Annotated in this window: 47 protein-coding genes and 1 pseudogene (1 of these 48 running past the window's edge); 31 read left to right on the top strand and 17 right to left on the bottom strand. The window is 63.0% G+C overall.

The window, feature by feature from the left end; translation table 11 throughout:
- The 14 genes from V3W40_RS32840 to V3W40_RS32775 form a co-directional block, all read left to right on the top strand.
- Window positions 1-3,816, top strand: the 3' end of a protein-coding gene (locus V3W40_RS32840) for a filamentous hemagglutinin family protein (protein WP_330216415.1). It extends 8,433 nt beyond the left edge of the window; 3,816 of the gene's 12,249 nt are visible here — the last part of the coding sequence; the start codon falls outside the window, past its left edge; the stop codon is at window positions 3,814-3,816.
- Between the two features lie 1,142 nt (window positions 3,817-4,958).
- Window positions 4,959-5,552 carry a transposase gene (locus V3W40_RS32835; RefSeq protein WP_065926276.1) on the top strand — a complete coding sequence of 198 codons (594 nt, stop codon included), beginning with the start codon at window positions 4,959-4,961 and terminating at the stop codon, window positions 5,550-5,552.
- Between the two features lie 59 nt (window positions 5,553-5,611).
- Window positions 5,612-7,201, top strand: coding sequence for a ShlB/FhaC/HecB family hemolysin secretion/activation protein (locus V3W40_RS32830; protein WP_323147276.1), 1,590 nt, complete (start codon window positions 5,612-5,614; stop codon window positions 7,199-7,201).
- A gap of 24 nt (window positions 7,202-7,225) precedes the next feature.
- On the top strand, window positions 7,226-9,025 hold the full coding sequence (locus V3W40_RS32825) for a DUF2341 domain-containing protein (protein ID WP_330216414.1): 1,800 nt from the start codon (window positions 7,226-7,228) through the stop codon (window positions 9,023-9,025).
- Between the two features lie 11 nt (window positions 9,026-9,036).
- Window positions 9,037-9,462 carry an ExbD/TolR family protein gene (locus V3W40_RS32820; RefSeq protein ID WP_010211136.1) on the top strand — a complete coding sequence of 142 codons (426 nt, stop codon included), beginning with the start codon at window positions 9,037-9,039 and terminating at the stop codon, window positions 9,460-9,462.
- Between the two features lie 3 nt (window positions 9,463-9,465).
- On the top strand, window positions 9,466-10,170 hold the full coding sequence (locus tag V3W40_RS32815; RefSeq protein WP_330216413.1) for an energy transducer TonB family protein: 705 nt from the start codon (window positions 9,466-9,468) through the stop codon (window positions 10,168-10,170).
- Window positions 10,171-10,217: 47 nt separating this feature from the next.
- Complete coding sequence (locus tag V3W40_RS32810; protein WP_330216412.1) at window positions 10,218-11,918, top strand: putative porin; 1,701 nt, start codon at window positions 10,218-10,220, stop codon at window positions 11,916-11,918.
- Between the two features lie 18 nt (window positions 11,919-11,936).
- On the top strand, window positions 11,937-12,563 hold the full coding sequence (locus tag V3W40_RS32805; RefSeq protein WP_027607530.1) for a hypothetical protein: 627 nt from the start codon (window positions 11,937-11,939) through the stop codon (window positions 12,561-12,563).
- A 20-nt stretch (window positions 12,564-12,583) separates the two neighbouring features.
- A complete protein-coding gene (locus V3W40_RS32800) occupies window positions 12,584-13,045 on the top strand; it encodes a YbjN domain-containing protein (protein ID WP_065924373.1) in 462 nt (153 codons plus the stop codon).
- Complete coding sequence (locus V3W40_RS32795) at window positions 13,042-13,983, top strand: peptidylprolyl isomerase (RefSeq protein WP_330216411.1); 942 nt, start codon at window positions 13,042-13,044, stop codon at window positions 13,981-13,983. Before V3W40_RS32800 ends, V3W40_RS32795 begins: the two co-directional genes overlap by 4 nt.
- 51 nt (window positions 13,984-14,034) lie before the next feature.
- Window positions 14,035-15,015 carry a LysR family transcriptional regulator gene (locus V3W40_RS32790; RefSeq protein WP_065939816.1) on the top strand — a complete coding sequence of 327 codons (981 nt, stop codon included), beginning with the start codon at window positions 14,035-14,037 and terminating at the stop codon, window positions 15,013-15,015.
- Window positions 15,016-15,133: 118 nt separating this feature from the next.
- On the top strand, window positions 15,134-15,688 hold the full coding sequence (locus V3W40_RS32785) for a histidine phosphatase family protein (RefSeq protein WP_330216410.1): 555 nt from the start codon (window positions 15,134-15,136) through the stop codon (window positions 15,686-15,688).
- A gap of 45 nt (window positions 15,689-15,733) precedes the next feature.
- A complete protein-coding gene (gene cobF / locus V3W40_RS32780) occupies window positions 15,734-16,489 on the top strand; it encodes a precorrin-6A synthase (deacetylating) (RefSeq protein WP_330216409.1) in 756 nt (251 codons plus the stop codon).
- Window positions 16,490-16,500: 11 nt separating this feature from the next.
- The gene (locus V3W40_RS32775) at window positions 16,501-17,220 is read left to right on the top strand and encodes an alpha/beta hydrolase (protein WP_065924379.1); all 720 of its coding nucleotides are present in this window, start codon (window positions 16,501-16,503) and stop codon (window positions 17,218-17,220) included.
- 235 nt (window positions 17,221-17,455) lie between these two features.
- Here the strand turns inward: V3W40_RS32775 and V3W40_RS32770 are convergent, their stop codons facing one another.
- The 3 genes from V3W40_RS32770 to V3W40_RS32760 all read right to left on the bottom strand — a co-directional run bounded on the left by V3W40_RS32770 (window position 17,456) and on the right by V3W40_RS32760 (window position 20,875).
- Window positions 17,456-18,010, bottom strand: a complete 555-nt coding sequence (locus V3W40_RS32770; protein ID WP_330216408.1) for a hypothetical protein — start codon at window positions 18,008-18,010, stop codon at window positions 17,456-17,458.
- A gap of 72 nt (window positions 18,011-18,082) precedes the next feature.
- Window positions 18,083-19,891, bottom strand: a complete 1,809-nt coding sequence (locus tag V3W40_RS32765; RefSeq protein WP_065949041.1) for a monovalent cation:proton antiporter-2 (CPA2) family protein — start codon at window positions 19,889-19,891, stop codon at window positions 18,083-18,085.
- Window positions 19,892-20,017: 126 nt separating this feature from the next.
- A complete protein-coding gene (locus V3W40_RS32760; RefSeq protein WP_137213016.1) occupies window positions 20,018-20,875 on the bottom strand; it encodes an EamA family transporter in 858 nt (285 codons plus the stop codon).
- Window positions 20,876-20,979: 104 nt separating this feature from the next.
- Here V3W40_RS32760 and V3W40_RS32755 point away from each other — a divergent pair, with 104 nt between their 5' ends.
- The 3 genes from V3W40_RS32755 (at window position 20,980) to V3W40_RS32745 (ending at window position 24,770) form a co-directional block, all read left to right on the top strand.
- Window positions 20,980-21,762, top strand: a complete 783-nt coding sequence (locus V3W40_RS32755) for an AraC family transcriptional regulator (protein WP_330216407.1) — start codon at window positions 20,980-20,982, stop codon at window positions 21,760-21,762.
- A 93-nt stretch (window positions 21,763-21,855) separates the two neighbouring features.
- The gene (locus V3W40_RS32750; RefSeq protein ID WP_065924384.1) at window positions 21,856-23,409 is read left to right on the top strand and encodes a DUF726 domain-containing protein; all 1,554 of its coding nucleotides are present in this window, start codon (window positions 21,856-21,858) and stop codon (window positions 23,407-23,409) included.
- Window positions 23,410-23,450: 41 nt separating this feature from the next.
- On the top strand, window positions 23,451-24,770 hold the full coding sequence (locus V3W40_RS32745; protein WP_065924385.1) for an Nramp family divalent metal transporter: 1,320 nt from the start codon (window positions 23,451-23,453) through the stop codon (window positions 24,768-24,770).
- Window positions 24,771-24,791: 21 nt separating this feature from the next.
- On the opposite strand, the gene V3W40_RS32740 is transcribed toward V3W40_RS32745, so the two are convergent.
- From V3W40_RS32740 to V3W40_RS32730, 3 genes are all read right to left on the bottom strand, one after another.
- Window positions 24,792-25,169 carry a type II toxin-antitoxin system VapC family toxin gene (locus V3W40_RS32740; RefSeq protein WP_330216406.1) on the bottom strand — a complete coding sequence of 126 codons (378 nt, stop codon included), beginning with the start codon at window positions 25,167-25,169 and terminating at the stop codon, window positions 24,792-24,794.
- Window positions 25,166-25,525, bottom strand: coding sequence for a type II toxin-antitoxin system Phd/YefM family antitoxin (locus V3W40_RS32735; protein WP_330216405.1), 360 nt, complete (start codon window positions 25,523-25,525; stop codon window positions 25,166-25,168). Before V3W40_RS32735 ends, V3W40_RS32740 begins: the two co-directional genes overlap by 4 nt.
- Before the next feature lie 116 nt (window positions 25,526-25,641).
- Window positions 25,642-26,574 carry a LysR family transcriptional regulator gene (locus V3W40_RS32730; protein WP_065924407.1) on the bottom strand — a complete coding sequence of 311 codons (933 nt, stop codon included), beginning with the start codon at window positions 26,572-26,574 and terminating at the stop codon, window positions 25,642-25,644.
- 117 nt (window positions 26,575-26,691) lie between these two features.
- On the opposite strand from V3W40_RS32730, the gene V3W40_RS32725 reads away from it, so the two are divergent.
- The 3 genes from V3W40_RS32725 (at window position 26,692) to V3W40_RS32715 (ending at window position 27,896) form a co-directional block, all read left to right on the top strand.
- A complete protein-coding gene (locus V3W40_RS32725; RefSeq protein ID WP_027607513.1) occupies window positions 26,692-27,180 on the top strand; it encodes a DMT family transporter in 489 nt (162 codons plus the stop codon).
- A 4-nt stretch (window positions 27,181-27,184) separates the two neighbouring features.
- Entirely contained in the window at window positions 27,185-27,637 is a 453-nt protein-coding gene (locus V3W40_RS32720; RefSeq protein WP_065924387.1) for a DMT family transporter, read from the top strand.
- An 88-nt stretch (window positions 27,638-27,725) separates the two neighbouring features.
- On the top strand, window positions 27,726-27,896 hold the full coding sequence (locus V3W40_RS32715; protein WP_074846300.1) for a metallothionein: 171 nt from the start codon (window positions 27,726-27,728) through the stop codon (window positions 27,894-27,896).
- Between the two features lie 44 nt (window positions 27,897-27,940).
- On the opposite strand, the gene V3W40_RS32710 is transcribed toward V3W40_RS32715, so the two are convergent.
- Entirely contained in the window at window positions 27,941-28,204 is a 264-nt protein-coding gene (locus V3W40_RS32710; RefSeq protein WP_027607511.1) for a hypothetical protein, read from the bottom strand.
- 16 nt (window positions 28,205-28,220) lie between these two features.
- Window positions 28,221-28,463 carry a DUF6555 family protein gene (locus V3W40_RS32705; protein WP_065924388.1) on the bottom strand — a complete coding sequence of 81 codons (243 nt, stop codon included), beginning with the start codon at window positions 28,461-28,463 and terminating at the stop codon, window positions 28,221-28,223.
- A 116-nt stretch (window positions 28,464-28,579) separates the two neighbouring features.
- Here V3W40_RS32705 and V3W40_RS32700 point away from each other — a divergent pair, with 116 nt between their 5' ends.
- The 3 genes from V3W40_RS32700 to V3W40_RS32690 all read left to right on the top strand — a co-directional run bounded on the left by V3W40_RS32700 (window position 28,580) and on the right by V3W40_RS32690 (window position 30,589).
- Window positions 28,580-29,356, top strand: coding sequence for an AraC family transcriptional regulator (locus V3W40_RS32700; RefSeq protein ID WP_065924389.1), 777 nt, complete (start codon window positions 28,580-28,582; stop codon window positions 29,354-29,356).
- A gap of 69 nt (window positions 29,357-29,425) precedes the next feature.
- Window positions 29,426-29,599, top strand: coding sequence for a DUF1427 family protein (locus V3W40_RS32695; protein ID WP_330216404.1), 174 nt, complete (start codon window positions 29,426-29,428; stop codon window positions 29,597-29,599).
- A 30-nt stretch (window positions 29,600-29,629) separates the two neighbouring features.
- The gene (locus V3W40_RS32690; protein WP_330216403.1) at window positions 29,630-30,589 is read left to right on the top strand and encodes a quinone oxidoreductase family protein; all 960 of its coding nucleotides are present in this window, start codon (window positions 29,630-29,632) and stop codon (window positions 30,587-30,589) included.
- 16 nt (window positions 30,590-30,605) lie between these two features.
- Here the strand turns inward: V3W40_RS32690 and V3W40_RS32685 are convergent, their stop codons facing one another.
- The 3 genes from V3W40_RS32685 to V3W40_RS32675 form a co-directional block, all read right to left on the bottom strand.
- Window positions 30,606-31,634, bottom strand: a complete 1,029-nt coding sequence (locus tag V3W40_RS32685) for a purine-nucleoside phosphorylase (RefSeq protein ID WP_065949037.1) — start codon at window positions 31,632-31,634, stop codon at window positions 30,606-30,608.
- A 14-nt stretch (window positions 31,635-31,648) separates the two neighbouring features.
- The gene (locus tag V3W40_RS32680) at window positions 31,649-32,596 is read right to left on the bottom strand and encodes a nucleoside-specific channel-forming protein Tsx (RefSeq protein WP_065949036.1); all 948 of its coding nucleotides are present in this window, start codon (window positions 32,594-32,596) and stop codon (window positions 31,649-31,651) included.
- Between the two features lie 155 nt (window positions 32,597-32,751).
- Window positions 32,752-33,690, bottom strand: coding sequence for an AraC family transcriptional regulator (locus tag V3W40_RS32675; RefSeq protein ID WP_065924393.1), 939 nt, complete (start codon window positions 33,688-33,690; stop codon window positions 32,752-32,754).
- A gap of 210 nt (window positions 33,691-33,900) precedes the next feature.
- Between V3W40_RS32675 and V3W40_RS32670 the strand changes: the two genes are divergently transcribed.
- Both V3W40_RS32670 and V3W40_RS32665 read left to right on the top strand, forming a co-directional pair.
- The gene (locus tag V3W40_RS32670; RefSeq protein ID WP_330216402.1) at window positions 33,901-35,211 is read left to right on the top strand and encodes an ABC transporter substrate-binding protein; all 1,311 of its coding nucleotides are present in this window, start codon (window positions 33,901-33,903) and stop codon (window positions 35,209-35,211) included.
- A gap of 22 nt (window positions 35,212-35,233) precedes the next feature.
- Window positions 35,234-36,007, top strand: a complete 774-nt coding sequence (locus V3W40_RS32665; RefSeq protein WP_330216401.1) for an L-iditol 2-dehydrogenase — start codon at window positions 35,234-35,236, stop codon at window positions 36,005-36,007.
- A 138-nt stretch (window positions 36,008-36,145) separates the two neighbouring features.
- Here V3W40_RS32665 and V3W40_RS32660 read toward each other — a convergent pair whose 3' ends face one another.
- The gene (locus V3W40_RS32660; protein WP_330216400.1) at window positions 36,146-36,838 is read right to left on the bottom strand and encodes an NUDIX hydrolase; all 693 of its coding nucleotides are present in this window, start codon (window positions 36,836-36,838) and stop codon (window positions 36,146-36,148) included.
- Between the two features lie 146 nt (window positions 36,839-36,984).
- Here V3W40_RS32660 and V3W40_RS32655 point away from each other — a divergent pair, with 146 nt between their 5' ends.
- From V3W40_RS32655 to nadE, 3 genes are read left to right on the top strand one after another with little or no spacing between them, the layout of a single operon-like run.
- Window positions 36,985-37,632 (top strand): nicotinamidase, encoded by a 648-nt coding sequence (locus V3W40_RS32655; RefSeq protein ID WP_330216399.1) that lies wholly within the window; start codon window positions 36,985-36,987, stop codon window positions 37,630-37,632.
- Window positions 37,633-37,643: 11 nt separating this feature from the next.
- A complete protein-coding gene (pncB, locus tag V3W40_RS32650) occupies window positions 37,644-38,861 on the top strand; it encodes a nicotinate phosphoribosyltransferase (RefSeq protein ID WP_330216398.1) in 1,218 nt (405 codons plus the stop codon).
- Window position 38,862: 1 nt separating this feature from the next.
- A complete protein-coding gene (nadE, locus tag V3W40_RS32645) occupies window positions 38,863-39,669 on the top strand; it encodes an ammonia-dependent NAD(+) synthetase (protein WP_330216397.1) in 807 nt (268 codons plus the stop codon).
- A 30-nt stretch (window positions 39,670-39,699) separates the two neighbouring features.
- On the opposite strand, the pseudogene V3W40_RS32640 reads toward nadE, so the two are convergent.
- Window positions 39,700-39,987, bottom strand: a pseudogene (locus tag V3W40_RS32640) (ABC transporter substrate-binding protein); the annotation flags it as partial.
- Between the two features lie 121 nt (window positions 39,988-40,108).
- Here V3W40_RS32640 and V3W40_RS32635 point away from each other — a divergent pair.
- Entirely contained in the window at window positions 40,109-41,464 is a 1,356-nt protein-coding gene (locus V3W40_RS32635) for an MATE family efflux transporter (RefSeq protein ID WP_330216396.1), read from the top strand.
- On the opposite strand, the gene V3W40_RS32630 is transcribed toward V3W40_RS32635, so the two are convergent.
- Complete coding sequence (locus V3W40_RS32630; protein WP_065949029.1) at window positions 41,448-42,035, bottom strand: TetR/AcrR family transcriptional regulator; 588 nt, start codon at window positions 42,033-42,035, stop codon at window positions 41,448-41,450. The two genes, V3W40_RS32635 and V3W40_RS32630, sit on opposite strands and share 17 nt — an antisense overlap.
- A 141-nt stretch (window positions 42,036-42,176) precedes the next feature.
- Here V3W40_RS32630 and V3W40_RS32625 point away from each other — a divergent pair, with 141 nt between their 5' ends.
- Complete coding sequence (locus V3W40_RS32625; protein ID WP_330216395.1) at window positions 42,177-43,349, top strand: MFS transporter; 1,173 nt, start codon at window positions 42,177-42,179, stop codon at window positions 43,347-43,349.
- 3 nt (window positions 43,350-43,352) lie between these two features.
- Here V3W40_RS32625 and V3W40_RS32620 read toward each other — a convergent pair whose 3' ends face one another.
- From V3W40_RS32620 to V3W40_RS32610, 3 genes are all read right to left on the bottom strand, one after another.
- On the bottom strand, window positions 43,353-44,375 hold the full coding sequence (locus tag V3W40_RS32620) for a family 2 encapsulin nanocompartment cargo protein terpene cyclase (protein WP_330216394.1): 1,023 nt from the start codon (window positions 44,373-44,375) through the stop codon (window positions 43,353-43,355).
- A 290-nt stretch (window positions 44,376-44,665) separates the two neighbouring features.
- Window positions 44,666-45,031, bottom strand: a complete 366-nt coding sequence (locus V3W40_RS32615) for a type II toxin-antitoxin system HicB family antitoxin (protein WP_330216393.1) — start codon at window positions 45,029-45,031, stop codon at window positions 44,666-44,668.
- Window positions 45,028-45,279, bottom strand: a complete 252-nt coding sequence (locus tag V3W40_RS32610) for a type II toxin-antitoxin system HicA family toxin (RefSeq protein ID WP_038846635.1) — start codon at window positions 45,277-45,279, stop codon at window positions 45,028-45,030. The genes V3W40_RS32615 and V3W40_RS32610 overlap by 4 nt, the downstream gene beginning before the upstream one ends.
- Window positions 45,280-45,488: 209 nt before the next feature.
- On the opposite strand from V3W40_RS32610, the gene V3W40_RS32605 reads away from it, so the two are divergent.
- The coding region (locus V3W40_RS32605; RefSeq protein ID WP_330216392.1) for a non-ribosomal peptide synthase/polyketide synthase at window positions 45,489-57,671 on the top strand (12,183 nt) is incomplete at its 3' end.

The raw sequence follows: 57,671 nt of genomic DNA, 5'->3' as shown, positions 1-57,671 counted from the left end.
ACGCTCAAACAACCGTTGGTACTCCCGGCGGGTACGGTGTTGGCGGCGGCTGTTCGGGATGCCTCGGGCAATGTGCTGTTCGCGGCGGGCACGTTGCTGACTCAGAGCCAGACCCTCGCCATCGGCAGTGTCCTGGATGCCGGCAGCCTGTTGAGCACGTCAGCCAGTGTCGACGGCTTGATCTGGCCCAAGGGCGTGCCATTGGCCACCAAGGTGACGCTGACCGCCAGCCGAGTGCTGCCCCGGGGCGCCCTGTTGCCGTCGGGGACAGACGTGAAGCTGCCGGGCGGCGTGGAGTCGGTGACGTTGCGTGACGCCGGCCACCCAGGCAAGAACTGGGCAATTGCACCCATGCTGGAGGAGGGTGCGCAGTCGTGGTCGATTCGCCTGGTTGCGGGGGCCGACACCGAGGCAGCCGACAGTCGCCTGCTGCAACCGCATCCGGTAAGCGGCAATCTGCGCTTGGCGGACAGTCACTATGGGACGTTCGGGAAAGGAACCCAGGTCTGGACCGAGGAGGGCTCTAAGGAGTGGTTCGGCGATGAAAGCATGGTGGGCCAACCGGTTGATTTCGACGCAATACAATACCCGGGTATATGTGACGATCTCCCGGACTACTGCGTTACCAGTGGTGAGGACTACACGCTGCTGGTGGGTGGCAGTACTCGCTTCAGCGTAATCCGCACCGGCGCTGCAGACCTTGACCTGCTGGCCGCCGGCAACCTGAGCATGGAGTCGCTGTTCGGGGTCTATACCGCGGGCAGTTCGTCCACCGGCACCTCGGCCAACGATCCTTATAACCTCAAGCGCGCCGTGGGCAGCAACAACAAGGTGCTGGGTAACGCGGGGGGCAACGAGAAGCTGGTCGATGGGGGAACGGGCAGCCTGTACCGTGCCTGGTACCCGGATACGGGCGGCAACTTGCTGCTTAAAGTGGGCGGCAACCTGACGGGCAATATCACCAGCCCGGCGCAGAATGGCGTTGGTCGTCCGGTACCCAGCGACCAGGGTCAGGATTCAGCCAACGTCGGCAACTGGTTGTGGCGTCAGGGCAACGGCCTCAGTGGCAGCCAGGCGCAAGCCACCGCCTGGTGGATCAATTTTGGTTCCTACGTCGCCAGCGACCGTTCGGACCAGATGGTCGGGTTCACCGGGTTTGGCACCCTGGGAGGCGGCAACCTGAATGTTGATGTGGGTGGCGATGCAGGACTCATCAGCCCTGTCTCGTCAACAGCTCTGAACGTCAGTCGCCGCAGCCAAGGCCTGGTACTGGCAGTCGGCAGCACCGGTCGGGTCGGGGCCGATGGCAGTGTGCAACTGACGGGTGGCGGTGATCTGAACCTGCGGGTCGGCGGAGCGGTTAACCCCGCCAGCCAGACCTTCGCAGACCACCTCAATGGTGCGCTGGTTAACCTGCGTGGGCACGTGCAATTGACCGGTGGCGCCCTGGGCAGCCTGACGCTGCGTTATGGCAACCGGTTCACAGACCAGAGCCCCAGCGAAGTGCGCGCCTACGATCCTTTGCGTTCCACTTCGGCCATGGCCTCGGGTGGTTTGAGCCTGTTGCCGGGCGACGCCACTTTCAGCCTGTCCACCCGTGGCGACCTGGTGTTGCAGGACGTCGCCGACCCTGGGCGCGCGCCGCAGATGAACGCCTTGACCTTCGTCAATAAGGGGGTCAACGGGGTCGGACAAAGCTGGTTCAGCCTGTGGACCGACCGCACAGCAGTGGACCTGTTCTCTGCCGGGGGCAACCTCACGCCGCTGACCCAGACCCTGGAAACCGATATGGCGGCGGTCTATCCCGCGACATTGCGTGCGGTTGCCGCTAACGGCAGTCTCTATTACGGCAGCGCCTCGACCAGTAATCCTGGCACCGTGCAGCCGCTCAGGGCGTTGGTACTCGCACCTTCGTCCAATGGGCAACTGGAATTGCTGGCCGGTGATTCGATCTCCGGCGGCGATCTGACGATCAGCCGCTCCAGTGCAGCACCCAATAGCCTGGCGACTATTCTGCGTCCGGCCTTCGCCGGTTTCCTGACGGATCAAAAAACGGCAATAGTGGGCAGTGGCAATCTTTCCAGCGATGGCAACATTGCAACCTTAACGGTTTCTCCACTGTTTGCCTTTGGCCCCAACACCGCCAGCATGGCTTGGGGTGACGCCCTGGAGCCCGCGCGTTTCTATGCGCTGAGTGGGGACCTGCTGGGCGTCAATAGTGGGCGCGCCCTCACGATCACGGGGGTGGGTGACGCTCGGTTCGGGCAAACCTTTTACGAAGGCGCAGGCCCGGTATGGATGCAAGCCGGACGCGATATTGTCGGCAGCGGCACGCGCTTGAGCGGTGCCAGCGCAGGTGTCACGGATACGGGGCAATACACCTTTACCGGCAACCTGTTCGTGCACAACAGCCCCACCGATATCTCCATCGCCAGCGCTGGCCGCGATATCCTCTACAGCAGCTTTAACGTTGCCGGCCCCGGTACCCTGGAACTGACGGCGGGGCGCAACATCCAGATGGAAGACAAAGTCGCGGTGAACAGCCTGGGTGCTGTGGCGGCGGGCGACAGCCGCCCTGGCGCAAGCATCGTCATGCAAGCCGGCATGGGCCCCAATGGCCCGGATTACCGCCGCTTCGTCGAGGCCTACCTGAACCCCGCCAACCTGGCTCAAGCGGGTGAGTCGTTGCAGGGCAGCAAAGTCGCCAAGACCTACGAGAATGAACTGGTGTCCTGGCTCACCGAACGCTTCGGCTTTGCCGGCGGCAGCGAACAGGCCCGGACCTACTACGCCGCACTGCCCGCCGAACAACAACGGATCTTCGCCCGCGACGTGTACTTTGCCGAACTCAAGGCCGCCGGCCGTGAGTACAACCAGGACGGCAGTGTGCGCCAGGGCAGCTATGTACGTGGTCGTGCCGCGATTGCCCGGTTGTTCCCCGAGACCGACGTGGCCGGCAACCCGATCACCTACAAAGGCGACATCACGATGTTCGGCGGCGCGGGCGTGCACACCAACTTCGGTGGCTCTATCCAGATGCTCACGCCGGGTGGCCGCCAGACGTTCGGCATCGAAGGCGCCGCACCGCCGTCCACGGCTGGGGTGATCACCCAGGGCGCTGGAGATATCCAGCTGTACTCCCTGGGCAGCATCCTGCTTGGCCAGAGCCGCATCATGACCACCTTCGGCGGCTCGATCATGGCCTGGACCGCCCAGGGCGACATCAACGCCGGTCGCGGTTCCAAGACCACCGTGGTGTACACGCCGCCCAAGCGCGTCTATGACAACTGGGGCAACGTGAGCCTGTCGCCGTCGGTGCCGAGTACCGGTGCGGGGATCGCCACGCTGAACCCGATCCCGGAAGTGCCGGCGGGGGATATCGACCTGATCGCACCGATGGGCACCATCGATGCGGGGGAGGCGGGCATTCGGGTGTCGGGTAACGTCAACATCGCCGCCTTGCGGGTGGTGAACGCGGCGAACATCCAGACCCAGGGCAAGTCGTCCGGGGTACCGGTGTCGGCCACCGTCAACACCGGCGCCATTAGCTCGGCCAGCGCAGCGGGCGCGGCGGCGTCCCAGGCCGCAGAAGACGCGGCGCGCAGCCAGCAGGCGGCGGCCAAACAGGGCCGGCCGTCGATCATGACCGTGGAGGTGCTGAGCCTGGGCACCGAGCCGCTGTCGCGTGAACCGGAACCTCGGAAAACCTCGGGCTACAACCCCGACAGCCCGGTGCAGGTGCTGGGCGCGGGGCCGCTGAGTGAACAGGCGCGGGCGCGGTTGACGGATGAGGAGCGCAAGCAGATCAGTTTGTAGAACTTCAGAAGGACCTCTCGATGTACCGTTCGGGGCGATCAGTGATCGCCCCATTTTTTTGCGCAAGCAGAAGGGCGGCGAGTTTCTTATTAGCTGAGCGGTATTGTGGGGGAGACTCGGTTAAAACTGTGGGTGCGACGATTCGACTTGCTCCCGATGGCGGCCTTTGGGTCGACCATTTGTTGGAGTTGGAATGAGTACATATCCGTTGCTGCGGTAACGGCTGCCTATGGTTCCGCTCTTACAGCGGGTCACTTTTGGCAAACGCCCCAAAAGTAACCAAAAGGTCTTGCCCCACCACTCGGTGCCTCGCCTAGGCTCGGCATGCCCGAACGCAGGCTTGAATCCGTGGGCCGCCGTCATGGGCCATCCCTGGCCCAGGACGGCTAACCCGGCGTCCTGCCGGGTTACCCACGGATTCAAACCTGCATTCGGCCAGCGTGGTTAACGGGGCGCCTAAGATCAAAATCAAAATCAAAAACAGAGCAACAGCAACAGCTCGCGATACAACAGGGGGGTCAGCTCCATTCACACTGTTGTGTAGCCCCAACGGTCACCACGATGCGAAGCGAGCTGCTCTTGATCTTGCTTTTGATCTTGATCTTGATCTCAGGCGCCCCGTTAACCACGCTGGCCGGAATTCGATAGTGATTTGGGGGGTAAATCGGCAGGGATGCCGGTTTAGCCGCCCCGCGCCATGGATGGCGCGTGGCGGCGGCCCCCCAAATCACTGTCGGATTACGGGCACACCGAGCCTGGGCGAGGTGCCGAGTGGTGGGGCGAAGCGTTTTTGGTTACTTTTGGCGCTCTTCCAAAAGTGACCCGCTGTAAGAGCGGAACCATAGGCAGCCGTTACCGCAGCAACGGATATGTACTCATTCCAACCCCAGCAAATGGTCGGCCCAGAGGCCGCCATCGGGGCAAGTCGAATCGTCGCACCGCCCCTCCCACATTTCCCACCGAGTACGGCCACACATGCCGACCCAGAAAAATTGCCCCCCTCACAATCCAAAATGAAGCTTTCATGACAAAAGTTCGGTAGCTCACAGCCACTTCCGTCTTGCCTATGTAACGCGCTGGAGGCCGCCACGAGCTGCCTCCCCAGCCGTCAGCGGGACGCCAGGAGTGGGGCAATGGGAACTATGGAACGTTACTCGAAAGTTGGCATGCAGGAGCTCGACCAGCGCCTGTCGAAGATCGTCGAGGCTGCGCGCAAGAAGCCGGTTTCGGTGTACCGCTACGGCGCGCCGTGGGTGTGGATCGTCTCCCAGGACGACTGGCAGGGCGCCTTGAAGGAAGTGTCCAGCTACATCCCGGCGGGGCATTCGCTGGTGTTGTTGCGCCCGCAGATCGACGAGGTGCTCGAGCAGCATCGCGACCTGCTCCAGGCCGCGCCGGGTATGTCGATCGCGCCGCAGACCGTGGTGCAGATCCTGCTGCTGCAACTGCTGTATTCGGTGCCCAGCGAACAGCAGTTGCACGAGCAACTGAACTACAACCTGCTGTTCCGCTGGTTCGTCGGCCTGGAGCTGAACCAGAAGGTGTGGAGCATCCACGCTTTGCAGCGCGACATCGCCAGCCTGTTGAACAACCCGCAGGCCGTGCAGTTGATCCAGACCATCATCGGTGAAGTGTTCTGTGGCGCCTTGCTGCACATGCCGGAGTTCTCCCTGAACTTCGCTTTGCTGCACACCTGGCTGGCGCGGCACAGCCATCTTTCGACCAGCAGCAATTGAGCAGGCCAGACGCCGTGCAATCGGCGACGGCGCAAAATCTTAGACAGTTAGGGGGCGGTGTGGAGCATCTGTTCAAATCAACGCTGGCGTTGTGCTGCCTGACGCTGGGCGTCCTGGCGCAACCGGTGTGGGCCGAGGAGGGTGGTGAGGCCCCGGCGCGCAAGGTGGACGTCAATGAGTACTTCGTGCGCGGCAATACCGTGCTCGATGCGGCGACGATCGAGGAGGCGGTGTACCCGTTCCTTGGCCCGCAAAAGACCCTGGACGATATCGAAGGCGCGCGCGATGCGTTGCAGAAGATCTACCAGGCGCGTGGCTACCAGTCGGTGTTTGTCGAGCTGCCGGAACAGAAGGTCGATGACGGCATCGTCTATCTGCAGGTCAGCGAAACCAAGGTCGGCCGCGTGCGTGTGGTCGGCGCCAAGCACTATTCGCCGGTGGAGATCCGCGAGGAAGTGCCGGGGCTCAAGGAAGGCGCGGTACCGGATTTCACCACGGTGCAAACCCAGTTGGCCGGGCTCAACCGCAGTGCCGGCCGGCAGGTCACGCCACTGGTCCGTGAAGGCCAGCGCCCCGGCACCATGGATGTGGATCTGCAGGTCGAGGACCAGAACCCCTGGCACGCCAGCCTCGGCCTGAACAACGACTACAGCGCCGACACCGAAAAGCTGCGCTCGGTCGCCACCCTGGGCTACGACAACCTCTGGCAACTGGGCCACAGCATTTCCCTGACCTACTTCACCGCGCCCCAGGACACCGAGAATGCCAAGGTCTGGTCGGGCTCCTACAGTGCGCCGCTGAACGAACGCTGGACCTTGCAGTTCTCCGGTTACCAGTCCGACAGCAACATCGCCACCATCGGCGGCAGCAACGTCTTGGGCAAGGGCCATTCCTATGGCGTATCCGCCATCTATAGCTTGCCGGCGGCGGGCAACTGGGCCAACTCGTTCTCGTTCGGGGTGGACTTCAAGGACTTCGACGAGCAGATGAAGTTCGGCGCCAGCAGCGACCAGGTGCCGCTCAAGTACGCGCCGTTCACCCTGGGCTACAACGGCTATCGCTACACCGAGCAATCCCAACTGGGGTTGGGCTTGAACCTGGTGGTCGGCACCCGTGCATTTTTTGGCTACGGCAGCGACGCCGAAGAGTTCGATTACAAGCGCTACAAGGCCAGTGCCAGTTTTGCCGTGCTCAAGGGCGACCTGAATTACACCTATACCTTCGCCAACGATTGGCAGTCGGCCTCCAAGGGCGCTTTCCAGCTTGCCTCCGGGCCGCTGGTGTCCAACGAGCAGTATTCCGCCGGCGGCGCCACCTCGGTGCGCGGCTACCTGGCGGCCGAGCGCACCGGGGACGAGGGCTATTTGCTCTCCCAGGAACTGCGCACGCCGTCCCTGGCCAAGTTCCTCGGCAGTTATGTGCAGGAGTGGCGCTTCTATGCGTTCGCCGAAGGCGCGCGCATGCGCCTGCACGACCCGCTGCCCGAGCAGGAAGACGAATACAGCCTGGCCAGTATCGGCCTGGGCACCCGCGCCAGTTTGAGCAAGTGGTTGTCCGGCAGCCTGGATTGGGGTTACCCGCTGCTCGATGGACCGAACACCCAGAAACAGGACTCGCGACTGCACTTCAGTGTGCAGGCGACTTTCTGACTTTTTCTTCCGGAGACTTCACCCATGCAACGCCTATTCCTGAGCCTGTTGATCTGCCTGGGCTTCGCGCTCCCGGCCACTGCCCATGCCTGGTGGCAGGACGATTGGCACTACCGCAAACAGATTTCGGTGGACACCACCGCCCAGGGCGCCGCGATCAGCCAGGCCCTGGGCCGCACCGCACTGTTGGTGCGCCTGCACACCGGCAACTTCACCTTTGACGGGGTCAAGGACGACGGCGCCGACCTGCGCTTTGTGAGTGCCGATGACAAGACCGTGTTCAATCACCAGATCGAAAGCTTCGACCCGTTGATGGGCATGGCGTTGATCTGGGTCGATGTGCCCCAGGTCGAAGGCGGCCAGCGCCAGGACTTCTGGATGTACTACGGCAACCAGAAGGCCCCGGCCACCGCCAATGGCCAACTGACGTTCGATCCGAATTACACCGCGCTCTATCACTTCGATGGCGCCAACGCGACGCCGCCACGGGACACCACGGCCTACGCCAACACCGCGTTGAACGCCACCGGCGCGAGCATCGACGGCGTGATCGGCCGCGCCTTGCAGTTCGGCGGCCAGCCGCTGCTGTTGCCGGCCAGCCCGTCGCTGCAACACGCCGCCGGCGCTGCCTTCACCTTCAGCGCCTGGCTGCGCCTGGACCAGGCCAGCGGTGAGCAAATCGTACTGGCCCGACGTGACGGTGCCCACAGCCTGTTGCTGGGCCTGAACCAGGGCTCGCCGTTTGTGGAGATCGACGGCCAGCGCGCGGTGTCGACCCAACCGCTGAACCCTGGCCAATGGCAGCACCTGGCGTTCACCGCCGAGGGCGACAAGGTCACGCTGTATGTGAATGGCCGTGAAAGCGCCACGCTCGCCGTGGCCATGCCTGGGTTCAACACGCAGCTGGCGGTCGGCGCCGACCTGCCGGAAGCCGGCAGCGCGCACCTGCCGTTCGCCGGGGCCATGGATGAGCTGCGCCTGTCCAAGGTGGCGCGCCCGGCCGCGCTGTTGCTGGCCGATGCGAGTGCCCAGGGCGCCGAGTCGAAACTGGTGGCCTACGGCGTGGATGAAGAACAGTCCGGCTTCGGCTTCGGCAGCCTGGGCTTTTTGCTCAACGCCGTGCCGGTGGACGCCTGGGTGATCATCCTGGTGCTGGTGGCGATGATGTTCCAGTCGTGGGTCATCATGCTGCGCAAGAACCGCCAGGTCAGCCGCCTCAGCAGTGCCAACGAAGTATTCCGCGAGCACTTCGCCCAGATCGGCACGCGCCTGGAGATGTATGCCGACGACGCGCAGTTGGCTGAGCGCCTGACCCACTCTTCGCTGTGGCGCCTGTACCTGGTGGCGGTCAAGGAGATCCGTACCCGGCGTGCCCAGGGCGCCGATACCTCGTCGGTGTCGGCGGCGACCATCGAAGCGATCCGTTGCTCCATGGACGGCGTGCGTACCCGTGAGAACCAGGCCCTGAGTTCCAAATTGTCGACCCTGTCCAACGCCATCGCCGGCGGCCCGTATATCGGCCTGCTCGGTACGGTGCTGGGGATCATGGTGGTGTTCCTCGGCACGGCCATGGCCGGCGACGTGAACATCAACGCCATCGCTCCGGGCATGGCGGCGGCCTTGCTGGCCACGGCCATGGGCCTGTTCGTCGCGATCCCCGCGTTGTTTGGCTACAACCGCCTGATCACGCGCAACAAGGAAGTCAGCGCCGACATGCGCGTATTCGTCGACGAGTTCATCACCCGCCTGGCGGAGATGCACGGCGAGAGCCAGCACAGTGAAACCGCGCACCGCCGCGACCATCACGCATCGGTTCCGGCCTGAGGAGAATCGCCATGGCTTCCGTAAATGCCTCCCACGACGATGACGATGATGCCGCCGTCGACAGCATCAACATCACGCCCCTGGTGGACGTGCTGATGGTGGTGCTGGTGATGTTTATCCTCACCGCCACCGCCCAGGTCTCGGGGATCCAGATCCACCTGCCCAAGGCCAGCGCCTCGGTGTCGCTGTCGGAGGCCAAGACCAAGGCCATCTCCGTGAATGACGGCGGCCAGGTGTTCCTCGACGCGTACCCGGTGACCCTCGGCGAGCTGGAAGAACGCCTGCGCATCGAGAAAGCGCTGAACCCGGACTTCCCGGTGATCGTGCGCGGCGATGCGATGGTGCAGTACCAGAAAGTCATCGAGGTGCTCGACCTGCTGCGCCGGCTGGAGCTGTCCCAGGTCGGGCTGGTCACCGGCAAACCGAGCCAGGGCTGAGTGATGACCGCACAGATCCCGATCGCGCCATTGCCGGTGAAGAACAAACCGCCGTTGCGCCCATTGAAATGGGGCGCCGGCCTGTTGCTGGGCGCCGTGGCGGCCTGGTTTCTCTGGCAGTGGGCCAATGACATGAGTGGCGTACGCCGTGAAGCGCCGAAGGTGCCGACGATTATTCCGTTGCCACCGCCGCCGCCGCCACCCCCGGAAAAACCCAAGGAGCCCGAGCCCCAGGTTGAAGAGAAAGTCCCGGAGCCGGTGCCCAGCCCTGAACCCGAAGAGGTCAAGTCGGCCGAGGAAGCACCGCCTTCACCGAATGAAGACCTGGCCAACCCGATGCAGATCGACGGCGATGCGCAGTCCGGTAACGACGGTTTCAACATCGGCGCCGGCAAGGGCGGCGGCATGGCCGGCAGTGGCGGCGGCGGGTTGGGGACCGGCACGTACAAGCAGTACCTGGCCGGTACCTATCAGCGCCTGATGCGCGAAGACCCGGAGCTGCGCAAGAAGGCCTTTGCGATACAGATAGACCTGTGGTTGGGCGCCGACGGCCAGGTGACGAAGGCGCTGGTGGCCAAGTCCAGCGGGGATGCCGACACCGACGCGCAGATGCTGGCGCTGATCCGTGCGCCCCGCGCCACCCAGAAACCTCCGGCGTCGCTGACGCTGCCCATGCGCCTGTCCCTCAAGGGCCGGCGTCCGGATTGATTGCACGAAACCTCTTACCTACGGTTTTTTACAGGAGTTGCGTACACATGATTTCCCCCGTGAATCGACTGACCCTGGCGGTTGGCATGGTCATCGCGACCCTGGTCGGGCAGGCGGCGGCAGCCCCGGTTGCGCCCTCGGAAAACGTCACCATCAACCTGATCCGCCTGCTGGTGCAGCAAGGTGTGCTGACCCAGGACACCGCCAATGGGCTGATCGCCCAGGCCGAAAAGGAAGCCCAGCAGGCCCGCCAGGCCAACGCCGCGCCGGTGGTTGCCAGCGGCCCGGCGACCGCGCCTGGGGATGTGCGCGTGCAGTACGTGCCGCAGGCGGTGCGCGACCAGATCCGCGACCAGGTCAAAGCCGAAGTCATGTCCACCGCCAAGCAGGAAAACTGGGCGCAGCCCAATACGTTCCCCGACTGGATCTCGCGCATCAGCTTTGATGGCGATATTCGTCTGCGCGACGAGTCGCGCTACTTCTCGGGCAATAACAGCAACAACATCACCGATTTTGCCAAGCTCAATGACACCGGCCCGTACGACGTCAACAAAAACTCCAACACCAAGTTCCCACCGCTGATCAACACCCGCGAGGACCGCGAGAACCTGTTCCGCCTGCGTGCACGCCTGGGCATGAAAGCGGTGATTTCGCCGGAATGGACCGCCGGCATTCGCATCGCCACCGGCTCCGACAATAACCCGGTGTCCACCACCCAGACCCTGGGCGGCGGCTTTGGCAAAAAGGACATCTGGCTCGACCAGGGTTATCTGAGCTGGAAAACCACCGACTACATGACGTTGACCGCCGGGCGCATCGGCAACCCGTTCTATTCCACCGACATGATGTATTCCAACGACCTCAACTTCGACGGCGTGGCGGCGATCTTCAACCATAGCCTCAACAGCGAGTGGGGCCTGTTCGGTACCCTTGGCGCCTTCCCGGTGGAGTACACCTCCGACACCGCCAGCACCAATGGTATCGACAAGGAAGACAGCGACACCAAATGGCTGTTTGGCGGGCAGATCGGCGCGGATTGGAAGATCAACCGCAGCAACCGCCTCAAACTCGCCGCGGCTTATTACCAGTTCCAGGACATCGAAGGCGAGCGCTCCAGCCCTTGCTCCACCTGGCAGGGCGCGGCAGGTTGCGACACCGACGGCACGCGCGTGGCCTTCATGCAGAAAGGCAACACGGTGTTCAACCTGCGCAACAACACCACCAACCCGGCGGATCCTGCGCGCACACCCGACCCGCAGTACGTAGGCCTGGCGTCCAAGTTCGATGTGCTGGACCTCAACCTGGTCTGGGACAGCGAACTGCCCAGCGACTTCAAGCTGCGCAGCCAGGCCAACTTCATTCACAACCTGGCCTACGACAAGGGCGAGATGCTCAAGCGCAGCGAAGGCGAGATCGTCAACAACATCAACAGCAACGGCCAGTTTGAAAGTGGCGGTAATGCGCTGATGGTCTCGTTCACCCTCGGCAGCGCCCTGGAGATGCGCAAGCGCGGCGACTGGAACCTGTTGGCCGGCTACAAGTACATCCAGCCCGACGCCTTGCCCGACGGCTTCAACGACTCGTCGTTCCACCTGGGCGGCACCAACGCCAAGGGCTATTTCATTGGCGGCAACTACGGTATCGACAAGAACATCTACGCCAGTGCGCGTTGGTTGAGCGCCTCCGAAGTGTATGGCCAGCCGTTCGAAGTCGATGTGATGCAACTGGAACTCAACACGCGCTTTTGATGCGCAGGGAGATGCCACATGAACACACGAATCTGCGCGCTGTTACTGCTGCTGGTGAGCACCGGCGCGTCGGCCGAAGGCATGGAGGAGCGCCTGCGTACGCAACTGCGCAGCACCACCCAGCAATTGCAGGCGCTGCAAAGCGAACAGGCCCAGGCCAGTGCCGCACGGCTGGCCGCCGAAAACCAGGCCAAACAGGCCCAGGCGCAAATCAAGCAATTGACCGCTGAGCTGGAAAAGGCCCGTGGCACCGCCGAGCAACTGGCCGGCCAGCAACAGAGCCTGCACAGCCAGGCGCAGGCCCAGGTGGCGGCGAGCAACGAGCAGATCGGCAAGTTCAAGAAGGCCTATGACGAACTGCTGGTGCTGGCCAAGGGCAAGGAAGCCGAGCGCGCGCGCCTGCAGGCGGCCTTAAGCGAACGTGACACACAAGTGCAGCAATGTTCAGTCAAGAATCAACAGATGTACGGCGTGGCCCAGCAACTGCTCGCGGCCTACGAAAAAATCGATGTGGCCGAGGTGATGAGCATTCGCCAGCCGTTCGCCAGCAGCGCACGGGTCAAGTTCGAGGAACTGGCCCAGGGTTTTGGCGACGATCTGTACAAGAGCCGTTTTGATGCGCCCCAGGCAGCCGCCAATCACTGATAGACAAGGAAGAGATCACCATGAGCGAATTGATCACCAGCGTCACCGTCCAGAGCCTCACCGACCTGTTGCAGGACGCCGGCTACCGGGTTAACCAGAGCGAACAGAACGGCATCGTTCAGTTGCTCAGCGCCAGCCAGGGCATCGGCTTTGCCGTGCGCTTCGGCAACCCGGCGGCGGAGCAGGGCAGCTATGTTGACTTCACCTACAGCTGCGCGCTGCGGGTACAGGGCGAGTTGCCCGAAGGCCTGGCCCCGGTATGGAACGCCTCGCGGCGCTTTGCGCGGTTGTCGGTGCAGGGCGAGTTCCTGTTGATGGAAATGGACGTGGTGGTGGCCGGGGTTGGCGTCACGCACCTGCGCAGCCAGCTGGAATTGTGGGATCGCCTGTTGCAGGAGTTTATCGTCTACCTGCGTGAGTACAGCCAGCAGGCCGCGCAGTTGCAGGCTGCCGCGGTGGGTGAAGAGGCGGCAGTGCTGTGAAAAAGCCAACCCTGATGCTCGGCGCGGGGGCGCTGGCTATGCTGGTGGTGGCCGTGGCGTTGAGCCTGCGACCGGGCAGCGACCCGGTGGCGGCGCAGCAACCGGCGCCGGTGATCAATCCCGCGCCGAGCGGGCCAGCGGTGGCGCGCCTGGGCAACCAGCAGATCGACCTGGCGGAGCTGAAAAGCGTGCTGGCCAGCCTGCCGGCCGAATCCCGCGAGCAACTGCGCGGCAACCGTGGCGCCCTGGAAACCTGGATCCGCTCACGCCTGGCGCAAAAAGCCGTGCTTGAACAGGCCGATGCCCAGGGCTGGCGCCAGCGCCCGGAGGTGGAGCAGCAGACCCGCGCCGCCGCCGAGCAGATCGTGTTTCGCGACTACATGCTGTCGGTCAGCCAGGTACCGGCCGACTACCCCAGCGCCGCCGAGTTGCAACAGGCCTACGACAGCGGCAAGGCGCAATGGGTGACGCCGCCGTTGTACCAGGTGAGCCAGATTTTCCTCGCGGTGAATGACCCGCAAAACCTCGATGCCGTACGGCGCCAGGCCCAGGAACTGAGCCGCAAGGCCCAGGCCGCACCGGCTGATTTTGCCGCCCTGGCCACGCAGTTTTCCCAGGACCCCGACAGCGCCGCACGCGGTGGCGATTCGGGGATGCAGCCGTTGCAGCAACTGGTGCCGGAGGTGCGCGGCGCGGTGGCGCGGCTCAAGGTCGGTGCGGTCTCGGACGTGGTGCAGAGCCCGGCCGGGTTTCATGTGCTCAAGCTCATCGGCCAGCAACCGGCGCGCACCGCCACCCTGGACGAGCTGCGTGAACGCCTGACCCAGGCCCTGCGCGCCCAGCGCCAGGAACAGATCGCCAAGGCCTACCTGGAAGGCATGCTCAACACCGCGACCTTGAGTATCGACGGCGCCGAGTTGAACAAAGTGCTGGAGTAACACGCCTCAACCCGCATTGGATGCACAGACCAACCAGACAGGGAGTCTCCCATGGCATTTCTCGAACCGTCTGCCCCACAGGGGCCCACTGCTTACCGTGCACCTACCGAGCCACGCAGTGCCTGGCTGGCCCTGGCCAGCGAGATCGACCCGGAGGTGGCCCGCTACTTTCTGGTGAGTGCGCGCTGCGGCTGTTTCATGCAGGCCGCGCGCAGCCTGAATATCAAGGCAACCCTGTTGCGCAAGCGCCTGGCCCAGCTGGAGGAGCACCTGCGCCATGCGCTGTTCAGCTACCAGGGCAACGGCCTGGTGCTCAGCCGCGACGGCCAGCAATTGCAGGCCCAACTGATCGCCCTGGCCCATGAGCGGCGCCTGCCGGTACTGGAACAGCCGCTGATTCGCCTGGCGGTGGCCGAGCCGATCCTGCACGACATCCTCGGCCGCGACCTGATCGCCTTGCTGCGCCGCAATGCCAGCGTGCGCCTGGAGATCATCTCCCTCGACAGCCACCTGTCCCTGCAGGCGGTGGACGTGGATGTGGTGCTGTGGCTGGCGGACACCGACGGCCCGGTGCCCGGCCCGAGCTTTGTCACCGAACCGCCGCGGGCGCTGGCGCGATTGCGGTACCTGCCGCATATCGCCAAGCGCTATTCACGCCTGACCACGCGCCCGGACAGCGTGGAAGACCTGGCTGACTACATGCTGGTGCAATGGCAGCCGGACGCCCAGGTCGAGGCGCTGCAGCCGTGGAACCAGGTGGTGCAACAACGCCAGGCGGCGGTGGTGCAGGTGCATGCCTATTCGCTGATGCTGGAGATGATCCGCTGCGGCGCCTGCATCGGTTTGCTGCCGCACTACATGAGCAGCTTCGACCGGGGGCTGGTGGCGTTGCCGGGGTTGCTGGCCGAGGACAGCATGCAGCGCCAGGTGTGGCTGGCGGTGAATGCGCAGGTGCGCCACCCCGAGGCGGTGCAGATGATCGTCGAGTTGATCGTCGGTACGTTCGAGGGGCGGCGGGAGTGGTTTGACTAGCGCAGCAGTGCCCGGCCAATGATCGCTCCCTTGCTCCGCATGGGAACGAAGGCGTTGCGTCATCGGGTTAACTGCGCCAGTCTTGGTCGCCTCGATCTCTGCGTATCAGCGACCCGCAATGCAAGCCACCCGCCTGACCTTGATCTGCCATGCCGCAACGTCCCTGCAAAAACAGGGGCGCTTTGCTGATGACGAGTCCGTTGCAATGGACTGGCAAGGCGCGGCGTTATCGCTGGCCAATCGCTACCCGAGAAAACCACGTTTGCTCTGCGCACCGGAGGTACGTGCCCGGCAGACGGCGGGTTTGTATGGCAGTGAAGCGGTCATTGACGACGCGCTGCGTGATGGCGATTTGGGACGCTGGAAAGGCCAGCGCCTCAGCCATCTCGACAGCGACGAGTTACAGGTCTGGCTGACCAACAGCGCCAGTGCGCCCCATGGCGGCGAGTCGGTCGATCAGGTGTGCAGGCGGGTGGCGCAGTGGATGCAAACCCTGGAGGCCCAACCTGGGCACATCGTGGCCATCACCCATCCCTTTGTCATCCGCGCCGCGTTGCTGCATGTCATGCAGTGCCCGGTGTCGATGTTCTACCGGATCGACGTCGAGCCGCTGTCCGCCACCGAACTGCGCTTCAACACGGTGTGGCGCCTGCGCCTGGAAACTCACGCCTGAGTGCGTGAACATGGCAAAATCCACGCCCCGCAATGAGAGCAACCCATGAAACGCATCCTGATCATCGGCATTGGCGCCGGCAACCCTGACTACATCACGATGCAGGCCGTGAAGGCGCTGAACCGCACCGACGTGTTTTTCCTGATGGACAAGGGCCAGAGCAAGAACAAGCTGATCGACCTGCGCCGTGAGATCTGCGAGACCTATATCACCGAACCCGGCTACCGCTTTGTCGAGGCCGACTGCCCCGAGCGCGTACGTGGCGAGATCGACTACACGACTGCTGTGCAGGACCTCAACCGCGACAAGCAGGCAACTTTCGAGCGCATGATCAACGAGGAAATGGCCGACGGTGAAGTCGGTGCGTTCCTGGCTTGGGGCGACCCGGCGCTGTACGACAGCACTATCCGCATCTTGCAGGCGATCCTGGCCAGTGGCCGCTGCGCCTTTGAATTCGAAGTGATCCCCGGTATCACCAGCGTGCAGGCCCTGGCGGCCCAGCATAAGGTGGCGTTGAACCGTATCGGCAAGTCCATCGAGATCACCACCGGGCGTCGATTGGCGGCGGGGCAGGCCAGCGATGCCGATACCCTGGTGGTCATGCTCGATGCGGAAGATTCCTACCGTACGGTGGCCGATCAGGACCTGGATATTTACTGGGGTGCTTACCTGGGCACGCCAGACGAGATCCTGATCAGCGGCAAAGTCAGTGAAGTGGCTGAAGAGATCGAACGGGTGCGCAAGGCGGCGCGCCTGGAGAATGGCTGGATCATGGACACTTACTTGTTGCGCAAACCCTGAGGTAACGTCCCATGCTCAAACTGCTTGCCCTCGCACTGACCCTGGTGGCCGGCGTTGCCCACGCTGATTCCGAGCTGCACACCGATTTGCCGCTGGCGTACCTGGAACAGACCCAGGGCGATGCGCGCAACGAGCCGCTGGTGATTTTCCTGCACGGGTTCGGTAGCAATGAGGAAGATCTGTTTGGCATCAAGGACGCGCTGCCGTCCACCTGGACCTACCTGTCGGCCCGTGCGCCGACGCCGGTGCAGCCGAATGGCTTTCGCTGGTTTACCAAGGCGCCGGGTGACGGTGACTACGATGGTGTGACCGCTGATTTGCAGAGCAGCGCCAAGCTGATCAAGGACTTTGTCGGCAAAGCCACCGCCAAGTATCACACCCGGCCTGACCGGGTGTTCCTGGTGGGGTTCAGCCAGGGCGCGATCATGTCGTATGAGGTGGCCTTGCGCGACCCGCAGCTGGTGCGCGGCATTGCGGCATTGAGTGGCAGCGTGCTGCCGGTGCTCAAGGCTGAGCTGAAGCCGGATGAGCGCTTGAACAAATTGGCGATCTTTATCGGCCACGGCACCCTGGACCAGGCACTGCCGTATGCGTCGGCGACGCGGGCGAATGAGGTGTTGGTGGGGCTTGGGTTGAAGCCGGAGTTTCATGGCTATCCGGGGATGAACCACACGGTCAGTGAGGTGGAAGTGCAGGATCTGAAGGCCTGGCTGGAAACGAATTTGAAGTGAGCGCGCTGAATAAAGGTGGGAGGGGGCTTGCCCTAATGCCAGTCAGCTAAGGCTTTTTGTAGGAGCGAGCTTGCTCGCGAAAAACTCACAGACGCCGCGTTCATTCAGGAAGCACGCGTTATCGTTGACGTTTTTCGCGAGCAAGCTCGCTCCTACAGGAGGCGATGTACGCTTAACTGACTGGCATTAGGGCAAGCCCCCTCCCACATTTGATGGGCGTTGTCAGGACTCTTTGTTATTTGCCGCCGGTAATCTGCTTCACCAGCTCTGCATGCCCCTTCGTATCATCGGCCCGCGAGATCGCCTGGATTACCAGCAAGTGGTTGCCGGAGCCGCCGAGAAACGTGGAGTTCAAGGTCTTGCCACCGCCCTGGGTGGCGGTGCTGTCCACCTGGCGCAGGCCGAGGCCCTTGAAGGTCAGTTTCTTCTCGCTCAGCTTCTTGAAGTCGGGCAGGGCAGCGCTCTGGTCCTTGACGAAGCCGGCCACGGCGCCATCGAGGAACTGCGGGTCGTTGTCCTTGATGCTCACCCCGTCGTTACGCACGGTTTCGGCGACGATCACCACGCTTTTCGTGGTCTGGTTGGCGTACATCGTGCCTTGGGTATCAGCGGTGCCGTCCTCGGCCTTGCCGGCCGGGAGGGTGTCGGCGGCGTAAGCCTTGGGCAGATTGAAGTTGAACTTACCGCCCAAGGTGGAAATGGTTTGCGTGGCCGGCTTGGCGACGGCGAAGACGCTGCCGGCGGTCAGCGCGAGGGCCAGCAGGATAGCGGTCTTGGTGAACGTGGCCATGAAGCGCTCCAGGGGTGAACGAGATTGCGGCACATTCTGTCAGAAAATTCGCAATATCGTTCGCCCTTAGCCTCACACCTTGTCGGACTCTTCCTCAAGCCGATCCATCTCAAACAGTCGCGCCAGTTCCGCCCGGGCTTCCTGGGCGGTTTGCATCACCTTGGCCGCATCGTCGTACACCGCGTGCTGGGCGGCGAGCACTTGCAGGTCGTGGTGCTTGAAGCGGGTGATGCGGGCATCGGCCTGGGCCTGGGTCAACCCAAGGCCCACCAGGGTGCGACGGCTCATTTCCAGGCTGGAGTAGAAGGTCTCGCGAACCGGCGAGGCGTCGAGGTCCACCAGGCGGTGCACGTGCTGGCGGTTACGCGCACGGGCGATGATCTGCATGTGCGGGTAGAGGTTGCGCACCAGTTCGGCGGTCTTGATGTTGATCTCCGGGTCGTCCATGGCGATCACGAAGAACTCGGCCTGGTCGACCTTGGCGGCGTGCAGGATCTCCGGACGTTGCGGATCACCGTAGAACACCGGCATGCCGCCGAAACTGCGGGTCAGCTCGATGGTTTCCACCGAGGTGTCGAGGGCGATGAAGGAGATGTTCTGCGCGCGCAGGATCCGCGCGACGATCTGGCCCATACGGCCCATGCCGGCGATCACCACGCGCGGCGCATCGCTTTCGATGGTGCGGTATTCCTCCGGTACTTCCACCGGCTTGACCTTGGGCTTGAACAGCTTGGGGCAGACCAGCAGCAACAGCGGGGTGACGGCCATGGACAGGGTGATGGTCAGCACTAGCACGTCGTAGAGGTGCGGTTCGAACAGGCCCTGGTCGCGGCCGATCTTGAACACCACAAAGGCGAACTCACCGCCCGCCGCCAGCACCACACCCAGGCGCAGGGCGCTTTCGCGGTTGAGATCACCTACCATGCGGCCCACGGCGTACAGCAGCGGCAGCTTCAAACCGATCAACAGCAGGGTCAGGCCGATCACCACCAGCGGTGAGCTGAGCAGCAGGCTGAGGTTGGCGCCCATGCCCACGCTGATAAAGAACAGCCCCAGCAGCAGGCCCTTGAACGGCTCGATCTGGGATTCCAGTTCGTGGCGGTACTCCGAGTCCGCCAGCAGCAGGCCGGCGAGGAAGGCGCCGAGGGCCATGGACACACCCACCAGTTCCATCAGCCAGGCGGTGCCGATCACCACCAACAGGGCGGTGGCGGTGGACACTTCGCGCAGGCCGGTCTTGGCGACGATGCGAAACACCGGCCGCAGAAGGTAGCGGCCGCCGATGATCACCACGGCAATACTGCCGAGGATCTGCAGGACGTGTTGCAGGCCCTGGGCTTCGGTGGTCGGATGATCGCTGCCGGCCAGCAGCGGCACCATGGCAATCAACGGGATCGCGGCGATGTCCTGGAACAGCAGGATCGCAAACGCCAGGCGCCCGTGGGGCTGGTTCAGCTCCTTGCGCTCGGCCAGGCTTTGCAGGCCGAACGCGGTGGACGACAGCGCCAGGCCAAGGCCGAGCACGATTGCGCTGTTCCACGACTGGCCAAACAGCCACAACGCCACCGCTCCCATGACCAGGCCGGTGAGCAGCACCTGGGCCAGGCCGACGCCAAATACCGCCTTGCGCATCACCCATAAACGCTTGGGCGACAGCTCCAGGCCGATGATAAACAGCAGCAACACCACGCCCAGTTCGGAGAACTGCGCGACGCTTTGCGGGTTGCCAATCAGGCCCAACACCGACGGACCGATGATCACGCCGGCAAACAGATAGCCCAGCACCGCGCCCAATTGCAGGCGCTTGGCCAGGGGCACGGTCAGCACGGCGGCGAGCAGGAACACCACGGCTGCTTGTAACAGATTGCCTTCATGGGGCATTGCGAACTCCAGGATCTTTAAAACCAATCGACAGGAGGGTATTAGAGCGCTTTTTACCTTTCGAAAATTGTGTTTTTGCTGCGTTTGAGGGGACAACACGCCAGTGTGTGTCTGGCGGCGGGCGGTTCACACCGGCTTGCGGTATAAACCCACGGCCAGGCCGACGATGATGATCGCAATCGAGATCAGGTCTGGCGCGGGAACGCGCTCGCCAATCAGCAGCATCGAACTGCTGATCCCGAACACCGGAATCAACAACGACAGTGGCGCCACCGTGGACACCGGGTACAGCTTGAGCAACGAGTTCCAGCCCCAGTAGGCAAAGTGCGTCGCCAGGTACACCTGAAACAGAATGGACAGGATCGCAATGATGTCGAGGCTGGATTGCAAACCTTCGAACGGCGCGCTGCCATGCATCAGCCAAGCCATGAGAAATAACGGGATCGGCGGAAACAGGCTGGCCCACACCATGAACGAGAAGACCTCAGTGACCCCCGACTTCTTGATGATGACGTTACCCACGCTCCAGGCCAGCGCACTGAGTACGATCAACATCACACCCAGCACTGCGTGGCTGCCTTCTCGGGTGGAGATGATAGCTGCCAGGCCGATCAGGGCCATAAATGCACCCGCCATTTGCGTCCCGCGGAGTGTTTCCCTGAACAACACGCAACCCCAGCCCATGGTGAAAAATACGCTGAGTTGAATGATCAATGACGCGATGCCGGGGCTCACACCCCTCTCGATGCCATAGTTGATCACGCCCCACATGCCCAGCCCGAAGATGACGCCGTAGGCGGCCACGTAGCTGAATTTGACGGCGGGGCGCTTGATGAAGAACACCAGCGGCAGGGCGGCGAGGGAAAAGCGGATGCCCGTGAGGACAAAAGGGTCGACCGAGCGCAGGCCGAGTTTGGTGATGGGGAAATTCACCCCCCATACCAGGGTGACGAGCACGGCTAGCGCTAGGTGTTTTTTCAGCATGGAATGTTCCCTTGGTCATGACGCTTTTTCGAGGGCGTTGATGTTAGGGGAGCGGCGGGTTGGCCCGCTTGCTATGCAAGGCCATCTTTTGACAGAATCGGGCCATGATTCCGACCTTTGATTCCGCCAGCCCAGAAGCCGTGGTAACGCTGCGCGAATACCCTTGCGGCACCGTCTTTGAGCGGCACACGCACTCACGTGGGCAGTTCGCCTATGCCTCCACCGGCGCGCTGAAAATGTTCACCGATCTCGGCAACTGGGTGGTACCGCCGCAACGGGCGATCTGGGTGCCGGGTGGTGTGCCCCATGAAATGCATATGCGCGGGGATGTGGTGATGCTCAATACCTACCTGGACGCCGATGCCGCTAAGCGGGCGCGGTTGCAGGACCGCTGCCAGGTGTTTGAAGTGTCGCCCCTGCTCAGGCATTTACTGGAGGCGGCGCTGGCTATCGACTCCTCGGCATTACCCAGCGTGAGGCATCACTGCGTGCTGACGCTGTTGATTGATGAAATCGGAGCCATGCCCGAGCTGCCACTCAGCGCGCCATTGCCGTGCGAGCCGCGGCTGGCGCGAGCGTGTCAGCGCTTCCTGGATGCGCCCACGCAGAAAATCACCCTCGACGAGATGGCTGATTGGTCGAACATGAGTCGGCGCACCTTCACCCGCCATTTCTACGAGGGCACGGGGATGACGTTCGTGTCCTGGCGCCAGCAGGTGTGCCTATTGGAAGCCACCGCACGGCTAAGCCATGGCACGTCCATCACCGATGTCGCGTTCGAATTGGGGTTCAGCAGTTCCAGTGCATTCACCTCCGTGTTCCGGCGCAACCTGGGGGATTCGCCGGCGCGCTACCTGGCCAAATCAAAGGCTGCGGCGCAGTTCTGAGCCTTCGCGACCGCCACGCCGGTCAGGATTCACCGTTCTACAGGCCTCCCTTTGTTATTATCGCCGTCCCTCGTTACCAGGAGTCACCGGCCCATGCAGCACCAGTGGGATGAAATGCACCGCACCCGCAAGCCCACGTTCGTATTGTGCGGCGAGCCTCAGGGCGATGTGCTCAATCTCTATGTTCACGGTTACTCGGCGTTCTTTAACCGGCAACAGCTGGGCAATTTCAAGCAACAGCTGGCGGGTATCGAGGGTTCGACCAACCTGATGCTGTTCTGGCCGGCGGGGCATTTTCTGGAAAACCTGTTTGCGCCCTTCAAGGAGGTGATCGCCGCGATGCTGGGTGGTGGCAGCATCGGTGCCGCGACCGTCGGCGTGGGCAAGGCGATTGCCTATTTTCTCGACCACTACAAAAGCGTCGAGGCGCGGGTGGAGGAAGTGGCCAGGAGCTTACTGCCGGAGCTGGCCAGCTACCTGCATGGCGAGGCGCTGCAGGTGCGGCGTATCAACCTGATCGGGCATTCCCTGGGGGCGCGGATTCTGGTCAAGAGCCTGCTTGCCAGCCCGGATACCGCACGGGAACTGCCGTTGGACAACCTGCTGTTGATGGGCGGAGCGATCTGTACGTCCAGCCCTTGGGATGAGGTGTGTGCGCCGCTCAAGGGGCGGGTGATCAATTGCCACTCCAGCAAGGACTGGGCCCTGGCCATGAAGCCGGACACCGAGCGGTGCATCGGCCGGTATGCGATCCCGGTGACGCCGGCACTCAAGGCCAAGGTTACCAATGTGCACCTGGCTACCTTTGATCATGCCGCGTACTGGCCGCAGTTGCAGACCGTGGTGCAGTACACCGACCTCTTGCATGAGCGGCGCGGCGTGATCCGCGCCGACCAGCGCAGCAGCGAGGTACGCTTTGCCGAAGAGGACACCGACTTGCTTGCGGCCCTGGTGCAGGCGCGGCCGGAGGAGCTGGCGTTCCTGGCCGAATTGATGGCGCAAAAGCGCAGTGCGTCGATTGACGCCACGGTACGCGAGCCGCTCAAGCTGGCCATCGAGTTGCAGCGCATGGGCGGCGACAGCTTTATGAACCTTGCCCGTGGCCATGGCGTGAACTATCGGCAGATTGCCGAAGAGGTGGCGCAGCGACTGGGAATCAAGTTTGCCGAGCCCGTTGAAACGGTGGCACTGGCTGACCTCGAAGCCCAGGTCGCGGAAAAACTGCTCGAGCAGTACAAGGACAAACTCAGCCACGCCGACCGCCAGGTATTCGACGCTGAACTCAAGGCGGCGGCGCAAAAGGAGCTGGGTCTGTTCAGCCGTTTCGATGTCGGCCGAACAGCCACTACGGCGTTGAGCGGCACGGCGCTGGCCGGGTTGACCGGGTTTATCCTGCGTCGTGGTGCGGCCTCCGCGATCCCGGTGGTCGGCCAGGCGTTGGCGGCGGCGATGTTGCTGGTGAGCGGTGTACGGGCGTTTTCCGGCCCGGCGTACTCGATCACCACCCTGGCCGTGCTGGTGATCGGGGTGATTCGCCAGCGCATGGAGCGTGAAGCCTTGAACCAGGAGATGGACCTGGTGGTACAGGTCGTGGAGGCGTTTGACCTGCCTCGGGAGACGGTGATGCGCACGGTTGCGTCCGACTGATAAGCTGAGCCCCTGTCGAGTATGTTTGCCTGGGATACCGCGTGAAATTCAGCCTGCCGAAAATCGCTACCGCTCCATTCTGCCCGCCGGAAGTGGCCGGCTCCGTTGCCGTCGACCCCAAGGCGTCCTTCTTCAAGCGCATCCTGATGTTCGCCGGCCCCGGCCTGCTGATCTCCATCGGCTACATGGACCCAGGCAACTGGGCCACGGCCATCGAAGCCGGGTCGCGCTACGGCTACAGCCTGTTGTTCGTGGTATTGCTCGCCAGCCTGGCGGGGATGGCGGTGCAGTGCCTGTGCTCGCGGTTGGGTATCGCTACCGGCAAGGACTTGGCGCAACTGTGCCGTGAGCGCTACAGCAAACGCTCCGCACGCACCCAGTGGGTGCTGGCGGAAATCTCCATCATCGCCACCGACCTCGCCGAAGTACTCGGCTGCGCCCTGGCGTTTCACCTGCTGCTGGGCGTTTCCCTGACCACCGGTATTGTCATCACCGCCTTCGATACGCTGTTGGTCCTGGCCCTGCAAAACCGTGGTTTTCGCCGCCTGGAGGCGATCATGCTGGCGCTGGTGGCGACCATCGGCGTGTGTTTCTTCATTGAGCTGGTGCTGATCAAACCGTATTGGCCGGATGTGTTCAGTGGCTTCACCCCATCCCTGTCGGCCATCAGCGATGCCGCGCCGTTGTACCTGGCCATCGGTATTCTCGGCGCCACGGTGATGCCCCATAACCTCTACCTGCACAGCTCGATCGTGCAAACCCGCCTGATCGGCAAAGACCTCGCCAGCAAACAGGACGCGGTCAAGCTGGCCCGGATCGACACCATTGGCTCCCTGGCCCTGGCACTGCTGGTCAACGCCGCGATCCTGATACTCGCCGCCTCCGCCTTCTACAAGACGGGGCACACTGAGGTGGTGGAGATCCAGGACGCCTACCGCTTGCTCGACCCGCTGGTGGGCGGCGCCTTTGCCAGCATCCTGTTCGGCATCGCCTTGCTGGCGTCCGGGCAAAGCTCGACCTTTACCGGCACCATCGCCGGGCAAGTGATCATGGAGGGCTACCTCAACCTGCGCATTCCCTGCTGGCAACGCCGCCTGATCACCCGTGGGCTGGCGCTGATCCCGGCGTTTCTCGGGGTGTGGTTGATGGGCGACCAGGCCATTGGCAAGCTGCTGATCCTCAGCCAGGTGGTGCTCAGCCTGCAGTTGCCGTTTGCGTTGTACCCGTTGATCCGCATGACCGGCGACAAGCAGCTGATGGGGCCGTTCGTCAATCGTCTGCACACTCGGGTGTTGGCGTGGTTTCTGTTTGCGCTGATCAGTGGCGCCAATGCGTGGTTGATTGGGCAGTGGGTGTTCTGAGTTCCAGGCCGTGGGTGCGGGCTATACCAGGATTGCCAAGGATGTGTACTGGGCAATCTGCGTGTCGGCGGTCAATAGTCTCATCGGTTCACTGATGGCTGTCGCTACGATAAGCCGATCAAAAGGGTCTTTGTGATGAGGCTCAAGATCCTTGACGGCAATCGCGTGTTCCGAGGTGATGGGCAGTTCGACGAAACCGCTTTCAAGGCAGTACTCCCGGATTTCGTCCAGGTCTGCATCGAGTTTTCCAAGGCCGACCTTGATCGCCATTTCCCAGGAGGTTGCCGCGCTGACGTAGATCTCTGCGGCATTCTCGATCAGTCGTCGGGCTTTGCTGGATAGCTTCGGGTCGTCAGTCAGTGCCCAGAGCAGAACATGGGTATCCAGCAGCACCCTCATGGATGGCTGCCCTCAAACGCATCCAGCAGATCGGCTGGCAGGGGCGCATCAAAGTCCTCGGGGACAACGAGCTTTCCTTTCATCGCGCCAATTCGCTGACCTTTGGATTTCCCCACGGGGACGAGTTGCGCCATCGCACGTCCATGCTTGGCAATGGTGATAATTTTGCCGGCGGCGGCGTCATCCACCAGTTTTGACAGGTTATTCTTTGCTTCGCCCAAGGGTACGGTAATCATGAGGTGCTCCGCGTATTTTGGCCAAATATAGCCAAAACTGGGTGAGCTATCCAAGACGAGCCGACCGCTGGTTGCCGCCGCACGTTCAGCGCGCGACGGCTTTGGGTACATGAAAACCATAGCATCTCTCCAAAAAGACATCGCCAAAGTCTGCCCCAATGCACCCGGTCCAAAATAGAGTGGCCCGTTAAATCAGACCGAGCCTACTTTTACTACTCGGAAAATTCCTCAACCGCTCATCGATCCCAATACGGCACCGTCCCAAAACACTTCACAAAATAATCGATCACCGTGCGCACCTTCAGGGACAGTCGTCGGCTCCCGGGCCACAGCGCAGCGATCTGCTGCGGCTCCAGCGTGGTCGCCACTTCATATTCCGTCAGTACCGCTTGCAGGGTGCCAGCACGCAGGCCTTCGCCGATCAGCCAGGACGGAAACACCACCAGGCCCAGGCCTTGTTCGGCGGCGTGGGTGAGGGTGTCGGCGTGGTTGCCGGTGATCGGGCCCTTGACGCTGTAGGGTGTCCAGTCGCCCTGGCCTTTGCGGAAGAACCAGCGTTGCTGGCCGGTGATGCCCTTGTAGGCCAGGCACTGGTGATGGAGCAGTTCCTCGGGGTGCTGGGGCGTGCCCTGGCGGGCCAGGTAGGCGGGGCTGGCGGCAAGGCGAAAGCGCTGGGGGGCGAAGATGCGTGCCTGCATGCTGGAGTCGTTGAGCACGCCGATACGGAACAGCAGGTCGGTGCCGTCTTGCAGCGGGTCGACGAAGGTGTCGGTTTGCTGGATGTCCAGTTGCAGCTTCGGGTAGCGCCGGCATAACTCGCCCAGCCACGGTGACAGGTGACGCTGGCCGAACACCATCGGCGCGTTGATGCGCACCAGGCCGCTGGGTTCGCTTTCCTGTTCCTGCAGGGCCTGGCCGGCGGCTTCCAGCTGTTCGAGCATCAAGCGCGCGTGTCGCCCCAGCAGGCGCCCGGCTTCGGTGGGGCTCACCGCGCGGGTGTGGCGGTAGAGCAACTGCTGGCCGAGGGCCTGTTCCATCAGTTGGATCTGCCGGGAGATGGAGGAGGGCGCCAGGCCTTCGCGGCGAGCCACTTCGGAAAAGCTGCCGTGATCCAGCACCGCGACGAACAGGCGCAGCGCCTTGAAACTCAATTCATTCAAGCCCTGCATCAGGCCTCCGGGTTGTGCGTAGTGCGCAAAGGTGTTGTCGGCATACTCCCATTTATCGCACAGGCAGGCCACCGGATAATGCGCGCCATGTTTCCTTTATTGACGCGCAGGTGATGTATGCAGGCCAGTTCTATCGAGGGTGTGGCGCAAGCCAGGCCAAAAAACAGCCTTTTACGGTTGCTGTTGTTGCCGCTGGTGATCCTGGCGGGCATGGGCCTGTCGGTGGAGGCCGGGTTGCTCGGGCCATTGGGCGTCCAGGTGGGGCATTTATGGGCAACCTTGAGCATCTTCGGCGTCGGCTCGGCGATTCTGTTTTTGCTGCTGCTGTTCAGCGGCCCGCAGAAGGGCCCGGCGTTGTCCGAGTTGCCGCGCTGGCAACTGATCGGTGGGTTCCTGGGGCCGATGTATGTGGTGGTGCTGACCCTGGCCACGCCGCACATCGGTATTGCCATGACCATGATCGCGATTTTGTCCGGCCAGGTGGGCAAGAGCGTGCTGATCGACCATTTCGGCTGGTTCGGCACCGCACGCAAACGGGTCAATGGCGAGCGCTGGATAGCCCTGGCGTTGATTGTGGCGGCACTTGTTCTGATTGCACGAGGGTAAGGCGATGAATCTGATTCTGTTATTGGTGCTGGTGATTGCTGCCGGTGCGGTGCTGAGTGTGCAGGCGGCAATCAATGGTCGTCTCGGCCAGGCGGTGGGCGTGTTGCGCAGCAGTCTGCTGACGTTCGCAGTGGGCGCGCTCACCACCGCGCTGCTGATTTTCTTCTTCGAACCGGCCCAGGTCCTCAGCCTGCTGGACGTGCCCAAATGGCAACTGACCGGTGCATTGTTCGGCGTGGTGTACATGATGGTGATGGTCGGGGCCGTGCCGGTGGTCGGTACTGCAGTGGCAACCGTGGCCGTGATCACAGGGCAATTGGGCATGGGCATGCTGATCGATAACTTCGGTTGGCTGGGCAACCCGGCTGTCGAACTGTCGAGCAGCCGCATCCTGGCGATGGTGTGTCTGGCTCTGGCCTTGGTGTTCATGTACCGCAGCAATACGCGCACCGACTGATGGTTTGAACCATCGCCGAGGCCTGGCAGTCACTGCTTAAGGTGCCGGCAACCGCCGCACCGGACGACCATGAAGAAGGAGTCTGGCCATGCCTGATCAAACCTGTGCCTGCCCACATTGCAAGTGTGTGCTGGGCGTCGATGCGGTAATGAAGGACGGTAAGGGCTATTGCTGCCAGGGCTGCGCCGAGCACCATGCCCATGGCGAGCCTTGTGCGGCGGCGACGGGGTGCGAGTGCGCCAAGTCGGCTAAAGGCTGAATACGTTCGCAGGGAGCCTGAATAGCGGGCTCCCTGCGTATCGATTACTGGGGTTCCAGCTCCAGGCGCAGGCTGTGGTCGGACAAGCGCCGGCTGTCTTTTACCACGCCGCTGGTTCGTCGACCTTCGAGGGCCAGCACCAGGGTCTGCGCATCATGCAAATCGTCCGGCAGCGGCTGGAACACCTTCAGCACCAGCCAGCCGGGCTTATGCTGCACGCTCACCTGGCACTCGACATGCTTGGCCAATGGCCCGAACAACGTGTCCCGGGTGTAATCGATGCGCGCCTTGCCGTTGATTGAATCCATGCTCATTTCTCCTTGATCAAGCCTGGGCGCGCGCATCCGAGCGGCGCCATTGAACGTTTTTTATGCCGAATTTCTCGGCCTGTTCCTGGCTGGTTTTCTTCACCCGCTCGCGGGCGAAACGGCCGATACGGCCCACGCCGGCGTCACAGCTTGCCCAATGCCAGGCCTCCAAGGTATCCAGCTTTTCCAGACGAATAATGAATGACTTGGCTTCCTCATGAAGGGTGTAGTCGATCACAAACAGTTTTGCGTTATTCATTGGCCCCTCAACCCTGGTGGTGTAAGCAAGTGATCGCCCTCGGCGGCAAAAATTCACTCGGATTGTCCGGCGGTGGTCATTACCATGGCGGCTGACTCCCGATAGATGTGCTCCCCATGGCCCTGGCCGCACCCCCCGACCTCAGTGATCACGCCGTCCCCGTGCAACCCTTGGCGCGCACCTACCCGCGTGGCCTGTACGTGGAGCCCCATCGCCACGACTGGGGCCAATTGCTCTATGCCATGAGCGGCGTGATGTGGGTCGAGACGCCTCGTGAAGCCCTGGTGGTACCGCCCCAGCGCGCGGTCTGGCTGCCGCCGGGCGTGGAGCACGGCATCCGGGTGGTGTCGGATTTGCAGATGCGCAATATCTACTTGCGTCCGGCCTTGGCGGCGACATTGGACAGCCAGGTGCAAGTGATTGAAGTCGGTGGGCTGCTGCGTGAGTTGATCGTCACGCTGGTGGAACAGGGCGACAGCGGTGACGAGGGATATTACGCCGCCTTGGTCGGCCTGGCCCTGCTGGAGTTGCAACGGGCACGCCGCTCGCAGATCCGTATCGCCATGCCGGTGGAGGCCGATCGCCGGCTGATCAGCGCGTGCCAGGCGGTCATGGCGGCGCCGTCCCTGGAGATTCCTTTCGAGCAGCATGCGGAAGCGGCAGGTGCCAGCGTGCGCACCTTGGCGCGACTGTTCCAGCACCACCTGGGCATGGGCTTTGCCGAATGGCGCCGCCAGGTGCAATTGGCCACGGCGGTGGCCGAGCTGATCCAGGGCCAGTCGGTCAGTGCTGTCGCGCGTTCCCTGGGCTATTCGCCGAGCAGTTTCAGCGACATGTTCCGGCGTGAACTGGGGATGGCGCCTTCCCAGTACGTGAGTTGGCCGAAATCCTGAAGCCCTTGGCCGATGCTGCCGGGATGGGCTCCCTACACTAAGCCCATCAATCCAACAGGCGTCGCCCCCATGAGTTACCTGATCTCCCTTGGCATTGGCCTTTTTGTCGGCGTGATCTACGGCGCCCTGGACTTCCGCTCGCCCGCACCGCCCGCCATTGCGCTGGTGGGCCTGATGGGCATGCTGCTCGGCGAAAAACTCTGGCCCATGGGCCGGCAGTTGGTCAGCGGTTGGTTGTCCTGATTCCTTTTCTCCCTTCGATGGATACTGGCAATGAAAGCACTGCAATTTTCCACCACTGGCGACCTTGCCGCCCTGAGCTTCGTCGACGTCGCGACGCCGGTGCCGGCCGCCGATCAAGTGCTGGTACGGATCAAGGCGGCGGGCCTCAACCCCAGCGACGTGAAGAACGTACTCGGGCGTTTCCCCTACACCACCGTGCCGCGCATACCTGGCCGCGACTTCGCCGGCGTGGTGGTGCAAGGTCCGCAGGCGCTGGTGGGGCAGGAGGTCTGGGGCACCGGTCGCGACCTGGGCTTTTTCGCCGACGGTTCCCACGCCCAATACCTCACCGTGTCGGCCAAAGGCGTGGCGCACAAACCTGCCCACCTGAGTTTTGCCCAGGCCGCCAGCCTGGGTGTGCCCTACATCACGGCCTGGGATGCGCTGCAGCGCAGTGGCGTGGACAAAGGCACGTGCTTGCTGGTGATCGGCGCCAATGGGGCGGTGGGCAGCGCGGCATTAGCCTTGGGGAGGGTCCTGGGTGCGCAGGTGTTGGCAGCGGTGCGCAAGGCTGATCAGGTCGAGGTATTGCAGGGGCAAGGGTTCGACGCGATTGCGTTGGGCAAGCCCGAGGCGCTGGGCGCGCAGGTCAATGCGGTGTTCAAGGGCGGCGCCGATGTGATCTTCGACACCACCGGTTTCTGGCTGCCGGCGGCCGTGGCAGGCCTGGCGCCGTTCGGTCGCATCGCGATCATTGCCGCGCCGGTGGACGGTCACGTACAACTGCCGGCCCTGGCCCTGTATCGCAAGGGCGGCTCGGTGGTGGGGATCAATTCATTGCTCTACAACTGTGAGCAGTGCGCGGTGATGCTGGAGCAGTTCGGACGTTTTTTCGACGAAGGCTTGTTGCCGCTGCCCACCGGCCTGCGCGAGGTGGCGCTGGTCGATGGGGTGCAATGCTATGGGGAGGTGAACCAAGGCAGCGCGGACAAAATCATCTTCCTGCCTTGACACTTTTTGAGCGGCACTAGGCTTCTGGAACGCCTTTTTTCCAGGCCGACCAGTTGTTGAGGATCGCCTGTACCAGCGGGTTCCCCGTGCGGTACAGGTTTTCCAGCGCCGGTACGAACCCGCCCTGGTCGGCGTATTTGAGCAGGTTGTCGACTTCGCTGTAGCCGGGGTATGGGCGGTCGAAGTCCGAACCGGCACGTACGACGGCCAGGCGCTGGATGTCCACCAACCCCTCGCGACTGGCGCGCAGCAAGGCTTCGTACGTGGAGTTGTCTTCCTGTTGGGTGGTGCAGTACTCGCCTTTGTTATCCGTGAGCAACTTGGTCCACACCTCGGCGCGTTCGCTCAGGCGCGTACCGGAGAACCAGGTATTGCCCGCCAGGGTGTCGCAGCGGGTGACTTGCGGCGGCTGGTTGGCGGGCGCGGCGGGGTAGTGTTTGCGCCAGGCGGCGGACTCTTTGCTTTCCGTAAGTTCGACTGTGTGCGACAGGGCGAACGCCTTGGCCTGCAGCTTGGGGTTCAGTTCAAACACTTCGGTCTTGTAGTCCAGCGGCGGCTTTTCGTTGGGCCCCTTGGTGTTGATGCCAAGGTAGCCGGTCGGCCAATCCTTGGGCGCATCCCGCGAATCCAGCTCCCACTGGGTGCCGAACTCCACCAGGTAGTGGGCCCAGGCGGCAGTGCCGATGGTGCCGTGTTTCGGGCTGATCCCGGCAATCCCGGCGATCAGGAAATAGCTCTGGCGTAGGTCGAACTTGGGCGACAACGCCAGGGCCAGGGTGGACGCGGCGGCGTTGGTCTGGCCCATGCCGGTCACCAGCAGGCACACGTCCCGGGTGTTGCAGCGGATCACCGGGTATTCGGCGGACAGGCCCGGCACGCGCACTTCCTGCTTGAGTTCCAGGCGGTCGATCCAGGTTTGCGCCTCGGGGGCGAACATGGTGATCAGCATCACCTTGGGCTTGATGGGGGCAGCAGAATCAGCCAGCACTACATGGGGCAGCAGGGCAAGGCCGACGGCCAGCGAAAGACGGGTAAATGTATTCATCTAATACTCCTTGATCAGAATTGGTAGCCCACGCCGGCGTAATAACCCCAGCCGTCGGAGCGGGCGCGGAAGTTACCCTCGCCGAAGTTCAACTCACTGCCGTCTTCCCAGTTACCGCCGTTATGAAAATAACGACCGACCAGGGTAAAGCGCAGATGGGTGAAGGAATACAGCAGCACGTTGGTCGCCACCAGGGCGTTGGCGGTGCGCGCCGGGTTGTCCTTGTGCAGGTCCGAGCCGAAATCGTAGTTGGTGAAACCGATATAGGTCAGCGAGGCGCCGTTGTCGAACTTGCCGATGGGCACGATGTATTTCATCTGCGCGCGGTAGCCATCCCAGGAATACTCATTGCTGGCGCCGTAGTTTTCCCACTGGTAACGCCCGTAGAAGTTCGCCGACAAGTTGACTCGCGAATGGGTGTCGATGTCCGTACCGAGGCCGCTGTACAGGGTGTTGGCGCGGTTGGCCTTATTGCTGCCGTGGTCGTAGATCCAGTCGAACGCCACATACCATTCCTTGAACGGGCCGATGGCCAGGCTGCGTCCGGCCAGGTAGTCGATGGAGATACGCGGCTCGTGCTCCATGAAGACCGGCGAGCCATGGTCCCACGCGCCTTTGTCGTTACTGTTGCCGATACCGAGGATCTTCGGCACGTCGATGTAGCCGTACAACTCGAAGGGCCCCTTGCGGCCGAAGTACTCGTATTCCAGGTAGACATCATCCTGGGGCTTGGGGCCGAAGCTGATGTCTTTACTGCCGATCAGTGTCAGATCCTGGTTGAACCATTCCGACAGATAGACGCCTTTTTTCGCCGGGCTGGCCTCAGGGCTCAGGGTTTCGCCCTGTGCTGAGTCATCCACGGATTTTTCCTGCGCCAAAATGGGCGCGCTGAGTACTCCCGTTACGGCGGCCAGTAGCAAGGAAACACCAAAGCAGGCACGGGGCTTTGAGGTGGGGTGCATTGAAAGTCCCTATTCGTACGCGGTTTGAACCCGATTCATCGGGTCGTGGTGAACTTGGTGGTCAAGTTCGTACCGCAAACGGTTGCACAGGCTGTACCAACTTTGCTTAATGGATTGAATGTCATGGAAAAAAGCCGAATTACTCGACCTTTTGATCAGAAATGACTGGGTGTCATTTTCTCGATGGGGTTGAACAGGTGTATCGGCGGTTCGCGGCGATATTCACTGGGCGTCTGGTGCATCTCGATCCGAAAGTGCCGGTTGAAGTTGGACAGGTTGGCGTAGCCCACTTCAAAACAAATATCCGCCACCGACATCTCGCTTTGCAGCAATAACCGACAGGCGCGTTGCACGCGGAATTTGCGCATCAGGTCGATAAACCCATGGCCCGTGTTGCGCTTGAAGAAACGTGAGAAGCCCGGTTCGCTCATGTCCAACTGTTGGGCGATGACCGAGAGGCGCACGTCGCCGGTGAGTTCGCGCATCAGGTAGTCGAAGGCCTTGTTGATGCGCTCGGCGCTGCGTGCGTCCAGGGTCGGGGCGTAACAGGGGCTGGCCAGGGCCTTTACCTGCTGCGCCGGAGCGTTTTTCAGGCTGTCGAGCAGTTGCAGGAACAGGGTCAGCCGTTGCAGGCCGTGGGCGTTGCCGATGGCCTCCATCAAGCGTGCGGCCTGCACGGCGGTGTCGCCGCTGAATTCCAGGCCGCGCCGGGCCTGTTCGAACAGCGCGTGCAAGTCGCCGAGTTCCGGCAGGGTGTCGCGCAGGGCGAGGAGGGCGGCGCCGTCGAATTGCAGCACCACGTCACGGCCGGCCAGGTGTTCGCCGGGCGCCAGTTCGCCGATCCAGTCGTGGGGCAGGTCCGGGCCGATCAGCGCCACATGCCCGGCACTGAACGCCCCGATATAGTCGCCCGCCACCAACTTGCCGCTGCCCTGGCGAATCAGGTGGATTTCGAATTCGGGGTGGTGGTTCCAGCGCGCCAGATCGTAAGGGTAGTCGTGTTCGAACCAGCGAAAGCAGTGCTGCGGCTCGGGCAGGATCACCTCAAGCTCGGCGGGGCGGTGTTCGAACAGCTTGGCGCGACTGACGGGCATGGTGATGCCTCTTCTATGGGTGCAGTCGCCTCAAAATACGCGGGTGGCACTACCTGCGCTACCCCCGGTTTCGCCCGGCACTGATACTTTTTTGATCCTGAACCAGCGGTTAAAAAAGTATCAGCCGCGCATGCGCCATGCGTTTGTGAGGGCTAGGCCCAAGCTGCTGTAATCGGCCCTCAACAACAAAAACAACAGGTGGAAACCGCTATGTCCAAGATTCCGCAAGCGTTGTTCCTGCTTTCCGGCCTGGCCTTGGCTTTGCCCAGCCAGGCAGCCGACACCGTGACCATCGCTACTGTCAATAACAGCGACATGATCCGCATGCAACGCCTCTCCAAGGTGTTCGAGCAGCAGCACCCGGACATCCAGCTCAACTGGGTGGTGCTGGAAGAAAACGTGCTGCGCCAGCGCCTCACCACCGATATCGCCACCCAGGGCGGCCAGTTCGATGTGCTCACCATCGGCACCTACGAAACCCCGCTGTGGGGCGCCAAGCGCTGGCTGGAACCACTGACCCAATTGCCGGCCGATTACGACGCCGACGATATCTTCCCCTCGGTGCGCCAGGGCCTGTCGGTCAACGGCACCCTGTATGCCTTGCCGTTCTACGGGGAAAGCACCGTCACCTACTACCGCACCGACCTGTTCAAGCAGGCCGGCCTGAGCATGCCGGCGCACCCGACCTGGACGCAGCTCGGTGAATTCGCCGCCAAGCTCACCGACAAGAACAACGGCCAATACGGCATGTGCCTGCGCGGCAAGGCCGGTTGGGGCGAGAACATCGCGCTGCTGAGCACCATGGCCAACGCCTTCGGTGCGCGTTGGTTCGATGAGCAGTGGAAGCCTGAGTTGACCAGTCCCGAATGGACCGCCGCCGCCAACTTCTACGTCAACACCCTCAAGCAATACGGCCCGCCCGGCGTGTCCAGCAACGGCTTCAACGAAACCCTGGCGTTGTTCAACAGCGGCAAGTGCGCGATCTGGGTCGATGCCAGCGTCGCCGGCTCCTTCACCACCGACAAGAGCCAGAGCAAGGTCGCCGACAGCGTAGGCTTCGCCGCGGCCCCCACCGAAGTCACCGACAAAGGCTCCTCCTGGCTGTACGCCTGGTCGCTGGCCATCCCGGCCACGTCCAAGCACAAGGACGCCGCCAAGGCCTTTATCGCCTGGGCCACGTCCAAGGACTACATCCAGTTGGTCGCCGATAAAGAAGGCATCACCAACGTACCGCCTGGCACCCGCCAGTCCACCTATAACGCGTCGTACCTCCAGGCCGCACCGTTTGCCCAGGTGACCCTGGAGATGATGCGGCACGCCGACCCCGCGCACCCGTCGGCCAAACCCGTGCCGTACGTGGGCATCCAGTACGTGACCATCCCCGAGTTCCAGGCCATCGGCACGTCCGTCGGCAAGCTGTTCTCGGCGGCGTTGACGGGCGGCATGTCGGTCGAGCAGGCGTTGCTCCAGGCGCAGTCCACCACCGAGCGCGAAATGAAACGCGTCGGCTATCCCAAATAATGTTCAAAGGACACCCTGCCTTATGAAACGACTCGAAGGTAAGAGCGCGCTGATCACCGGCTCGGCGCGCGGGATTGGCCGCGCGTTTGCCCAGGCCTATATCGCTGAAGGCGCGACCGTCGCCATCGCCGACATCAACCTGCAGCGGGCCCAGGCCACCGCCGCCGAACTTGGCCCGCAGGCCTACGCGGTGGCGATGGACGTCACCGACCAGGCCTCCATCGACAGCGCGATTGCCGCCGTGGTCGCCCAGGTCGGCAAGCTCGACATCCTGGTCAACAACGCGGCGCTGTTCGACCTGGCGCCCATCGTCGATATCACCCGCGACAGCTTTGATCGGCTGTTCTCGATCAACGTCGCCGGCACGCTGTTCACCCTGCAAGCCGCCGCCCGGCAGATGATCCGCCAGGGTCACGGCGGCAAGATCATCAACATGGCCAGCCAGGCCGGGCGGCGTGGCGAGCCGTTGGTGGCGATCTACTGCGCGACCAAGGCGGCAGTGATCAGCCTGACGCAATCGGCGGGGCTCAACCTGATCAAGCAGGGCATCAACGTCAACGCCATTGCCCCGGGCGTGGTGGATGGCGAGCATTGGGACGGGGTGGATGCGTTGTTCGCCAGGCATGAAGGCCTGGCGCCTGGCGAGAAGAAGCGGCGGGTGGGGGCAGAGGTGCCGTTCGGGCGGATGGGTACGGCCGAGGATTTGACCGGGATGGCGATCTTCCTGGCGTCCAAAGAGGCTGACTACGTAGTGGCGCAAACCTATAACGTGGATGGCGGTAATTGGATGAACTAAGCCATACACCGCTCAAAATGTGGGAGGGGGCTTGCTCCCGATGGCGGTGGATCAGTCACTCTATTTGCTGACTGTCACACCGCTATCGGGAGCAAGCCCCCTCCCACAGTTGAACGGCATCGTTCTTGAAAAGGGTGCCTAGTCGGCAAAACTGCGATCAAAGAAGTAAACCGCCCCAGGCTTCAGGTTCTCCACCGTCGCCTGGGGCCTGCCGCCTTCACCCTGCTTCTTGCGCCCCGTCTCGCGCAAATATCCCGCCTCCGTCAGCTTCAACAAGCGCTGGCGAATACTGGTCTTGAGCACCGGCCGCTCCAGCACCAGGGAAAAGATCGTGGTCGCCTCCGGCGCGCTGAACTCATTGCCCAGGAACATCAGCGGCAAGCTGCTGTACAGCGACTTGGAAAACAGGCGTTCCTGCACGGCCGCGACGATGCTGTTGTGATCGAACGGCAACTTGATGCTGCCATCGGCCACCGCCTGCAGCGGGAACCAGCCTTGATGCTCACTCGGCGCCACCTCATTCGCGACGATCGCCAGGTAGTACGTTGACGACGACCAGCAACGCGGATCGCGAAACGCATCGCCCACCGTGCCCACTTGCTCGCTCCAGGCCAGCTCCAGGCCGACCTTGCTGCTGGCGCGTAAGCGTTCCACCGCATCCTGGAGGCTCAGATCTTGCACGCCGCCATTCACCACCACCCCCGGCAACGCCCAATGCCCGGCGAAGGGCTCGGCTTCGCGCTTGTTCAGCAACAACTGGAGTTCTCCGGCGGCGCGGCAGTAGCACAGCACGCACAGGTCGACGGTATGGAGGTAGGGGCTAAGGGGCATGTGACGTCCTTCTGAACAGCGGTGGGGCACAGTCTAACGGATCGAACAGATATGTCATGTACCTGCGTCAGGATAGATAAATAAATGTTTCTTGCAATGAAAGTACATGACGTGTACTTTTGTTTCCAGGCCACAGGAGAACCGCCATGACCCTTGCGAAAACTGCCATTGCTTCATTCGACGTCGATGCCCAGAAGAGCTTCACGCCGCTGTGCCCCAACGAGTTGCCGGTGGCCGGCGGTGACCGGATCGGTGCCGAACTCAACTACATGGCCAGCCTCGCCGGCCACCGCGTCGGCAGCAAGGACGCCCACACCCCGCACGCACCCTGGGTGGTCATGCAGCACAGCGAGATGCTCCAGCCCACTGGCCTGGTACACGCCGATGTGACCTGGGTCAGCCACTGCGTACCCGGCACCGAAGGCTTTACCTTGCTCGACGAGTTGCCCACGCCCTATGACTACGACTACTTCATCTGGAAAGGCGTCGAACCCGACCTGCACCCCTATGGCGCCTGCTATCACGACCTGCACGACAAACTCTCCACCGGCGTGATCGAGTACCTCAAGGCCCAGGGCGTCAGCCGCGTGATCGTCGGCGGCCTGGCCCTGGACTACTGCGTCAAGACCTCCGCCTTGCAACTGCTCAAGGCCGGCCTGGAGGTGGTCCTGCACCTGCCGGCGTGCCGGGGAATCAGCGAGGAGGGCGGTGTACAGGCCGTCAATGAGTTGCTCAAGGCCGGTGCCGTCATCAGCAGCACCCGCGAAGAACTGGCCGCGATGGCCACGCGTTAAGGAGATACACCATGGAAAGTGCCTACAACTACGAAGCCCCGGTGATCCAGGGCCTGCTCGACACCGACTACTACACCTTCACCATGATGCAGGCGGTGTTGCACCAGCACCCGAATGTCGATGTGGAATACAACTTCATCGTGCGCTCCAAGGAAAAACTCGGCCACCTGATCCCCGAGTTGCGCGCCGAGCTTGAGAACATGGCCGGCCTGCAGATGCGTGAGGGCGAGCTGCGCTTTCTGTTCAACCCACGCTTTCGCGAATACCTGACCCCCGACTACGAACGCTTCCTCGGTCTGTTCCGCTTCAACCTGCGCTATATCCACGTCAGCGAAGTCGACGGCCAACTGAACATCCGCGTGGTCGGGCCGATGCTGCACTGCATCATGTTCGAGCAACCGGTACTGGCGCTGGTCAGCGAGCTGCGTAACCGCGGCAAATACCCCGACGTGACCCTGGAAGACGTCACCCGCAAGCTCTACCAGAAGTTCGACTGGCTGGAGAAAAACCTCAGCCGCGACGAGTTGGCCGACCTGCGTGTCTCCGATTTCTCCACGCGCCGGCGCCTGTCGTTCAAGGCCCAGCGTGAAGTGGTGGACATCATGCGCCGCGACTTCCCCGGCCAGTTCGTCGGCACCAGCAATGCGCACCTGGCCTATGAATTCGACTTGCCGCTGATCGGCACCATGGCTCACCAGTGGATGATGGTGCACCAGCAACTGGGGCGGTTGCGCGAAAGCCAGAACGCCGGCCTGGAAAACTGGGTGCATGAATACCGTGGCCGCCTGGGCATTGCCTTGACCGACACCATCAGCACCGATTTTTTCCTCAAGGATTTCGACCTGTACTTCGCTAAGCTCTATGACGGCCTGCGCCAGGACTCCGGTGATCCCATCGCCTGGGCCGACAAGGTGCTGGCCCGCTACAAACAGCTGGGTATCGACCCGATGACCAAGGACCTGATGTTCTCCGACGGCCTGAACTTCGAAAAGTGCCTGCCGATCCTGCGGCACATCCGTGGCAAGGCCAGGTTCGGTTTCGGCATGGGCACCAGTCTGGCTTGCGATGTGGAAGGCGTCGAGCCGCTGAGCATCGTCATGAAGCTGGTGCGCGTACACGGCGAACCGGTGGTGAAGTTCTCCGATGACCCGGTGAAGAACGTCTGCGAAGACCCCTCGTTTTTGCAGTACGCAGCGAAGGTATTCAATGTCGGCAACGTGGAGGTGTGACATGCAGGAACGTATCGTGCAGGAACTCAACATCGATCGCACATTGGTGAAGGGCGGTGAAGCCCAGGAAATCCAACGGCGCCTCGACTTCATCAAGACCACCTTGCGCCATTCAGGCTGCAAGGCCCTGGTACTGGGCATCAGCGGTGGCGTCGACTCCCTCACCGCTGGGCGCCTGTGCCAACTGGCGGTGGAGCAACTGCGGGCCGAGGACTACGCCGCGCGCTTTATCGCCATGCGCCTGCCCTACAAGACCCAGGCCGATGAGAGTGACGCCCAGGCCTCGCTGGATTTCATCACCCCGGACCACATCGACACCCTGAACATCGCCGCCAGCGTCGACGGCCTGATGGCCAGCCTCAGCGCCACCGAAGCCAGCGCCGCCCAGGTGGATTTCATCAAGGGCAACGTCAAGGCCCGCACCCGCATGATCGCCCAGTACGCCGTGGCCAACCTGCACAACGGTCTGGTGGTCGGCACCGACCATGGCGCCGAAGCATTGATGGGCTTCTTCACCAAATTCGGCGACGGCGCCTGCGACCTGGCACCGCTGTCGGGCCTGACCAAGACCCAGGTGCGCCTGCTGGCCAGTGCCCTTGGCGCCCCGGCGAACCTGGTGCACAAGCAGCCCACTGCCGACCTCGAAGAGCTCGCACCGGGCAAACTGGATGAACAGGCCTATGGCTGCACGTACGAAGAGATCGATGCGTACCTGATGGGCGAGCCGGTGAGTGAGCGGGTGAGGGACATCGTGGAACGCGCCTACCTGAAGACCGCCCACAAACGTGCGTTACCCATCGCCCCATGATCGTTCCACGTAGCGTGGGAATGATCAACTCGCCGTCTGCAAGTAACTGTGCATCGCGTCCACCCGTGCTCGGGTCTTGTCGGTGGTCGGCGTAGTCGGGCTCGACGGAATCTGGTCGCCTTCTTCCAATGCCGGTGCCTGAGCCTCGGCGGCCAGAAACAAGGCGTTGAGTTTCTGCGCCCGTTCCGGCTGGTCATTGCGTGCGACCACGCGTGCGGCCACGTTGAGCAGCACCGCGCCTTCCTTGGACTGTGCATATTCCATCGGCACGCCGAGCCGTTTCTGGGTGGCGACCTGAGTCGGGGTGATGCTGAAGATCCAATGTGGGCCTCGGAACCCGCGCCTGATGGCGATCCACACATCATGCAAAGCACAGGAAGATAGGATCCAATTACGGTATAACCCTCGGACGCTTTAGTTTTCCGAGGCCCCGTTTTTCATGCAAAGCCCTGTGCAACGCCCGCTGTGGCAGGTCTACCTGATCTTTCTGGCACCGATGGTGCTGTCCAATTTCCTGCAAAGCTTTTCCGGCACCCTCAACGGTATTTATGTCGGGCAGATGCTCGGCACCCAGGCGCTGGCGGCGGTGTCGGGGATGTTCCCCATCGTGTTCTTCTTCATTGCCCTGGTGATCGGTCTGGGGGCCGGCGCTTCGGTGCTGATTGGCCAGGCCTGGGGCGCCCAGGAAACCGGGATGGTCAAGGCGATTACCGGTGCCACCCTGACCCTCGGCGCGCTGGTGGGCCTGATCGCAGCGGTGCTGGGCAGCCTGTTTGCGCGCCCGGCGTTGCAGGCATTGGGTACGCCTGCGGATGTGCTCGACGATGCCGTGGGCTATGCCCAGATGATGATGCTGATCATGCCGCTGTTGCTGGTATTTATCCTCTATACCCAGCTGTTGCGCGGGGTCAGCGACACGATCTCGCCGCTGCTGGCGCTGATGGTCTCGACCCTGGTCGGCCTGCTGTTGACCCCGGCGCTGATTCGCGGCTGGATTGGCCTGCCGCCCCTGGGGATCCAGAGCGCGGTGTACGCAGGCCTGGTGGGGAATGCCTCGGCGATGCTGTTTCTGATCCTGCGCCTGCGCCATAAAAACCATGTGATGGCGCCGGACCGCGAACTGCTCGCGGCCTTGCGCCTGGACCGCGTCATCCTCGGCAAAGTCCTGCGCATTGGCTTGCCTACAGGCTTGCAGATGGTGGTGTTGTCGCTGTCGGAGTTGGTCATCCTTGCCTTGGTCAATGGCCATGGGTCCCAGGCCACGGCGGCCTATGGGGCGGTGACGCAGATCGTCAACTACGTGCAGTTTCCGGCCCTGTCGATTGCCATCACTGCTTCGATCCTCGGGGCCCAGGCGATTGGGGCAGGGCGGCTGGAGCGTATCGGGCCGATCCTGCGTACCGGACTGTTGATCAATACCTGCCTGACCGGTGGCCTGATCGTGCTGGGCTATCTGTTGTCGCACTGGTTGCTCGGGTTGTTCATCACCGATGACGCCGCACGCGTGAATGCCGAGCACCTGCTGCACATCATGCTGTGGAGCATCCTCGTGTTCGGCTTCCAGGCCGTGATCGGCGGGATCATGCGCGCCAGCGGCGTGGTGCTGATGCCCGTGGCGATCTCGATCTTCTGCGTGCTGTGTGTCGAGCTACCGATGGCGTACCTGCTGAATGCGCACTTCGGCCTGGAAGGCGTCTGGATGGCGTTCCCGGTAACGTACCTGGCGATGCTGGGGTTGCAGGCCGCGTACTACCGGCTGGTGTGGCGGCATAAGCAGATCAAGCGGTTGGTGTGAGTTTCAGGCCGCGCAGCAGGAGTTCCAGGCCCTGCAAACCTTGCTCCAGACGCTCATCCGGATGTTCTGACCGGGCGATCCACAGGGCGGTGTTGACCAGGCTGCCATTGATCAACTGCGCCAGCGCCAGGCTCGGTGCGCCAGGGACGATGCCCGCCTGCATCAGGGCTTCCAGCAGTTGGCGCAACGACTCGACACAGTGTTGCTGGGAGCCGGTATCGCCCAATACAGCCGGCGCATCCTGCAGCACAACGCGTTGGATTTCGCCGTCCTGGGCCATGCGCAAATAAGCGCGGCAGCGTTCGCAAAAACCGCTCCATGGGTCTTGGGCTTCGTCTGAGATACGCTGCAAACATGCGTCCATCTCACGATCGAGTTGAGCAACCACGGCGGCCAGCAGCCCCTTCTTGTCACCAAAGTGATGGTACAGCGCGCCGCGTGTCAGGCCGACGTGGGCGGTGAAATCGTCCATCGATGTATTGGCATAGCCTTGGGTGGCGAAGGCTTGGCGTGCGCTGGCGAGCAGTCGGGCGCGGGTGTCTTCGATCATTTCGGCACGGGCTCGGCTCATGGGTAGGGCTCACAATGGGCAAGTCAAAGATTGACATACGCTGCGTATGTTGCGCATGATTTGTCACATACGCACCGTATGTATTTTGCCTTGATCACTGCAGATAGCAAGTTCCAGGGCATCAGGAAGAGGTTGAGCAGGATGGCAAACCCTTATGCCGAGTTGTTCCAGGTCCCCGGCGCCCGGGCCTTTGTATTGGCCGGCATGCTGGCGCGCATGCCGGTGTCCATGGCCGGTATCGGCCTGATCACCATGCTTTCCCAAGTGCACGGCGGTTATGGCCTGGCCGGCTCGGTGGCGGCGGTGTTCGCCCTGGCTACGGCGTTTTGTGCGCCGCAGGTGTCACGCTTGGTGGACCGGTACAGCCAAGGCCGGGTGCTGCCGATTGCCGCCTTGATCGGTGGCGGGGCGCTGTTGTTGCTGTTGCTGTGCACGCGGTTGCAGGCGCCGACCTGGACGCTGTTCCTGTTTGCTGCCCTCGCGGGCTGCATGCCGAATATGTCAGCCATGGTGCGGGCGCGCTGGACCGAGCTGTACCGCGGCCAGCCCAAGCTGCAAACCGCCTTTGCCCTGGAATCGGTGCTGGATGAGGTGTGCTTCATCATCGGCCCACCGATTTCGGTGGGCTTGAGCGTGGTGCTGTTCCCCGAAGCCGGGCCTCTGGTGGCCGCGTTGCTGCTGGCGGTTGGCGTGACCACGTTTGTGCTGCAACGCGCGACCGAACCCCCGGTGCATGAGCACCACGCTCACCATCAGGGCTGGCTGATCGCGTCACCGTCGGTGCTGATCCTGATGATCCTGCTGCTGGCCATGGGGGTGATCGTGGGTGTGGTGGATGTGGTCAGCGTGGCCTTTGCCCAGCACCAGGGCCAACCGGCGGCGGCAAGCATCGTGCTTTCGGTGTACGCCATCGGCTCGTGCCTGGCGGGGTTGGCCTTTGGCACCCTAAAACTCAAGGCGCCGCTGCCCCGGCAGTTCCTGTTCTGCGGCGCGGCCACGGCGCTGACCACCTTGCCGTTGCTGATGGTCAGCAACATTCCGGGTCTGGCGGTGGCCATCTTCATTTCCGGACTGTTCTTCGCCCCCACCCTGATCGTTTCCATGGCCCTGGTGGAAAAGATCGTGCCCGCGAGCCGCCTGACCGAGGGCATGACTTGGCTGATCACCGGCCTGAGCATCGGCGTGGCCATCGGTGCCGCCAGCTCCGGCTGGATGATCGACCATTTTGGCGCCGCCAGCGGGTTCTGGGTGGCGTTGGCAGCGGGGGCGGTGGTGATGGGGGCAGCGGTGTTGGGCTATCGGCGGTTGGGTTGAGTTTCATACTTGATATCGAGCGCTGTGTCGGTGCCATTCGTTGTTGCCTGCCAGCCATGCCTTCACACCGTCCAGGAATCGTTCGAGAAGCGGCGAGGCGTGCATGAGCAATCGGTGCTCCAGGGTTTCATAGCGGCGCACGATTTCATTGTGAGTTTCAGCTGCCAGCCACAGGGCTTGCTGTAACGAGCAACCCCGTTCCTGGGCCAGCAGCAACGGAAGATTGAAGTCACCTATTTCAGGCACGCTCTCTTTGGGAGCGGAGTACACGTCATTGGCAATGATGGTTGCGCTCGCGGCGAGGGTGATGACTTCTCGTACCGGCGCGCAGAAATATGTTTCGGCGTCCAGCTCATAGCCGCCGACCACATCAATCAGTGCCATACAGGGTAAAAAACTGTTGACCTGCCGATGGGCCAGATACTCCCAGACAGAAGGCGAACGGTGTTCGATGCGCCATGAGGCTTCGGCGTTCATGGTCACGAACATGGCGATGGTCTCCAACCGAACGCGGGCCATTTGATTCGCGCTGCCATAGCGAGCCAGATGGCGCATGTAGCCCCGTAGGCCACGCAATACCGGGTCGTGATTCAGCGCCTGTTCCAGCGCACGGTCGTGTGGTGGGGTCAGGTGCGCCTTGTCCAGCGCGGCCAGTGCCAGGGACAGGCGAGGGCCCAATAGCCGTGGGTTAGACCCACTGCGTTCGTCGTCGCAATAATGGTCGTCCACCGCGAACAACGCCGCGATGCATTTTGCTGAAAGCAACAAGCGTTCCGGGGCATCGGTGTCGGGGTGGCACAGCATTGCAAAGCGCCCGAAATTCGAGGCCCGTACCTGTTCCAACTGGCCTTCGAAAATGCCCACTCGCCTGACCCACGCCAGCAATAGGTCATTGATGTGATTGCCCAATGTCTCATCCACCCTGACAGGAAGTGGGCATTCGAGCGGCGGTATCTCAAGCTGGGCGGCAGTGTGGTGGTCCGGACTCTTCCGGGAGGGGGGCGGTGGGTTTTTGATGTCTTTCATAGCAAGAATCCGCAGTGTCTACGCCATTGGACGTTACGGCGGACCAACGATCATGAAAGGCTTGGGGCGTTTGATCTTTGAGTGTAGAAGGCCCGGCACAAAATACAATTCAGCCATTTAGTTCTATTTGGAATCGACTCTTTCGGAGAACTGGATAAGGACCGCACCATCGTTACCGTGATCAATCGCTGATGGTCAACTCGTGTTGTCGCTGTCCGGGCAGCGCAGGTGAGGGTCGGTGCCCGGACCGGGATTGCCCTGACGGCAACCCACCAAGAAAAGGCGCAACGTCAGCCAACTACGGGGGAGGAGTCCGCTCGGTGATGTTGCAGGAATTCGTTCAGCGCCTGGCGCGTCAGGTCGTTCAGGGTCACCTTTTTACGTGTCGCTTCAAGGGCGGCGGCAAGATGAAGATCGTGGCCGACCCGCACGTTAAAAGAGCCTTTGCACGGCTTCTCCGGTGTTTGCCCAAGGGCCTGGCAGGTAGTGAGGTAGTCGTCCACCGCTTCGCGAAATGCAGCGTCCAGTTCGGCGACGGTTTTGCCTTCGTAGCTCACCAGTGCCTTGATGAACAGGATCTTGCCGAACAGGCAGTTATCTTCGAGGCTGGCTTCGATAGAGCCGATGTAGCCATTGTGTTTCAGTTGGTTGTTCACTGAATCAGTTCTCCTGATTTCAATTGTTCGATGATCTGGCGCCGAATGTAGTGTTTCAGTTCGTTGCCGGGATGAGGCTTGTGCAAGGTGATCATTGCACTCGGATCGCCAATGTCGAACTTGACGCGGCTTCCAGCCCCCTCAATCTGTGTGTAGCCAAGACGACGCAGCAGCGTGACGAGCTCGGGCCAGGTAAATGCCATGTGCTCGTTGAGCAGTTTGGCGAGCAGCTTTTCATTTTTGGACACGGCGTTCCCTGCGTGTAACTAAATGTAGTTGCAAAAGATGGTGTCCGTCAATGCTAGCTGGGGTTCGTGTGTCGTTCCCGGGATTGATGTAACCCTTGATGACAGCTCGCTCTGCGCCTCCCATCCCCCGCTAATTTTTCCCTCTCCGGTTCGTTTTATAGGGACGACGTGCCTTTGTGCTTCCTGCCTATTGCTCCGGACTCCAACAAATGAATGCTGAAGACTCCTTGAAACTTGCTCGCCGGTTTATCGGGTTGCCCCTGGAAAAACGCCAGCTGTTCCTGCAGGCATTGCAGAAAGAAGGGGTGGATTTTTCGCGGTTTCCGATTCCGGCCGGCGTGGAGGCAGAGGACCGCCAGGCGCTGTCCTACGCGCAACAGCGCATGTGGTTTCTCTGGCAACTGGACCCGAGCAGCGGCGCCTACAACCTGCCGGGCGCCGTGCGCCTCAAGGGTGCGCTGAACCTTGGCGCCATGGAGCAGGCGTTCGCCAGTCTGGTGGCCCGGCACGAAACCCTGCGCACGGTGTTCCAGCGCCAGGCCGATGAACGCTTGATGCAGGTGGCCGTAGCGCCGTCGCTGGCCATTGAACAGCTCGATCTAACGGCGTTGGCCCCGGCCGAACGCGAACACGCCGTCAACGACGCGGCCAGCCGCCAATCGTTGCTGCCGTTCGACCTGGAACACGGCCCGCTGCTGCGCGTGCAACTGCTCAAGCTCGATGCCCAGGAGCACGTGCTGCTGCTGACCCTGCACCATATCGTTTCCGATGGCTGGTCGATGAACGTGCTGATCGACGAGTTCATCCGTTTTTACGACGCCCACGAGCGCAACGAAGCGCCGCCATTGCCGGCGCTGCCGATCCAGTACAGCGACTACGCCTTGTGGCAGCGCCGCTGGCTGGAAGCGGGGGAACAGGCCCGTCAATTGGAATACTGGCAAGCGCGGCTGGGTGATGAGCATCCGGTGCTGGAACTGCCAACGGACCACCCGCGCCCAGCCATGCCCAGCTATCAGGGCACCCGTCACACCTTCGCGATTGAGCCGGCGCTGGCTGCGCAGTTGCGCACCTGCGCGCAACAGCACAACGTCACCCTGTTCATGCTGCTGCTCGGCGCCTTCAATGTGTTGCTGCATCGCTACACCGGCCAGGGCGATATCCGCGTCGGCGTGCCGATCGCCAACCGCAACCGTACGGAAGTCGAGGGGCTGATCGGCTTCTTCGTCAACACGCAAGTCCTGCGTACTGAGCTGAGCGGGCAAACCCGCGTCGCCGAGTTGCTGCAAGGTATCAAGGAGCACGCCCTTGGCGCCCAGGCGCACCAGGAATTGCCCTTCGAGCGCCTGGTGGAAGCCCTGAAGGTCGAGCGCAGCCTGAGCCATACGCCGCTGTTCCAGGTGATGTACAACCATCAGCCGGTGGTGGCCGACATCGCCTCGGTCAGCACCGCCTCCGGCCTGGAGCTGGCCCTGGTGGAGTGGCAAGGCCGCACCACCCAGTTTGACCTGACCCTCGACACCTATGAAAAATCCGGCACTTTGCACGCCGCGCTGACCTACGCCAATGACCTGTTCGACGCGCCATCCATCGCGCGGATGGCACGCCACTGGATCAGCCTGTTGCAGGCCATGGTGGCCGATGGCGAACAGCGCATCGGCGAGTTGCCGATGCTGGCCGTCGATGAGCAACAGAGGCTGGTGCACGCCTGGAACCAGACCGCGCAAACGTATCCGAGCGAGCGGGGCATTCATCACCTGATCGAAGACCAGGTACAGCGCACCCCGGATGCGCCGGCGCTGGTGTTCGGCGCGACCATGCTGACCTATGCGCAACTCGACGCCCGTGCCAACCAACTGGCCCATGCCTTGCGCGACCACGGGGTCGGTCCTGATGCGCTGGTGGGTATCTGCGTTGAGCGTTCCATCGAGATGGTCATCGGCCTGCTGGCTGTGCTCAAGGCCGGCGGCGCCTACGTCCCCCTCGATCCCGAATATCCCCAGGAACGCCTGGCCTACATGATCGAAGACAGCGGCATCCAGCTGCTGCTCAGCCAGCACAGCCTGCTGCCGCTGCTGCCTGTCGAAGGTATTCGAGTGATGCTCCTCGACCAGGCGCCAGACTGGCTCGACGGTTACAGCGTCGCAGCACCTGCTGTCGACATCCACGCGCTGAACCTCGCCTATGTGATCTACACCTCCGGTTCCACCGGCAAGCCCAAGGGCGCCGGCAACAGCCATCGCGCACTGGTCAACCGCCTGTGCTGGATGCAGCAGGCCTACGGCCTGGATGCCAGTGACGCGGTGCTGCAGAAAACCCCGTTCAGCTTTGATGTGTCGGTGTGGGAGTTCTTCTGGCCGTTGATGACCGGCGCCCGCCTGGTGGTCGCCGCCCCTGGGGAACACCGCGAGCCGGCGCGCCTGATCGAGACCATTGGCGAGCACGGGATCACCACCTTGCACTTCGTGCCGTCCATGCTCCAGGCGTTTATCCATGAGCCGGGCGTGCCGCGCTGCGCCAGCCTCAAGCGTATTGTGTGCAGCGGCGAAGCCTTGCCCCTGGACGCGCAACTGCAGGTGTTCGCCAAGCTGCCCCAGGCTGGTTTGTTCAACCTCTATGGCCCGACGGAAGCGGCCATCGATGTGACCCACTGGACCTGCATCGACGAAGGCCGTGACGCCGTGCCCATCGGCCGTCCGATCGCCAACCTCGGCACCTACGTGCTCGACGCGCAGCTCAACCCGGTGCCTGCCGGCGTGGCCGGCGAGCTGTACCTCGGCGGCACCGGCCTGGCGCGCAGCTACCACCGCCGTCCGGCGCTGACCGCCGAACGTTTTGTGCCCAGCCCCTTCGGTGACGGCGCGCGCCTGTACCGTACCGGCGACCGCGTGCGCCAGCGTGACGACGGTGTGATCGACTACCTTGGCCGTCTCGACCACCAGGTCAAGCTGCGCGGCTTGCGCATCGAATTGGGTGAAATCGAGACACGCCTGATGCAGCACCCGGCGGTGCGTGAGGCGGTGGCGCTGGTGCACGGCGGCAAACAACTGGTGGCCTACCTGGTGCTGGAGGGCGAGACGCCCACCGACCTCAAGGCCTGGCTGCTCGGCAGCCTGCCGGAATACATGGTGCCGACCCATATGGTGCCCCTGGCCAAGCTGCCGGTGACCGCCAACGGCAAGCTCGACCGCAAGGCCCTGCCGTTACCGGATGCAACGCCACAACAGGCCTATATCGCGCCGCAAGACGACCTGCAAAAAGCCCTGGCGGCGATCTGGAGCGATGTGCTCGGCGTCGAGCTGGTGGGGCTGGACGACAACTTTTTCGAGCTGGGCGGCGATTCGATCATCTCCATCCAGGTGGTCAGCCGTGCGCGCCAGGCGGGGATTCGCCTCAGTCCGCGCGACCTGTTCCAGTACCAGAGTGTGCGCAGCCTGGCGTTGGTAGCCGGCTTCGAGCCCGCTACCGTGATTGACCAGGGGCCCGCCCGCGGCGAGGTGATCCTCACCCCGGTGCAGCAAGGCTTTTTCGCCCAGGCGATCCCCGCGCGTCACCACTGGAACCAATCGTTGTTGTTGACCCCGCGCGAGCGCTTGGAACCGGCACGCCTGGAAGCCGCCCTGACCCAGGTGATCAACCATCACGACGCCTTGCGCCTGCGCTTTGTGCAACAGGCCGACACCTGGCAGCAAGCCTACGCCGCGCCGGTCACCGCGCCGGGCCTGTGGCAGACCCACGCCGGCAGCGACGATGAACTGGCGGCGCTGTGCGATGAGGCCCAGCGCAGCCTCGACCTGACGCAAGGCCCGCTGCTGCGTGCCGCGTTAGTGAGCATGGCCGATGGCAGCCAGCGCCTTCTGCTGGTGATCCATCACCTGGCGGTCGATGGCGTCTCCTGGCGCATCGTCCTGGAAGACCTGCAACAGGCTTACCGCCAGGCAGCGTTGCCGACCAAGACCAGCGCCTACCAGCTGTGGGCCGAACAGTTGCAAGCCCATGCCCGCGCGCTGGACGACCAACTGCCGTACTGGCAGGCGCAGTCGGCCGACGCGGACTTGCCGTGCGACAACCCCCAGGGCGGCCTGCAAAACCGCTTGGGCAGCAAGCTCGAAATCCGCCTTGACGCCGAGCACACCCGTCAACTGCTCCAGGACGCGCCAGCGGCCTACCGCACCCAGGTCAATGACCTGCTGCTGACGGCCCTGGCGCGGGTGGTCAGCCGTTGGAGCGGCCAGAACGCCGCACTGATCCAGCTGGAAGGCCATGGCCGCGAAGACCTGTTCGACGGTGTCGACCTGACCCGCACCGTGGGCTGGTTCACCAGCCTGTTCCCGGTACGCCTGCAAGCCTGCGGCGAGCTGTCGGCTGCGATCAAGGCGGTCAAGGAGCAATTGCGTGCCGTGCCCGCCAAAGGCATCGGCTACGGTCTGCTGCGCTACCTCGGCCCGCCTGCGGCCCGCGAAGCCCTGGCGAACCTGGCCGCGCCACGCATTACCTTCAACTACCTGGGCCAGTTCGACCGCCAGTTCAACGAATCCGTGTTGTTTGTACCGTCTACCCAGGGCAGCGGCCAGGCCCAGGATGCCGAGGCACCGCTGGCCAACTGGTTGACCGTGGAAGGGCAGGTGTACGGCGGTGAGCTGGCGCTGCAATGGGGGTTCAGCCGCGAGATGTTCGAGGCGTCGACGGTGCAGCAGTTGGCGGATGACTACGCGGCAGAGCTCAAGGCCTTGATCGAGCATTGCCGAGCCACCCCGGCAGGGCAGGTTACCCCTTCGGACTTCCCACTGGCGCGCTTGACCCAACAGCAACTGGACGCGTTGCCCGTGGCGGGGCCGGCGATTGCCGACCTTTATCCGCTGTCGCCGATGCAGCAGGGCATGTTGTTCCATACCCTCTACGCGCCAGAAGCCCAGGCGTACATCAACCAGTTGCGCGTGGATATCGACGGCCTCGACCTGCTGGCGTTCGGCCGCGCCTGGCAGGCGGCACTGGACCGCCATGACATTCTGCGCAGCAGCTTCCACTGGCTGGGCCTGGACAGTGCCCATCAAGTCATCCAGCGTCAGGTCGACGTGCAGTTGCACGTGATCGAAGACATCGATGCTGACTTCGATGCGCTTGCCGAGGCTGAACGCGAGAAGGGCTTCGCGCTTAATGCCGCGCCGCTGTTTCGCCTGATGCTGGTGCGGGGCGCCGGTAACGCCTGGCATCTGATCTTCACCAGTCACCACATCCTCATGGACGGTTGGAGTAACGCCCAGTTGCTGGGTGAAGTCATCGCCCACTATGCCGGCCAGGCCTTGCCCGCGCCGCTGGGGCAGTTCCGCGATTACCTGGGCTGGCTGCAACAGCAAGCGTCGGGTGAGACGTTCTGGAAAGCCGCCCTGGCGCCGTTGCAAACACCCACCTTGCTCGCGCAAGCGCTGCGCGCGCCGGTCGATGGCCTGGGCACGGCTGAGCATCAATTGATCCTTGAGGGCGAGTTCACACAGGCCCTCGGCGAGTTCGCCCGTCGCCAGAAAATCACTCTCAATACCGTGCTGCAAGGAGCGTGGAGCCTGTTGCTGCAGCGCTACACCGGTCAGGATTGCGTGGCCTTTGGCGCGACCGTCGCCGGGCGTTCGGCACCGCTGCCGGGGATCGAGCAGCAACTGGGCCTATTCATCAACACGCTGCCTATCGTCAGTACGCCTTCGCCAGCCCAACCGGCCGCCCAATGGCTCAACGAGTTGCAAACCCTGAATCTCAGCCTGCGTGACCACGAGCATGTGCCGCTGTACGACATACAAGGCTGGGCCGGTCAGCAGGGCGCATTGTTCGACACTTTGCTGGTGTTCGAAAACTTCCCTGTGGCCGAGGCCCTGAAGCAGGGCGCACCCGCAGGCCTGGCGTTTGGCCATATTCACAACCATGAACGCACCCATTACCCTTTGACCTTGGGCATTGAGTTGGGGGCCAGCCTGCGCCTGGAGTTCAGTTACGACCGGGCGCGGTTCAGCGCTGAACAGGTCGCACGCTTGAGCGCCAACCTGCACCACCTGCTGGTGCAGTTGCTCGCGGATGCCCAGGCGCCCCTTGGCAACCTGCAATTGCTTGACTCCACCGCACAACGCGACGTGCTTGCACTGAGCCAGTCGCCGGGCGCTGCCCAACGCCAGCTGCGCGTGCACGAACGCATTGCGGCCCAGGCTGCTGCCACACCGGACGCGCTGGCGGTACAGGCTGGCGAAGCGCGCTTGAGCTATGCCCAGCTCAATGCCCATGCCAACCGGCTCTCCCATCGCCTGCTGGAACTGGGCGCGGGCCCGGGCCAGCGCGTGGGCCTGGCGTCGCGGCGCGGCCCGCAACTGATCGTCAGCCTGCTGGCCGTGCTCAAAAGCGGCGCGGCCTATGTGCCCCTGGACCCGAACTATCCCGCCGACCGTCTGGCCTACATGCTGGCGGACAGCCGCCTGGACCTGTTGCTCAGCGAAGCCGGGTTGCTGGCCGACCTGCCGCTGCCGCAAGGGCTGGCCCGTCTGGACTTCACCGTCTCCGGTACCGAGCTGGCCGGCTACCCTGCCAGCAACCCACTCACCCAGGCTGCCGCTGCCGATCTGGCGTACGTAATCTACACCTCGGGCTCCACCGGCCAACCCAAGGGCGTGGCCATCGACCATGCGGCCCTCGGCCAATTCTGCGACAGCGCCGAGGTCTACAGCCAACTGTGTGCAGAGGACCGCGTGCTGCAGTTCGCGACCTTCAGTTTCGACGGCTTTGTCGAACAGTGCTACCCGCCGCTGTGTGTGGGCGCCGCGCTGATCATGCGTGGCGATGAACTGTGGGATGCCGGGCAACTGGCACGGGAAATCGTCGAGCAGGGCGTGACCCTGGCTGACTTGCCGGCGGCCTACTGGTACCTGTTGGCCAAGGAGTGCGAGGCCGATGGTCGCGCCCTGGGTAACCTGCGCCAGGTGCATGTGGGCGGCGAGGCCATGTCGGTGGAAGGGCTGCGCGCCTGGCACGCGGCCGGCCTGGGCGGCGTGCGCCTGGTCAACACCTACGGGCCGACCGAGGCCACCGTGGTGTCCAGCGTGCATGAGTGCCAACTGGCGGATGCCAGTGATGCGTTCGGTGTGCCGATTGGCCGGGCGAGCGATGGTCGCTCGCTGTATGTACTCGACAGCGGTTTCGAGCTGTTGGCCACCGATGGCGTTGGCGAGCTGTGCATCGGTGCCGAGTTCGGCCTGGCCCAGCGTTACTTCGACCGCCCGGCGTTGACCGCCGAGCGCTTCCTGCCGGATCCGTTTTCGACGGTTCCCGGTGCGCGACTCTACCGCAGTGGCGACCTGGCCCGTTACAACGAGGCGGGCGCCTTGGAGTACGTGGGGCGTATCGACCATCAGGTGAAGATCCGCGGGTTCCGTATCGAAATGGGCGAAATCGAGGCCAGCCTGCAAGCCCTGCCATGGGTGCGCGAAGCTGCCGTCGTTGCGCAGCCGAGTGCCACCGGTACGCAGTTGGTCGCGTACGTGGTCGCGGCCCACGGCCAACCACTGGATACCCAGGTGCTGGCGGCGGTCTTGCGCCAGTCCTTGCCGGATTACATGGTGCCGGGGCATTGGCTGGTGCTCGATGCCCTGCCGTTGAACAACAACGGCAAGCTTGACCGCCGCGCACTGCCGCTGCCGGACCTGAGCCAGGCGCGACACGTCTACCGCGCTCCGCAAAGCCCGCTGCACATGCAATTGGCGGCGATCTGGCAAACGGTGTTGCACGTCGAGCAGGTGGGGCTCGATGACCATTTCTTCGAACGCGGTGGCCATTCGTTGCTGGCCACTCAGGTGATCTCCCGCGTGCGTCACGACCTCAAGCTGGACGTGCCGTTGCGAGCGTTGTTCGAGCAGCCGACGCTGGAAGCGTTCGCGGCGGCCTGCGCAGGGGTGCAGGCCGGCACTGCCAGCCCGATGGTGGCGCTGGGGCGCGACCGTCCGTTGGCACTGTCCTTCGCCCAGGAACGCCAATGGTTCCTTTGGCAACTGGATCCCTGCAGCGCCGCCTACCACGTACCGACCGCATTGCACCTGCGCGGTGAGCTGGATATCCCGGCACTGGAGCACGCGTTCCAGGCCTTGGTGCAGCGTCATGAACCGCTGCGTACCACCTTCGTGGAAGAGGCTGAGCACACCTGGCAGGTCATCCAGCCCAACCTGGCGATGGTGATCCAACGCCAGCAGGTGCAAGACTCGGCCATCGAGCAGGCGGTCGCGCAAGAGATCCAACGCCCGTTCGACCTGCTCAACGGTCCGCTGATGCGCGTCATGCTGCTGGAGATCACGGCCGCGCACCATGTGCTGGTGATCACCCAGCACCACATCATCTCCGACGGCTGGTCGATGCAAGTGATGGTCGACGAACTGCTGGCGCTGTATCAAGGCCAGGCGCCGTTGCCGGCCTTACCGATCCAGTACGCCGACTATGCCGTGTGGCAGCGCGATTGGATGGCGGCCGGGGAGAAACAACGCCAACTCGATTACTGGCGTGCGCGCCTGGGCACCGAACACGCGGTGCTGGAACTGCCCCTGGACCACCCGCGCCCGGCGGTGCAAAGCCAGCGCGGTGCGCGTCGGCGTGTACACCTGGATAACGCCCTGGTGGCCGAGCTCAAGGCACTCGCCCAGCGCCAGGACGTGACTTTGTTCATGCTCCTGCTGGCGTCGTTCCAGACGTTGCTGCACCGCTACAGCGGCCAGGCCGAGATCCGCGTCGGGGTGCCGATCGCCAACCGCAATCGCCTGGAAACCGAGCGTCTGGTTGGCTTCTTCGTCAACACCCAGGTGCTCAAGGCCGACCTGCACGGGCAGATGGCCTTTGACCAGTTACTGGCCCAGGTCAAGCAACGTGCCCTGGAAGCCCAGGCCCATCAGGACTTGCCGTTCGAACAACTGGTAGAAGCGCTGCAACCGGAACGCAGCCTCAGCCATAACCCGTTGTTCCAGGTGATGTTCAATCACCAGGACAACCTGCGCGCCGGCCCGGTGCAACTGCCTGGCCTGGCTCTGCATCCGGTGGATTGGACCGGTCACACGACCCAGTTCGACCTCAACCTGGAAACCGAGGAGTCCGTCGACGGCCTTTGGGCATCCCTGACCTACGCCACCGACCTGTTCGACGCCGCCACCCTGGAGCGCCTGGCCGTGCACTGGCAGAACCTGCTGCGCGCAGTGGTCAACGATGCCTCCCAGGCCCTGGACGAACTGGCGATGCTCAGCCCATCGCAATGGCAGCAGATGGTCGAAGACTGGAACCACACGACCGTCGACTACCCACGCGAGCGCTGTGTCCACCAGTTGTTCGAAGCACAAGCCCTGACACAGCCGCACGCCATCGCGCTGCAATTTAATGGCGAGGCCGTGAGCTACAGCGAACTCAACCGCCGCGCCAACCGCCTGGCCCATCGCCTGATCGCGGCGGGCGTTGGCCCGGACGTGCGGGTGGCGGTGCATGTGGAGCGTTCCCTGCACATGGTGGTCGGCCTGCTTGCGACCCTCAAGGCCGGTGGCGCCTATGTGCCGCTGGACCCGCAATTCCCGGCGGAGCGCCTGGCCTTCATGCTCGAAGACAGCCGCGCCCAGGTGCTGCTGACTCAGTCGCCGCTGATTGGGCGCCTGGTGCAACCGCAAGGCCTGCAGGTGCTTTTGGTCGAGGACGCCGGCGGTGACGAACACAACCCGCAGGTCAGCGTCACGCCGCAACACCTGGCCTATGTGATCTACACCTCCGGCTCCACCGGCAAGCCCAAGGGCGTGATGGTGCCGCACCAGGCGCTGTGCAGCTTTACCTGCGGCATGGCCGGCACCCTGGACATCGGCGCGCAGGCGCGGGTGCTGTCGCTGACGACGTTCTCGTTCGACATCTTTGCCCTGGAGCTGTACGTGCCGCTGACAGTCGGCGCCACGGTGCTGCTGAGCGGTCAGGAACTGGCGCTCGACCCGGAGGCGATAATCGACCTGGTCACCGCCCAATCCGCCAGCGTACTGCAAGCCACGCCGTCCACCTGGCGCATGCTGCTGGAAAGCCCACGTGCCGACCTGCTGCGCGGCATCAAGTGCCTGTGCGGCGGCGAAGCGCTGCCGGCCGATCTGGCCCAGCGCATGCTCGACCTGCAAGGCCCGGTATGGAACCTCTATGGTCCCACCGAAACCACCATTTGGTCGGTGGCCCATCGCCTGCAGGAGGCGCAACCTTTGGTCGGGCGCCCGATCGCCAACACCGCGTTGTTCATCCTCAATGCCGGGCTCAGTCCATGCCCGGTGGGTGCGGCCGGTGAACTGCTGATCGGCGGCGTCGGCCTGGCACGCGGCTACCACGCGCGGCCAGCCCTCACCGCCGAGCGTTTCGTGCCCAACCCGTACGGCGCGCCGGGCGAGCGCCTGTACCGCACCGGCGACCTGGCACGCTACCGTGCCGACGGCGTGGTGGAGTACATCGGCCGGGTCGACCATCAGGTCAAGGTGCGCGGTTTCCGTATCGAACTGGGCGAAATCGAAGCCTGCCTGCGCGAGCATGAAGGCGTTCGCGAAGCCGTGGTGCTGGCCGACAACGACCGCTTGATCGCCTACCTGGTGACGTCTGCGGCACAGCCGGCGCAAGCCTACACAGCGGCCTTGCGTGAGCGCCTGCCGGACTACATGGTGCCGGCGCACGTGATGTTCCTCGACGGCCTGCCCTTGACCCCCAACGGCAAGCTCGACCGTAAGGCCTTGCCCAAGGTCGATACCCGCCTGTTGCTGAAAAGCCATGTGGCCGCCGTCACCCCGCGCGAACAACAGGTCGCGGCGATCTGGGCCGAGGTGCTGGGCGTGCCCCAGGTCGGCCTTGACGACCATTTCTTCGAGCTGGGCGGGCATTCGCTGCTGGCTACGCGGGTGGTATCGCGGGTGCGCCAGGCACTGGCGCTGGAAGTGGCGCTCAAGACCCTGTTCGAACACCCGTTGCTGGGTGACTTCGTGGTGGCCCTGGGTGAGGAGGGCGTGGTCGCCCCGGCGCTGCTCAAGGCCGATCGCAGCCAGCCGTTGCTGCTGTCGTATGCCCAGGAACGCCAATGGTTCCTCTGGCAACTCGACTCCGAAAGCGCCGCGTACCACATCCCCAGCGCCCTGCGTTTGACAGGCCCGTTGGACCTGGCGGCGCTGCAACGCAGCTTCGACACCTTGCTGGCACGGCATGAAAGCCTGCGCACCCATTTGCGCCAGGACGCCGCCGGTACGGTCCAAGTGATTGAAGACTCGGGCCTGATTGAAATCGATTTGGTCGACACCGATGAAGCCGGCCTCAAGGCACGGGTGGCTGACGTCGTTGCGCAGCCATTCGACCTGCTGCGCGGGCCGTTGCTGCGGGCCCAGTTGCTGCGCCTGGCCGAGGACGAACATGTGCTGGTGCTGGTGCAGCACCATATCGTCTCCGATGGCTGGTCGATGCAACTGATGGTCGAGGAGCTGGTGCAACTGTACGCCGCCTTCAGCCACGGGCAGACGCCAGCCCTGCCGGCCTTGCCGATCCAGTACGCCGACTATGCCGTGTGGCAGCGCCAATGGATGGAGGCGGGAGAGAAGGCCCGTCAACTGGCCTACTGGCGTGAGCAGTTGGGCGGTGTGCAGCCTGTGCTGGAATTGCCTTTCGACTACCTGCGCCCGGCCGTGCAAAGCCATCGCGGCGCTCGCCTGGGCATCGAGTTGCAACCGCAGCTGCTGGCCGGTTTGCGTCGCCTGGCGCAGAGCGCCGGAGTGACGTTGCCGATGGTGCTGCTGGCGTCCTACCAGGCGTTGCTGCACCGCTACAGCGGCCAGGAAGACGTGCGTGTCGGGGTGCCGATTGCCAACCGCAATCGCCTGGAAACCGAGGGGCTGATCGGTTTCTTCGTCAATACCCAGGTGCTCAAGGCCGATATCCACGGGCAGATGAGCGTTGTGCAACTGCTGCAACAGGTACGCCAACGTTCCCTCGAAGCCCAGGCCCACCAGGACCTGCCGTTCGAGCAGTTGGTCGAAGCGCTGCAGCCCGAGCGCAGCATGAGCCTGAGCCCACTGTTCCAGGTGATGTTCAACCATCGCGTGACCTCGGCAGCCAATCACCTGCAGCGCCTCACCGAACTGGACGTCGAGGTGCTGAGCTGGGATGAAGGCGTGGCCCAGTTCGACCTGGCACTGGACGTGGAGGAAAGCCAGGCGACCCTGCGTGCCTCCCTGAGCTACGCCACCGATCTGTTTGCCCCAGCCACTATTGAGCGCATGGCCGGCCACTGGCAAAACCTGTTGCAGGCGATGGTTGCCGACCAACAGCAATCCATCAGCCAACTCAACCTGCTGGGCCAGGATGAGCAACGACACATCCTGCAGCTGTGGAACCAGACT

The organism is Pseudomonas sp. AM8 (assembly GCF_036346475.1).
GTDB lineage: Bacteria > Pseudomonadota > Gammaproteobacteria > Pseudomonadales > Pseudomonadaceae > Aquipseudomonas > Aquipseudomonas marginalis.
The sequence above is the reverse complement of the archived record's forward strand: the minus strand, read 5'-3'. Positions and strand labels throughout refer to the sequence as shown.

Excerpts from the sequence above, each read along its gene's own strand:
- V3W40_RS32655 (WP_330216399.1), top strand. The coding sequence starts at position 36,985 with ATGACCCTTGCGAAAACTGCCATTGCTTCATTCGACGTCGATGCCCAG.
- V3W40_RS32700 (WP_065924389.1), top strand. The coding sequence starts at position 28,580 with ATGGCCCTGGCCGCACCCCCCGACCTCAGTGATCACGCCGTCCCCGTG.
- pncB (WP_330216398.1), top strand. The coding sequence starts at position 37,644 with ATGGAAAGTGCCTACAACTACGAAGCCCCGGTGATCCAGGGCCTGCTC.
- V3W40_RS32835 (WP_065926276.1), top strand. The coding sequence starts at position 4,959 with ATGGAACGTTACTCGAAAGTTGGCATGCAGGAGCTCGACCAGCGCCTG.
- V3W40_RS32730 (WP_065924407.1), bottom strand. The coding sequence starts at position 26,574 with ATGCAGGGCTTGAATGAATTGAGTTTCAAGGCGCTGCGCCTGTTCGTC.
- V3W40_RS32790 (WP_065939816.1), top strand. The coding sequence starts at position 14,035 with ATGGCATTTCTCGAACCGTCTGCCCCACAGGGGCCCACTGCTTACCGT.
- V3W40_RS32725 (WP_027607513.1), top strand. The coding sequence starts at position 26,692 with ATGCAGGCCAGTTCTATCGAGGGTGTGGCGCAAGCCAGGCCAAAAAAC.
- V3W40_RS32785 (WP_330216410.1), top strand. The coding sequence starts at position 15,134 with ATGCAAGCCACCCGCCTGACCTTGATCTGCCATGCCGCAACGTCCCTG.
- V3W40_RS32670 (WP_330216402.1), top strand. The coding sequence starts at position 33,901 with ATGTCCAAGATTCCGCAAGCGTTGTTCCTGCTTTCCGGCCTGGCCTTG.
- V3W40_RS32760 (WP_137213016.1), bottom strand. The coding sequence starts at position 20,875 with ATGCTGAAAAAACACCTAGCGCTAGCCGTGCTCGTCACCCTGGTATGG.
- V3W40_RS32815 (WP_330216413.1), top strand. The coding sequence starts at position 9,466 with ATGACCGCACAGATCCCGATCGCGCCATTGCCGGTGAAGAACAAACCG.
- V3W40_RS32705 (WP_065924388.1), bottom strand. The coding sequence starts at position 28,463 with ATGAATAACGCAAAACTGTTTGTGATCGACTACACCCTTCATGAGGAA.
- V3W40_RS32720 (WP_065924387.1), top strand. The coding sequence starts at position 27,185 with ATGAATCTGATTCTGTTATTGGTGCTGGTGATTGCTGCCGGTGCGGTG.
- V3W40_RS32635 (WP_330216396.1), top strand. The coding sequence starts at position 40,109 with ATGCAAAGCCCTGTGCAACGCCCGCTGTGGCAGGTCTACCTGATCTTT.
- V3W40_RS32660 (WP_330216400.1), bottom strand. The coding sequence starts at position 36,838 with ATGCCCCTTAGCCCCTACCTCCATACCGTCGACCTGTGCGTGCTGTGC.
- V3W40_RS32735 (WP_330216405.1), bottom strand. The coding sequence starts at position 25,525 with ATGGTTTTCATGTACCCAAAGCCGTCGCGCGCTGAACGTGCGGCGGCA.
- V3W40_RS32665 (WP_330216401.1), top strand. The coding sequence starts at position 35,234 with ATGAAACGACTCGAAGGTAAGAGCGCGCTGATCACCGGCTCGGCGCGC.
- V3W40_RS32695 (WP_330216404.1), top strand. The coding sequence starts at position 29,426 with ATGAGTTACCTGATCTCCCTTGGCATTGGCCTTTTTGTCGGCGTGATC.
- V3W40_RS32630 (WP_065949029.1), bottom strand. The coding sequence starts at position 42,035 with ATGAGCCGAGCCCGTGCCGAAATGATCGAAGACACCCGCGCCCGACTG.
- V3W40_RS32620 (WP_330216394.1), bottom strand. The coding sequence starts at position 44,375 with ATGAAAGACATCAAAAACCCACCGCCCCCCTCCCGGAAGAGTCCGGAC.
- V3W40_RS32765 (WP_065949041.1), bottom strand. The coding sequence starts at position 19,891 with ATGCCCCATGAAGGCAATCTGTTACAAGCAGCCGTGGTGTTCCTGCTC.
- V3W40_RS32775 (WP_065924379.1), top strand. The coding sequence starts at position 16,501 with ATGCTCAAACTGCTTGCCCTCGCACTGACCCTGGTGGCCGGCGTTGCC.
- cobF (WP_330216409.1), top strand. The coding sequence starts at position 15,734 with ATGAAACGCATCCTGATCATCGGCATTGGCGCCGGCAACCCTGACTAC.
- V3W40_RS32690 (WP_330216403.1), top strand. The coding sequence starts at position 29,630 with ATGAAAGCACTGCAATTTTCCACCACTGGCGACCTTGCCGCCCTGAGC.
- V3W40_RS32685 (WP_065949037.1), bottom strand. The coding sequence starts at position 31,634 with ATGAATACATTTACCCGTCTTTCGCTGGCCGTCGGCCTTGCCCTGCTG.
- nadE (WP_330216397.1), top strand. The coding sequence starts at position 38,863 with ATGCAGGAACGTATCGTGCAGGAACTCAACATCGATCGCACATTGGTG.
- V3W40_RS32740 (WP_330216406.1), bottom strand. The coding sequence starts at position 25,169 with ATGAGGGTGCTGCTGGATACCCATGTTCTGCTCTGGGCACTGACTGAC.
- V3W40_RS32820 (WP_010211136.1), top strand. The coding sequence starts at position 9,037 with ATGGCTTCCGTAAATGCCTCCCACGACGATGACGATGATGCCGCCGTC.
- V3W40_RS32800 (WP_065924373.1), top strand. The coding sequence starts at position 12,584 with ATGAGCGAATTGATCACCAGCGTCACCGTCCAGAGCCTCACCGACCTG.
- V3W40_RS32710 (WP_027607511.1), bottom strand. The coding sequence starts at position 28,204 with ATGGATTCAATCAACGGCAAGGCGCGCATCGATTACACCCGGGACACG.
- V3W40_RS32755 (WP_330216407.1), top strand. The coding sequence starts at position 20,980 with ATGATTCCGACCTTTGATTCCGCCAGCCCAGAAGCCGTGGTAACGCTG.
- V3W40_RS32770 (WP_330216408.1), bottom strand. The coding sequence starts at position 18,010 with ATGGCCACGTTCACCAAGACCGCTATCCTGCTGGCCCTCGCGCTGACC.
- V3W40_RS32625 (WP_330216395.1), top strand. The coding sequence starts at position 42,177 with ATGGCAAACCCTTATGCCGAGTTGTTCCAGGTCCCCGGCGCCCGGGCC.
- V3W40_RS32825 (WP_330216414.1), top strand. The coding sequence starts at position 7,226 with ATGCAACGCCTATTCCTGAGCCTGTTGATCTGCCTGGGCTTCGCGCTC.
- V3W40_RS32715 (WP_074846300.1), top strand. The coding sequence starts at position 27,726 with ATGCCTGATCAAACCTGTGCCTGCCCACATTGCAAGTGTGTGCTGGGC.
- V3W40_RS32810 (WP_330216412.1), top strand. The coding sequence starts at position 10,218 with ATGATTTCCCCCGTGAATCGACTGACCCTGGCGGTTGGCATGGTCATC.
- V3W40_RS32805 (WP_027607530.1), top strand. The coding sequence starts at position 11,937 with ATGAACACACGAATCTGCGCGCTGTTACTGCTGCTGGTGAGCACCGGC.
- V3W40_RS32680 (WP_065949036.1), bottom strand. The coding sequence starts at position 32,596 with ATGCACCCCACCTCAAAGCCCCGTGCCTGCTTTGGTGTTTCCTTGCTA.
- V3W40_RS32675 (WP_065924393.1), bottom strand. The coding sequence starts at position 33,690 with ATGCCCGTCAGTCGCGCCAAGCTGTTCGAACACCGCCCCGCCGAGCTT.
- V3W40_RS32750 (WP_065924384.1), top strand. The coding sequence starts at position 21,856 with ATGCAGCACCAGTGGGATGAAATGCACCGCACCCGCAAGCCCACGTTC.